This window comes from Catenulispora sp. MAP12-49, from assembly GCF_041262705.1.
Classification (GTDB): Bacteria; Actinomycetota; Actinomycetes; order Streptomycetales; family Catenulisporaceae; genus Catenulispora.
This window is the reverse complement of record NZ_JBGCCP010000006.1, coordinates 1-57,671: the sequence shown is the minus strand read 5'-3', so window position 1 is coordinate 57,671 and position 57,671 is coordinate 1. Positions and strand designations below refer to the sequence as shown.

At 71.5% G+C, this 57,671-nt stretch carries 46 protein-coding genes; 21 read left to right on the top strand and 25 right to left on the bottom strand.

The genetic code is table 11. The annotated features are described in order from the left end of the window. Nucleotides 1-57: 57 nt before the first annotated feature. The 3 genes from ABIA35_RS14350 to ABIA35_RS14340 are packed head-to-tail and all read right to left on the bottom strand — an operon-like array spanning nt 58 to nt 3,715. Complete coding sequence (locus ABIA35_RS14350) at nt 58-1,635, bottom strand: FMN-binding glutamate synthase family protein (RefSeq protein ID WP_370358317.1); 1,578 nt, start codon at nt 1,633-1,635, stop codon at nt 58-60. Between the two features lie 23 nt (nt 1,636-1,658). Then, entirely contained in the window at nt 1,659-3,068 is a 1,410-nt protein-coding gene (locus ABIA35_RS14345) for a GntP family permease (protein WP_370338725.1), read from the bottom strand. Continuing rightward, a complete protein-coding gene (locus tag ABIA35_RS14340) occupies nt 3,068-3,715 on the bottom strand; it encodes a gluconokinase (RefSeq protein ID WP_370358198.1) in 648 nt (215 codons plus the stop codon). The genes ABIA35_RS14345 and ABIA35_RS14340 overlap by 1 nt, the downstream gene beginning before the upstream one ends. A gap of 168 nt (nt 3,716-3,883) precedes the next feature. Here ABIA35_RS14340 and ABIA35_RS14335 point away from each other — a divergent pair, with 168 nt between their 5' ends. After that, complete coding sequence (locus tag ABIA35_RS14335) at nt 3,884-4,600, top strand: FadR/GntR family transcriptional regulator (protein ID WP_370358197.1); 717 nt, start codon at nt 3,884-3,886, stop codon at nt 4,598-4,600. A gap of 43 nt (nt 4,601-4,643) precedes the next feature. On the opposite strand, the gene ABIA35_RS14330 is transcribed toward ABIA35_RS14335, so the two are convergent. Then, nucleotides 4,644-5,036: a hypothetical protein gene (locus ABIA35_RS14330; protein ID WP_370338731.1), complete on the bottom strand. Its 393-nt coding sequence runs from the start codon at nt 5,034-5,036 to the stop codon at nt 4,644-4,646. Nucleotides 5,037-5,168: 132 nt separating this feature from the next. Between ABIA35_RS14330 and ABIA35_RS14325 the strand changes: the two genes are divergently transcribed. Both ABIA35_RS14325 and ABIA35_RS14320 read left to right on the top strand, forming a co-directional pair. Continuing rightward, nucleotides 5,169-8,093, top strand: a complete 2,925-nt coding sequence (locus ABIA35_RS14325) for an SCO7613 C-terminal domain-containing membrane protein (RefSeq protein ID WP_370358196.1) — start codon at nt 5,169-5,171, stop codon at nt 8,091-8,093. A 74-nt stretch (nt 8,094-8,167) separates the two neighbouring features. Further along, nucleotides 8,168-9,040, top strand: coding sequence for an amidohydrolase family protein (locus tag ABIA35_RS14320; RefSeq protein WP_370358316.1), 873 nt, complete (start codon nt 8,168-8,170; stop codon nt 9,038-9,040). 34 nt (nt 9,041-9,074) lie between these two features. On the opposite strand, the gene ABIA35_RS14315 is transcribed toward ABIA35_RS14320, so the two are convergent. After that, a complete protein-coding gene (locus tag ABIA35_RS14315) occupies nt 9,075-9,617 on the bottom strand; it encodes a DinB family protein (protein ID WP_370338735.1) in 543 nt (180 codons plus the stop codon). A 44-nt stretch (nt 9,618-9,661) separates the two neighbouring features. Here ABIA35_RS14315 and ABIA35_RS14310 point away from each other — a divergent pair, with 44 nt between their 5' ends. Continuing rightward, on the top strand, nt 9,662-10,615 hold the full coding sequence (locus ABIA35_RS14310; RefSeq protein ID WP_370358195.1) for a 2-hydroxyacid dehydrogenase: 954 nt from the start codon (nt 9,662-9,664) through the stop codon (nt 10,613-10,615). A 115-nt stretch (nt 10,616-10,730) separates the two neighbouring features. Here ABIA35_RS14310 and ABIA35_RS14305 read toward each other — a convergent pair whose 3' ends face one another. Together ABIA35_RS14305 and ABIA35_RS14300 are read right to left on the bottom strand one after the other, a co-directional pair. Beyond that, the gene (locus ABIA35_RS14305) at nt 10,731-11,813 is read right to left on the bottom strand and encodes an SGNH/GDSL hydrolase family protein (RefSeq protein ID WP_370358194.1); all 1,083 of its coding nucleotides are present in this window, start codon (nt 11,811-11,813) and stop codon (nt 10,731-10,733) included. Nucleotides 11,814-12,085: 272 nt separating this feature from the next. Then, complete coding sequence (locus tag ABIA35_RS14300) at nt 12,086-14,311, bottom strand: MMPL family transporter (RefSeq protein WP_370338742.1); 2,226 nt, start codon at nt 14,309-14,311, stop codon at nt 12,086-12,088. 105 nt (nt 14,312-14,416) lie between these two features. Here ABIA35_RS14300 and ABIA35_RS14295 point away from each other — a divergent pair, with 105 nt between their 5' ends. After that, the gene (locus ABIA35_RS14295; protein WP_370358193.1) at nt 14,417-15,073 is read left to right on the top strand and encodes a TetR/AcrR family transcriptional regulator; all 657 of its coding nucleotides are present in this window, start codon (nt 14,417-14,419) and stop codon (nt 15,071-15,073) included. A 390-nt stretch (nt 15,074-15,463) separates the two neighbouring features. Continuing rightward, nucleotides 15,464-15,958, top strand: coding sequence for a DUF3145 domain-containing protein (locus ABIA35_RS14290; protein ID WP_370339259.1), 495 nt, complete (start codon nt 15,464-15,466; stop codon nt 15,956-15,958). Between the two features lie 184 nt (nt 15,959-16,142). On the opposite strand, the gene ABIA35_RS14285 is transcribed toward ABIA35_RS14290, so the two are convergent. Continuing rightward, on the bottom strand, nt 16,143-17,084 hold the full coding sequence (locus ABIA35_RS14285; protein ID WP_370358315.1) for a nitrilase family protein: 942 nt from the start codon (nt 17,082-17,084) through the stop codon (nt 16,143-16,145). Between the two features lie 73 nt (nt 17,085-17,157). On the opposite strand from ABIA35_RS14285, the gene ABIA35_RS14280 reads away from it, so the two are divergent. Together ABIA35_RS14280 and ABIA35_RS14275 are read left to right on the top strand one after the other, a co-directional pair. After that, nucleotides 17,158-18,036, top strand: coding sequence for a LysR family transcriptional regulator (locus ABIA35_RS14280; protein WP_370338748.1), 879 nt, complete (start codon nt 17,158-17,160; stop codon nt 18,034-18,036). Between the two features lie 65 nt (nt 18,037-18,101). Then, a complete protein-coding gene (locus ABIA35_RS14275) occupies nt 18,102-18,929 on the top strand; it encodes an alpha/beta hydrolase fold domain-containing protein (RefSeq protein WP_370358192.1) in 828 nt (275 codons plus the stop codon). Between the two features lie 12 nt (nt 18,930-18,941). Here ABIA35_RS14275 and ABIA35_RS14270 read toward each other — a convergent pair whose 3' ends face one another. Beyond that, complete coding sequence (locus ABIA35_RS14270; protein ID WP_370358191.1) at nt 18,942-19,922, bottom strand: DUF5937 family protein; 981 nt, start codon at nt 19,920-19,922, stop codon at nt 18,942-18,944. Nucleotides 19,923-20,041: 119 nt separating this feature from the next. Between ABIA35_RS14270 and ABIA35_RS14265 the strand changes: the two genes are divergently transcribed. Both ABIA35_RS14265 and ABIA35_RS14260 read left to right on the top strand, forming a co-directional pair. Then, a complete protein-coding gene (locus ABIA35_RS14265) occupies nt 20,042-20,545 on the top strand; it encodes a tetratricopeptide repeat protein (protein ID WP_370358190.1) in 504 nt (167 codons plus the stop codon). Between the two features lie 27 nt (nt 20,546-20,572). Further along, nucleotides 20,573-21,598, top strand: coding sequence for a hypothetical protein (locus ABIA35_RS14260; RefSeq protein WP_370358189.1), 1,026 nt, complete (start codon nt 20,573-20,575; stop codon nt 21,596-21,598). Between the two features lie 4 nt (nt 21,599-21,602). On the opposite strand, the gene ABIA35_RS14255 is transcribed toward ABIA35_RS14260, so the two are convergent. The 7 genes from ABIA35_RS14255 to ABIA35_RS14225 form a co-directional block, all read right to left on the bottom strand. Further along, on the bottom strand, nt 21,603-22,760 hold the full coding sequence (locus ABIA35_RS14255; protein ID WP_370358188.1) for a hypothetical protein: 1,158 nt from the start codon (nt 22,758-22,760) through the stop codon (nt 21,603-21,605). 121 nt (nt 22,761-22,881) lie between these two features. After that, nucleotides 22,882-24,348, bottom strand: coding sequence for an acyl-CoA carboxylase subunit beta (locus tag ABIA35_RS14250; RefSeq protein WP_370358187.1), 1,467 nt, complete (start codon nt 24,346-24,348; stop codon nt 22,882-22,884). 17 nt (nt 24,349-24,365) lie between these two features. After that, nucleotides 24,366-25,610, bottom strand: a complete 1,245-nt coding sequence (fabF, locus tag ABIA35_RS14245) for a beta-ketoacyl-ACP synthase II (protein WP_370338762.1) — start codon at nt 25,608-25,610, stop codon at nt 24,366-24,368. A gap of 92 nt (nt 25,611-25,702) precedes the next feature. Continuing rightward, entirely contained in the window at nt 25,703-25,954 is a 252-nt protein-coding gene (locus ABIA35_RS14240) for an acyl carrier protein (protein WP_370338764.1), read from the bottom strand. 63 nt (nt 25,955-26,017) lie between these two features. After that, nucleotides 26,018-27,028, bottom strand: a complete 1,011-nt coding sequence (locus tag ABIA35_RS14235; protein ID WP_370338766.1) for a ketoacyl-ACP synthase III — start codon at nt 27,026-27,028, stop codon at nt 26,018-26,020. 56 nt (nt 27,029-27,084) lie between these two features. After that, nucleotides 27,085-28,278, bottom strand: coding sequence for an acyltransferase domain-containing protein (locus ABIA35_RS14230; RefSeq protein ID WP_370358186.1), 1,194 nt, complete (start codon nt 28,276-28,278; stop codon nt 27,085-27,087). A gap of 80 nt (nt 28,279-28,358) precedes the next feature. After that, the gene (locus tag ABIA35_RS14225) at nt 28,359-29,582 is read right to left on the bottom strand and encodes a PucR family transcriptional regulator (protein ID WP_370338770.1); all 1,224 of its coding nucleotides are present in this window, start codon (nt 29,580-29,582) and stop codon (nt 28,359-28,361) included. 192 nt (nt 29,583-29,774) lie between these two features. Here ABIA35_RS14225 and ABIA35_RS14220 point away from each other — a divergent pair, with 192 nt between their 5' ends. Then, complete coding sequence (locus tag ABIA35_RS14220) at nt 29,775-31,466, top strand: hypothetical protein (protein ID WP_370358185.1); 1,692 nt, start codon at nt 29,775-29,777, stop codon at nt 31,464-31,466. Nucleotides 31,467-31,609: 143 nt separating this feature from the next. Here the strand turns inward: ABIA35_RS14220 and ABIA35_RS14215 are convergent, their stop codons facing one another. After that, nucleotides 31,610-33,544: a peptidoglycan-binding protein gene (locus ABIA35_RS14215; protein ID WP_370358184.1), complete on the bottom strand. Its 1,935-nt coding sequence runs from the start codon at nt 33,542-33,544 to the stop codon at nt 31,610-31,612. Between the two features lie 264 nt (nt 33,545-33,808). Then, nucleotides 33,809-35,155: a peptidoglycan-binding protein gene (locus ABIA35_RS14210; RefSeq protein ID WP_370358183.1), complete on the bottom strand. Its 1,347-nt coding sequence runs from the start codon at nt 35,153-35,155 to the stop codon at nt 33,809-33,811. Nucleotides 35,156-35,366: 211 nt separating this feature from the next. Between ABIA35_RS14210 and ABIA35_RS14205 the strand changes: the two genes are divergently transcribed. From ABIA35_RS14205 to leuS, 3 genes are all read left to right on the top strand, one after another. After that, nucleotides 35,367-37,217: a phosphatidylglycerol lysyltransferase domain-containing protein gene (locus ABIA35_RS14205; RefSeq protein WP_370358182.1), complete on the top strand. Its 1,851-nt coding sequence runs from the start codon at nt 35,367-35,369 to the stop codon at nt 37,215-37,217. Nucleotides 37,218-37,312: 95 nt separating this feature from the next. Beyond that, nucleotides 37,313-38,005, top strand: a complete 693-nt coding sequence (locus ABIA35_RS14200) for a lysoplasmalogenase (protein WP_370358181.1) — start codon at nt 37,313-37,315, stop codon at nt 38,003-38,005. Between the two features lie 215 nt (nt 38,006-38,220). Beyond that, nucleotides 38,221-41,097 carry a leucine--tRNA ligase gene (gene leuS, locus ABIA35_RS14195; RefSeq protein WP_370358180.1) on the top strand — a complete coding sequence of 959 codons (2,877 nt, stop codon included), beginning with the start codon at nt 38,221-38,223 and terminating at the stop codon, nt 41,095-41,097. A gap of 10 nt (nt 41,098-41,107) precedes the next feature. On the opposite strand, the gene ABIA35_RS14190 is transcribed toward leuS, so the two are convergent. Together ABIA35_RS14190 and ABIA35_RS14185 are read right to left on the bottom strand one after the other, a co-directional pair. After that, nucleotides 41,108-41,623 (bottom strand): hypothetical protein, encoded by a 516-nt coding sequence (locus ABIA35_RS14190; RefSeq protein WP_370358179.1) that lies wholly within the window; start codon nt 41,621-41,623, stop codon nt 41,108-41,110. A 37-nt stretch (nt 41,624-41,660) separates the two neighbouring features. After that, nucleotides 41,661-42,935, bottom strand: coding sequence for an MFS transporter (locus tag ABIA35_RS14185; protein WP_370358178.1), 1,275 nt, complete (start codon nt 42,933-42,935; stop codon nt 41,661-41,663). Between the two features lie 130 nt (nt 42,936-43,065). Between ABIA35_RS14185 and ABIA35_RS14180 the strand changes: the two genes are divergently transcribed. Continuing rightward, entirely contained in the window at nt 43,066-43,989 is a 924-nt protein-coding gene (locus ABIA35_RS14180; RefSeq protein ID WP_370358177.1) for a LysR family transcriptional regulator, read from the top strand. Nucleotides 43,990-44,071: 82 nt separating this feature from the next. Here the strand turns inward: ABIA35_RS14180 and ABIA35_RS14175 are convergent, their stop codons facing one another. Beyond that, entirely contained in the window at nt 44,072-44,923 is an 852-nt protein-coding gene (locus ABIA35_RS14175; protein WP_370338790.1) for a DegV family protein, read from the bottom strand. 120 nt (nt 44,924-45,043) lie between these two features. On the opposite strand from ABIA35_RS14175, the gene ABIA35_RS14170 reads away from it, so the two are divergent. After that, a complete protein-coding gene (locus ABIA35_RS14170; protein ID WP_370338792.1) occupies nt 45,044-45,454 on the top strand; it encodes a Rid family hydrolase in 411 nt (136 codons plus the stop codon). A gap of 130 nt (nt 45,455-45,584) precedes the next feature. Here the strand turns inward: ABIA35_RS14170 and ABIA35_RS14165 are convergent, their stop codons facing one another. The 3 genes from ABIA35_RS14165 to ABIA35_RS14155 all read right to left on the bottom strand — a co-directional run bounded on the left by ABIA35_RS14165 (nt 45,585) and on the right by ABIA35_RS14155 (nt 50,314). Next, nucleotides 45,585-46,859, bottom strand: coding sequence for a hypothetical protein (locus ABIA35_RS14165; protein ID WP_370358176.1), 1,275 nt, complete (start codon nt 46,857-46,859; stop codon nt 45,585-45,587). A 102-nt stretch (nt 46,860-46,961) separates the two neighbouring features. After that, entirely contained in the window at nt 46,962-47,660 is a 699-nt protein-coding gene (locus ABIA35_RS14160; protein ID WP_370339261.1) for a response regulator, read from the bottom strand. Then, nucleotides 47,660-50,314: a DUF4118 domain-containing protein gene (locus ABIA35_RS14155; RefSeq protein WP_370338796.1), complete on the bottom strand. Its 2,655-nt coding sequence runs from the start codon at nt 50,312-50,314 to the stop codon at nt 47,660-47,662. Before ABIA35_RS14155 ends, ABIA35_RS14160 begins: the two co-directional genes overlap by 1 nt. 248 nt (nt 50,315-50,562) lie before the next feature. On the opposite strand from ABIA35_RS14155, the gene ABIA35_RS14150 reads away from it, so the two are divergent. Both ABIA35_RS14150 and lysA read left to right on the top strand, forming a co-directional pair. Beyond that, complete coding sequence (locus ABIA35_RS14150) at nt 50,563-50,919, top strand: SAV_915 family protein (RefSeq protein WP_370358175.1); 357 nt, start codon at nt 50,563-50,565, stop codon at nt 50,917-50,919. 68 nt (nt 50,920-50,987) lie between these two features. Beyond that, nucleotides 50,988-52,346, top strand: coding sequence for a diaminopimelate decarboxylase (lysA, locus tag ABIA35_RS14145; RefSeq protein ID WP_370358174.1), 1,359 nt, complete (start codon nt 50,988-50,990; stop codon nt 52,344-52,346). Between the two features lie 88 nt (nt 52,347-52,434). On the opposite strand, the gene ABIA35_RS14140 is transcribed toward lysA, so the two are convergent. Continuing rightward, nucleotides 52,435-54,075: an amidohydrolase gene (locus ABIA35_RS14140; protein ID WP_370358173.1), complete on the bottom strand. Its 1,641-nt coding sequence runs from the start codon at nt 54,073-54,075 to the stop codon at nt 52,435-52,437. A gap of 236 nt (nt 54,076-54,311) precedes the next feature. Here ABIA35_RS14140 and kdpF point away from each other — a divergent pair, with 236 nt between their 5' ends. The 3 genes from kdpF to kdpB form a co-directional block, all read left to right on the top strand. Beyond that, nucleotides 54,312-54,401 (top strand): K(+)-transporting ATPase subunit F, encoded by a 90-nt coding sequence (kdpF, locus tag ABIA35_RS14135; protein ID WP_194899130.1) that lies wholly within the window; start codon nt 54,312-54,314, stop codon nt 54,399-54,401. Next, the gene (kdpA, locus tag ABIA35_RS14130; protein WP_370338805.1) at nt 54,401-56,086 is read left to right on the top strand and encodes a potassium-transporting ATPase subunit KdpA; all 1,686 of its coding nucleotides are present in this window, start codon (nt 54,401-54,403) and stop codon (nt 56,084-56,086) included. Before kdpF ends, kdpA begins: the two co-directional genes overlap by 1 nt. Beyond that, nucleotides 56,086-57,671: potassium-transporting ATPase subunit KdpB (gene kdpB, locus ABIA35_RS14125; protein WP_370358172.1), on the top strand; the 1,586-nt coding region annotated here is incomplete at its 3' end. The genes kdpA and kdpB, both read left to right, overlap by 1 nt.

Genomic DNA, 57,671 nt, shown 5'->3' with positions numbered 1-57,671 from the left:
TGTAGGACGGGTTCTCATCCGCTGCGGCGCGGGAGCGTCCCGGATTGCCGCGGCCCCTCAGGCCTTCTCCACCGCCCGGAACGTGTCCGGGTCGGCGGCCCGCCAGTCCGCGTCCCACCCCTCGACCGGCTCCGCGAGCAGCTCGCCGGGCCGCAGATAGCGGTAGAGCTCTGCGTAGGTGCTGGTCTTGCGCTGGCTGACGCGCCGGTGCACCATCTCCGGGCGCAGCTCGTGCGGGCCGGTCAGGCCCATCGCGGCGATGAGCTGCTGGGCCTCGGCGACCGTCGCGGCCTGGAAGCGCTGCACCCGCGTGGCCTTGTCCGGCACGTCCAGGGCCCGGTAGCGCTTGGGGTCCTGGGTCGCGACGCCGACCGGGCAGTGGTTGGTGTGGCACTTCTGCGCCTGGATGCAGCCGACGGCCATCATCATGGCGCGGGCGGCGTTGGTGTAGTCCGCGCCCTGCGCGACGCGCTTCACGATGTCGGTGCCGCGGGCTATCTTCCCGCTGGCGCCGATCCGGATCCGGTCCCGCAGGCCCACGCCGACCAGCGCGTTGTGCACCGTCAGCAGACCGTGGGTGAGCGGGGTGCCGACGTTGTCCTCGAACTCCAGCGGCGCGGCGCCGGTGCCGCCCTCGGAGCCGTCGACCACGATGAAGTCCGGCGTCACGCCCTCGGCCACCATCGCCTTGCACACGGCCAGGAACTCCCGCCGCGAGCCCGCGCACAGCTTGAAGCCGGTGGGCTTGCCGCCGGAGAGCTCCCGCATCCTGGCGATGAACAGCACCAGCTCGCGCGGCGTGCTGAAGACTTTGTGGGACGGCGGGCTGATGCACGTGACGCCCTCAGGGACGCCGCGTATGTCGGCGATCTGCCGCGTCACCTTCGGCCCCGGCAGCACGCCGCCCAGCCCCGGCTTCGCACCCTGGCTCAGCTTCAGCTCGACGCACTTGACCTGAGGATCGGCGGCCTTGTCGCGGAACTTGTCGGGGTCGAAGTCCCCGTCGGCGGTGCGGGCGCCGAAATACCCGGACCCGAGCTCCCAGACCAGGTCGCCGCCGCCCTCGCGGTGGTACGGCGAGATGCCGCCCTCGCCGGTGTCGTGCGCGAAGCCGCCGGCCTTGGCGCCCTTGTTCAGGGCCAGGACGGCGTTCGCGGACAGGGCCCCGAAGCTCATCGCGGAGACGTTCAGCAGCGCCATCTCGTACGGCTGCTTGCAATCCGGGCCGCCGACGAGCACCCGCGGCTGCTCCGGCGTCGGCCGCAGCGGCGACATCGAGTGCTCCAGGAACTCATAGCCCGAGGCCTCGACCTCCAGCTCGGTCCCGAAGGCCTGGTCGCCGTGGATGCCCTTGGCCCGCTCGTAGATGACCGTGCGCGTGTCGCGGTCGTACGGGTGCCCGCCGGTGTTGGTCTCGATGAAGTACTGCTGGATCTCCGGCCGGATGTACTCCATCAGGAACCGCACGTGGCCCAGGACCGGGAAGTTGCGCAGGATGGAGCGTCGGCGCTGCGACACGTCGTAGATCCCGAGCGCCAGCAGGAGCGCGGACGGGATCAGGGCGAAAAGCCAGAAAAGCGAAAGAGGCACTGCCCACGCCGAAGCCAGCGTGAGCAGCGCCGATGCAGGCAGCATGAGCAGTCCCATGCCGCCGCACACTAGTGCACGAAGGTTCCCAGGATCAGAATCATCACGATCGAGACGCTTGACAGGATCGTCTCCATCGCCGACCACGACTTGAACGTCTGCTTGACGTCCATCCCGAAGAACTCCTTCACCAGCCAGAAGCCGGCGTCGTTGACGTGCGACAGGAACAGCGAGCCCGAGCCCACCGCCAGCGCCAGCAGCGCCGTGGAGGTGTCGTGGTGGCCCGCGGCGATCGGCGCGATGATGCCGGAGGCTGTGACGGTCGCCACCGTCGCCGATCCCGTGGCCAGCCGGATACCGACCGCGATCAGCCAGGCCAACAGCAGCAGCGACAGGTGCGAGTTGTTCGCCGCCTTGCCGATCGAGTCGGCGATGCCGGTGCCGACCAGCATCTGCTTGAACGCGCCGCCGGCGCCGATGATCAGCAGGATGCCGGCGATCGGGCCGAGCGCGGAGCCCATCACGTCCGAGGCCTTGCGGCGGAAGCCGAGCGCGAACGTCGCGTAGACGACGCCGATGATCATCGCCATGATCGGGTCGCCGATGAAGTCCATCACCTTGTGCAGCTCGGAGGTGGGGCTGCTGTCGGCGATGTCGACGACCGTCTTCACCAGCATGATGAGCACCGGCAGCAGGATCACCGACAGCGTGGTGAGCACCGAGGGGACCGTGCCGTCCTCGCGCTCGGTCACCGTGTACTGCTTCGCCAGGTTCTCCGGCGGGTGCGGGTGCACGCGCTTGGCGATGAAGGTGCCGTAGAGCGGGCCGCCGATGATCGCGGTCGGGATGGCGACGATGACGCCGAACAGCAGCGTGGTGCCCAGATCCGCGTGCAGGGCGTTGATCGCCACCAGCGGCCCCGGGTGCGGCGGGATCAGGCCGTGCAGGATCGACAGGCCCGCCAGCGCCGGGATGCCGATCCGCAGGATCGAGCCGCCGGTGCGCTTCCAGACCAGGTAGATGATCGGCACCATGAGGACCAGGCCGACCTCGAAGAACATCGGGATGCCGACGACCATCGCGGCCAGCACCATGGCCCACGGCGCGCGCTTCTCGCCGACCCGGTCCACGATCGCCCCGACCAGCCGGTCGGCGCCTCCGGAGTCGACCAGCATCTTGCCGAGCATCGCGCCCAGGGCCACGATCACGCCGACGTTCCCGAGCACGCCGCCGACCCCGGTCTCGGTGGTCGACAGCAGCTTGTCCACCGGGATGCCGCCGGCGATGCCGACGAACAGGCCGCCGATCAGCAGCGCCAGGAACGGGTGGATCTTCGTCACCGCGGTCATCAGCACCACGAGGGCGATGCCGGCGAGCGCGACCACGATCAGGCGGGTGTCGTGGCCGGTCCAGGCAGTGGATTTGGCGGCCTTGGCAGCGGCCGCCACGAGTATCGGGTGTGTCGCTATCGCAGAGCCCATCACGCGCCGGCCTCCCCGTTGTCGGCGGCTGCATGGCTGTCCGTGGCTGCATGGCTGTCCGCGGCCGCCTGGTCGTGCGCGGCTTCCACGGCTTCCAGGTGCTCGGCGCGGATCAGGTTCTCCGCCACGGTCAGCGGCGCGTCGTGGTCGTCGACCTTGATGCGCACCGGGTTCTCGTCGTCGGCCGGCGGCTCCAGGTCCCCGAACTGCGAGTCGAGGAGCTCCGGCGGGAAGAAGTGGCCGTTGCGCGCGGTGAGCCGGCGGGCCACGGTCTCGCGGTCGGCGTCCAGGTAGATGAGGCGGACCTGCGGGCGTCCCTGAAGAAGGCGGTCGCGGTAGACGCGCTTGAGCGCCGAGGACGTGACGACGCCGGGGCGGCCCTTGGCGGTGGTCTCGTCGATCCAGTGCCCGATGTTGTCCAGCCAGGGCCGGCGGTCCTCGTCGGTCAGCGGATGGCCGGCGGACATCTTGGCGATGTTGGCCTGCGGATGGAACGCGTCCGCCTCGGCGTACTCCCAGCCCAGCCGGCCGGCGAGCAGCGAGCCGATGGTGGTCTTCCCGCTGCCGGAGACGCCGGTGATCAGCAGGATCGGGGGCTCGGCGCCGGTGCCGGACGCGCCGGCTCCGGACGGTGATGCGGCATTCACGGTTGCAGTCTCCTTTGACCCCGTACGCGACACCTCGTGGCGCGCCACGCGTCACCGTAAGCCAAAAAGTATGACTATTAAAGAGGTGGTGACTATTCCGTAATATGAAGCCGCGATGGTGGGACGATGATGGCCTGGCACCCGCCACGCCACGGGAGGATGAACCGCATGCCGGAGTTGGGCAAAGGACTGGCCGGCAAGGTCGCCGACGACCTGGGCCACGCCATCGCCGGCGGCTACCGCGCCCCCGGCGAGGTGCTGCGCACCGACGACCTCGCGGAGGCCTTCGCCGTCAGCCGCACCGTGATCCGCGAGGCGGTGCAAGCACTCCAGGCCAAGCGCCTGCTGCGAAGTTCACCGCGCGTAGGCCTGACAGTACGGCCGGTAAGGGAATGGCACCTCTACGACCCGGACGTGATCCGCTGGCGCCTCGCGGGCACGCAGCGCACGACAGTCCTCGACGAACTGACGGAACTGCGCGGCGCGGTCGAGCCGGCCGCGGCTGCCGCGGCGGCCCGTCAGGCGGACCGGCAGAAGCGCACAAGCCTGCTGGAGAGCTCGGCCCGGATGCGCGCCGCCGCCGCGGCGGGGGACCGGACGTCGTTCCTGGAGGCGGACGTCGACTTCCACCGGCTGGTGCTGGCGATGTGCGGGAATCCCTTGTTCGCACAGCTGGCACCGGTGACGGAAGAACTACTGCGAGGGCGTGCCGCGCTGAAGCTGCTGCCCACAGCCCCCGACCCCGCCGACGCCGACCGCCACGACGCGGTGGCCGTCGCGGTCGCGTCGGGCGATCCGGCGCGCGCGGAGGTGGCGATGCGGGCGGTGGTCGCGGAGTCGCTGGCGGACATTCACATGCGGCTGGAGGCGCGCGAGGGGGATTGAGGGGGATTGAGAGGATTGAGAGCGAACTGAGAGCGAGCTCCGATCAGGGCAGTTCGCGCTTGCCCTGACTGCCCCGCTCCCGGGCTTCCTTCTTCTGCTGCTTGGCCATCTCGGCGAGCTCGTCCAGCTTGGCGCGCTCGTCCTTGGTGGGCCGGCTGTACCGGGGCGCGTCGAACGCGGGCTTCTCCGGGCCGGGCACGCCGGGATGGCGGTGCGCCGCCTTGGCCTTCTCCGGCTCGTCGGCGCGGGGGTCGCGGCCGAGCAGGTCGGTGTGGCAGGCCAGCACCGCCTCGACCAGGCCGGCGCCGTACTCGGATTCGGCGAGGCGTCGCAGGCCGTCCCACTTGAAGCCGGCCTTCTTCAAGGCCCGCTTCTGGAAGAACGACATGCCCTCCAGTACGCCGACGACTTCCTCGGGCGGCATTGGCGTGTCCATGCCTCGATCCTAGGCCTGAGTAGCTCGGGCGCCAGATCTGAGTACCGCAACGGGTATTGGCGTGTCCCGGTCCGAGCCAGGGTTGGTGGCATGGGAGATGGGCTGGTCGGATGTCCGGACTGTGGTGCGCCGATGGCGGAGCGGCCGGAGCGCTGTTCGGCGTGCGGCTTGGTGTTGGCCGGTGAGACGGCCGCGCGGCTGTGGGCGGTGGATCAACGTATTGCGGAGCTCACCACCGAGCGGGTCGCGTTGCTTCGTACGCTGCGCGCCGCCGGGAGCATCGGGATCGCCGCCGCCGTGCCAGATGGCGGCGGAGGGCCGGCGCCGGCTCTTCCGTCCTACCCCGTTCCTCCGCACCTTCTGGCCGGCCGTCCCCGCGTGGAGTGGAGCCGTCGGCGTGTCCAGAACCTGTTGCTGAGCCTCGGCGTCCTGCTGCTCGCGGTCGCCGCGCTCATCTTCATCGCCGTGAACTGGGGCACGCTCGGCGCCGGGGGACGCGCTGGCGTCATGGCGGGCGTCACCGTCTCGGCGGCCGGCGCGGCGACGGTGGCCGCACGGCGTGAGCTGCCCGCGACCGCCGAGTCCGTTGCGGCGCTGACCGTCGCGCTGCTGATCGTCGACGGCGTGGGGCTGCGGCTCATGGGGGTCGGCGGCGGGATCGCGCTGACGACTTATGCGGGTGCTGTGTCGGCGGTGATCGCTGTGGTGACGGCCGTGTGGTCGGTGCGAGTCAGGATCCGTGCACTCCGTGTCGTCGCGCTTATCGCCGCCGAACTCGTGCTGCCGCTGGCGACCGGTACGAGCGTCCGCCCCGGTGAAGTCGCGGCCGTCTACGGGCTGCAGGCCGTCGTGCTTCTCGTTTTCCGCTTCCGTCTCGCGACGGACCTGCTTCGCATCACGGCGTATATCTGGTGGGGAATCTCCCTTTTCGCCGCTGTCGTCGCCACCTACGGCCAGGCCGGTCTGCGTTCGGACTGGGGCCCGGTCGAGCTGGCGGCGTTCGCCGCGATCGCCGTGTGGGCCGCACTCCACGATGCCGCCGAGCTCCACCTGGCGCTGGCCACGGCCACCGGCATCGCCGCGCTGTGCGGGCTCGTCCCGCATCTGGACGCGAGCTGGCGTGCCCCGGCCGTCGAAGTGGCGGCCCTGCTGGCCGCGCTGACCGTCCTGCTGATCCCGACCCGCGTCGCGCAGGCCGCGACGGCGGTCGTCGCGGCTGCCGGCCTCGGCGCCCTGCTGACCGTCAAGAAGCCCATCGCCGAAGCGCTCGCGGCGCCGGCCGGGGTCACCCGCCATGAGATCTGGCACGGCGCCTGGCCCCGCATCCGCAGCCTGCGCGCCACCGACGCGATCCACACCGGCCAGCCCTGGCCCGGCACCGCGCAGCTGGCCGTGCTGGTGCTCGCGGCGCTGGCCACCGCCGTCGTGCTCGGGCCGAAGATGCTGGTGACGCCGGTGACGCCGGTGACGCCGGTGACGCCGGAGACGCCGGAGACGCCGGAGACGCCGAAGACGCCGGAGACGCCGAAGACGCCGAAGACGCCGAAGCGGGCCGCCGCGCGGCGGGCGGTCGTGCCGACGATCGCGGTCCTGGTCGTCGTCAACCTCATCCTGGTGCCGCTCGAAGCCTCCTGGACTCTCCCGGCCGCCGTCGGCTGGGAGCTGGTCCTCGGCGCGGTCTTGCTGATCGCCGCGATGAGGAAGGACTCTGCGAACGCCCGAGTGCCCGCGATCGTCGGAGCGTGCTTCCTTGTCCACGCGGCCCTGTGGTCGCTGCGCTCGCCGGTCCTCACCGTCGTCGCCGTCGCGGTGACCCTTCTCGCCACGACGGCCGCCGCGCTGGCGGCTCGTAAGCGAGTCCGCGATCGCCTCGTCCTGGTCACCACGGCAGCCGCACTCCTGGCCGTCGAGGCCGCTCTGATCGCCGGGTATCAGGGTGCGTCGTTCGCGCAGATCGGTGTGGTCCTCGGCATGGTGGCGGCCGCGGTGATGATGACCGCTTACATACTCGGCGGGCGTCTCGACACGGTCCTCGCCACGGCGCTCCAGGTCGTCGTCCTCGTCGTGGCCGCCACGGCGATCGGCTTCTCCGCATACGAGCCGGTCGCGCTCGCCATCACGACGGCCGTCCTCATCGCTGCGACGGCCCCGGCGATCGTCCTGGGCAGGGAGCCGCTTGCGCCCGTGTGGCCCGCGCTCTTCCAGGTGCTCCTCTGCCTGGAGACCGATACCGTCCACCGCTGGATCGCCCCTGAAGCCGACCTCGGCTCGCGGGCGCTGATCCTGGCGCTGGTCGCGGCGGCGGTTTCCGTTGCGGCCACGGCCTTCCGGCGTTTGCCGGAGAAGGCGGCCGCGGTGGCGCTAATAACAGGCCCTTCGATCTACACGCTGGCCACCATCGGCACCATCGCCGGTCGCCGCTTCGATCCGATCTGGCTCGGTCTCCTGGCGGGCGGTGTCGCGGCCGCGCTGATCGCGGCGCTCGGAGCGGTCCGAGCAGCCCGAGCAGCCGAGGACACGACCGCCCGCGACCCCCGCCTCGCGATCCACCTTCCGGCGGCCATCAGCTCTCTGCTTCTGGTGGCCGGCAGCTGGGTCCGGCTGGCGGAGTCGCACATCCACTCTGTCGAGCCGTACACCCTCCCGGCCGCCGTGATCCTCCTCGGTGCCGGCTACCTGCGCCGCCGCCACGACCCGGAAGCCGCGTCGTGGCCCTGCTACGGCCCCGGCCTCGTCCTCGGCCTCACGCCGACCCTTCTCCAGGCGCTCGCCGATCCCGGCCTGCCGCGGCCCGCGCTGGTCGGCGTCGCGGGGCTGGGCGTGCTGGCCGCCGGGGTCAGGGGACGGCTTCAGGCTCCGTTGGCCCTCGGCTCGGCCGTCCTCGCGATCGACGCTGTGGCGCAGCTGTCCCCGGCGCTCGCGGCCGCGTACGACGCCGTCCCGCGCTGGACGCTGATCGCGCTGGCCGGGGCCCTGCTCCTGGCCCTCGGCGTCGGCTATGAGCGGCGCATCCGCGACCTGCGCACGCTCGGCCGGAAGTTCAGCGGGCTACGGTAGCCCTTGTGTCAGATACCGATCTTGAATCAGGCGCCGATCTTGAGTCGGGTGCCGATCGTGTTTCAGATGCCGACCTGGCGGCGGAGTCCGCTGACGTCCGGCGCTTCTGGCAGGGCCTGGGCCTGCCCGGCCTGATCGACGTCCACACCCACTTCATGCCGCACCGCCTCCTGGAGCGGATCCAGGCCTACTTCGACGCCGCCGGTCCGCTGATCGGCCGCGAATGGCCGATCCGCTACCGGCAGGACGAGCGGCGCCGGCTGGAGATCCTGCGCGGATTCGGGGTGCTGGCCTTCACGTCCCTGGCCTACCCGCACAAGCCGGGCATGGCCGAGAGCCTGAACGCCTGGACCGCGGACTTCGCGGCGCGCACCCCGGACTGTCTGCACAGCGCGACCTTCTTCCCCGAGCCCGAGGCGGCTGGCTACGTCCCGGCGGCGATCGAGGCCGGGGCCCGGGTGTTCAAGGCGCACGTCCAGGTCGGCGGCTACGACCCCGCCGACCCGCTGCTGGTCCCGGTGTGGGGAGCGCTGGCCGAGGCGGGGATCCCGGTGATCGTCCACTGCGGCTCGGGGCCGGTCGCGACCCGGTACACCGGTCCGGAGCCGATGGCGCGGGTGCTGGCCCGCCACCCGGCGCTGCGGCTGGTCGTCGCGCACTTCGGGCTGCCCGAGTATGTCGGCTTCCTCGACCTGGCGGAGCGGTACGACGGCGTCCTGTTCGACACCACGATGGCCTTCACCGACTTCTTCGGGCACGTCGAGCTGCCGGACCGGGAGCACAAGCGCATCGCGGAGTTCGAACAGCGGATCCTGTTCGGCAGCGACTTCCCGAACATCCCCTACAGCTACACAGGCGCGCTGGAAGCCTTGTCCCGCCTCGATTTCGGCGAGGGCTGGCTCCGCGCCGTGTGCCACGGGAACGCGGCGCGGATCTTCGGGGTGTGAGGGGTCTCAGCCGGTGTGCGGGTTGTGAGGGGTCTCAGCCCTCGTGGCGGCGGCCGGTCACGTCCCAGAAGTGGTGGATCGGGTCGTGGACGAAGTAGCGGGCCAGCGACTCGATCGTGAAGTCGGAGCCGTCGCCGCGGTGGCCGGTGCGCTCCCACTGGTCGGCGGACACCGCCTCGAAGCGGGCGGCGACCGTCTCGGCGGTGTCGGCGAGCTCGGCGAAGACCTTGTCGGGGTCCTGCGCGTGGTACTCGTCCTCCACCGCCGTCGTGTCCTGGTCCCAGTTCGGGTACTCGGGGTCGTCCTCGTTCAGCATGAGCTCGACGCGGAGCAGGTAGATCTTGTTGCAGTCGCGGACGTGGCAGGCGTACTCCAGCGGCGACCACTTGGCCGGCTCCGGACGCGTGCGCACGGCCTCGGCGCCGGTCTCGGCGAAGTAGCCGCGCCAGGCCTCGGCGTTGGCGCGCAGCAGGGCCGGGACTTCCTCGCGGGCGATGGTGCCGGCCGCGAAGCCGCACTCCGGGCAGGGGCGCTGGAGCACCCACGTCCAGTTCTTGGTGTCCGGTGTGATGGTCATGGCGTCACCCTAGCGGCGCCGGGGCGGTCGGTAGAGTGCGTTCCATGCCGCAGACAAACTCGCGCCAGGTGTGGGTCCCCTTCGGACAGTCGGCGAAGGAGGTCCCCGACGGGTTGGCGGCCGACGTGTTCACCGGCACGGGCGTCGACGAGCCCGGCGGTGTCCCGGACTCGATCGACGAGGTTGAGTTCTTCGTGCTGCCGTACATGTTCGTCAACGCGCACCCCGAGTTCATGGCGCGGATGCCGAAGCTGAAGGTGGCGCAGACGCTGACGGCCGGGTACGAGAACGTGCTGCCGTACGTCCCCGACGGCGTGACGCTGTGCAACGCCCGCGGCCTGCACGACGCCTCGACGGCGGAGCTGGCGCTGACGCTGACCCTGTCGGCGCTGCGTGGCATCCCGCGTTATGTGCGCCAGGCCGAGCAGGGCGACTGGGCGCCGACCTACAAGACCGACCCGAACGCGGTCGACGAGGCCCTGGCCGACAAGACGGTCCTGATCCTCGGCTACGGCTCGATCGGCTCCGCCATCGAACGCCGCCTGGCCGGCTTCGAGGTCGAGGTCCTGCGCGTGGCCCGCACCGCCCGCGAGGGCGTGCACGCGTTCTCGGAGATCGACACGCTGCTCCCGCAGGCCGACGTGGTGATCGCGATGGTCCCGGCCACCGACGAGACCCGCGGCATGATCGACGCGCGCTTCCTGGCGCGGATGAAGGACTGCGCGCTGCTGGTCAACGTGGCGCGCGGCGTCGTGGTGCGCACCGAGGCGGTGATCGCGGAGTGCGCCTCGGGACGGCTGCGCGCGGCGCTGGACGTGACCGACCCCGAGCCGCTGCCGGCGGACCACCCGCTGTGGCAGACGCCGAACGTGCTGATCACGCCGCACGTCGGCGGGGCTTCGACCGCGTTCCTGCCCCGGGCGCTGCGGCTGATCGACACGCAGCTGCGGCGGTTCGCGGCCGGGGAGGAGCTGGAGAACGTGGTGCGGGCCGGGTGAGGGCGGGGTGAAGGCGGGGTGAGGCTGGTTTGCGGGCCGGGGCAAGGCCCCCTGGTTGCTCGGTCGCGTAACAGCCGACGAGCTGTACCGGAGGCCTTGCGCCTACTCGCGAATCTCAGCTGCCGGCGGTGAGTCCAGTCGGCGTCAGCCCTGCGCTTTCAAAGGCCCTATACGCCTGCTCAGCCTGGTTCTGCGCGCCGTAATAGTTCGGGTGGACGAACGTGCACGCCTCACCGGCGATGAACGGCACCCCGACAGGAAGCGAGTTCTCGACCTCGTCGCGCCCCGCACAGTGGTACTCCGGCTTCGCCGGCTTGCTGACGCCGGGGGGCAGGACCAGCTTGTCGAAGATCCCGTACATCCACTTGTCCGGGTTCGGCGGCTGGTTGGCGCTGTTTGAGGGAAGGCAGGCGCCGTGAGCGATGCTGGAGGTGTAGGTGTCCACATAGGTGGCCCCGGCCGTCTCCGCGGCGTTCTCGACCTTGAAGTTGAGAGCCTGCTCGATCTCATCGAACCAAGGGGCGTCGTCCTTCATCATGGGGCCGAGCTTGTAGAAGTTGGGGATGCCGAGGATTTCCCGTGTGCACTGGCTCTGAATCGGCGCTCCGGCGACCGCGGGGTAGCCCAGGACGAATACCTTGGCGTTCGGGGCGTGCTGTTTGATGGCCGCCATGGTGGCGGCCAAGCCTGTCCGCAGGGTCCGCCACCCTGCGTCGAGTTGGGGCCTGCCTTCACCCGTTTCGAAGTAGGGCTGGCACCGATGGTTCTCGCTTCCCAGCTCCATGCACTTGGTCAGAATCGGGCCGAATCCCAGGTCGTTGCCTCCGATGCCGACCGTGACGATGTCCGTGTCGGCGGTTACCACGTCGATCTGCGGCGGGCGTGCCGGATACCCTCCCTCCGGGGCGCCGTTGTAAGGCGGGCCGACCAGCGCGGTCTGCTTGCCCAGAATGCCGGCGTCGACCGTCGCGGAGCCGCAGGTGACATCGGTCAGGTTCACCCAGTTCGGGCTCTGCGTGTTCAAGCGGGTCGCCAGTTGCTGTTCCCAGTTGCGCCCGGATCGGCCGCAGCCGTCCGCCTCGGCCGGGCTCTGCCACGGCGGGACCGCGACGTCCGCCATGTAGGAGTCGCCCAGGGCGGCCCACTTCAGCGGCTTGTTCTGCTGTGCCGCGGCGCCATGCACCGTCAGGACGGCCACGCACGCGGCTGCCACGGCGGTGGCGGCTGTGCGGAGTGTCATTTTCCGAAGCATCGACATCATCCCTTCACCTGAGGAGTGATCACGTGATCACGGGCGAAAGGGTAATGTCGTGAACTGCGGATATTCCGTTCACGTGCAAGTATGCCAAGGTGTTTCACTCGTGGGTGTTATTCGTATGCATAGACCCGTGACTATGCGCCCTCTGACGAAAGTGCGTGCCACGGATTCCGAGTCGCATCCGTGGCACGCACTTTCGCTGGCGTGAAGTCTTAAGCCTCCGCGTGTGATGACCCGACCAACTCCGGGGATCGCTCCTCGGCGCCGTCCCCAGCGCCCTCGCTGACGCCGAACCGGTTGTGGAACCGCCGCAAAGGTCCCGGCGCCCACCAGGCGCTGCGCCCCAGCACCCGCATCGCGGCCGGCACCAGGATGCCGCGGATCAGCAGCGCGTCGATCAGGATCGCCACGCCGCAGCCCAGACCGAAGAACTGCAGGAAGCTCACCGAGGCGGTGCCGAAGGCGAAGAAGCTCACCGCCAGCAGGCCGGCCGCCGTGGAGACGATGCGGCCGGTGCGGGCCAGGCCCTCGCTCACCGAGTGGCGCAGGTCCGCGCCCTGGGCGTGGAGTTCCTTGATGCGGCTGGTGAGGAAGACCTCGTAGTCCATCGACAGGCCGAAGGCGATGCAGAACAGCAGGACCGTCATCGCCGTGTCCATCGGGCGCGGGGTGAAGCCGAGCAGGCCGGACAGGTGGCCCTGCTGGAAGATCCAGACCATCGTGCCGATCGAGGCCGACAGGCCCAGGGTGTTCAGAAGCAGGGCCCGCAGCGGCTGGGTGACGCTGCCGGTGAACAGGAACAGCACGATGAAGGTCGTCAGCACCACCCAGGCGATCGCGTAGGGCAGGCGGGCTGTGATCCCGTGCTCGGAGTCGATGAGCCGGGCCGTGTCGCCGCCGATCAGCGTCGAGGTGCCGGCCGGGCCGGGGACCGCGCGGGCGTCGCGGACCAGCTGCTCGGCCGCCGCGGAGTGGCCGCCCGCCGCGGTGAAGACCGTCAGGCGCTGGGCCGAGGCGGTGGCCATGCCGGTATCGGAGGGGCCGATGCCCAGGGCCGTGCCGTGCTCGAACGAGCCGGCGCTGCTGTCGACGCGCACGGCGCCCGGCAGCGTCGAGAGCTTGGCGGCGTACGTGGCGACCGATGAGGTGTCGGCCGGCCCGGTCGTGACGACCTGGACCGCCGTCGCCTGGTTGCCCTGGAAGTCGTTGTGCAGGGTGTCGGCGGCGACGCGGGCCGGTGCGCTGGTCGGCAGGACCGTCTCGTCGGGGGTGCCGAAGGAGGCGCCGAACAGGGGCGCCGCGAGGAACGCCAGGACGGCCACCACCGGCAGCGCCATCAGGGCCGGCCGCTTCATCACGGCCGAGGCCAGGCGGCCCCAGGCCGGCGCGGCCGAGCCCTGCTGGGCGTTGCGGCGCCAGGGCACGCGGCCGGCGTTGACGCGGGTGCCCAGGGCCGCCAGCAGCGCCGGCATGATGATCAGGGCGCTGAGGGCGGCGATCGCGACCACGCCGATGCCGGCGTAGGCGAACGAGCGCAGGAAGTAGAACGGGAAGACCAGGAGGGCGGCCAGGGCGGCGGCGACCGTCAGCGCCGAGAAGGCGATGGTGCGGCCGGCCGTGCGCATCGTGCCCAGGACCGCGTCGGGGACGCTCGTGCCCTGCGCCAGGAACTCCCGGTAGCGGGCGACCATCAGGAGCGCGTAGTCGATGCCCAGGCCCAGGCCCAGGGCGGTGGTCAGGTTGATGGCGAAGACCGAGACGTCGGTGATGCGGCCCAGGATCGCCAGTTCGGCGAACGTGCCCAGGATCGCGACCAGGCCGATCGCCAGCGGCAGCAGGGCCGCGACCAGGCTGCCGAAGGCCAGGATCAGCAGGACCAGGGTCAGCGGGATGGCGATGGACTCGGCCGCGGCCAGGTCCTTGGTGACCTGGGAGGTGACGTTGTGGTTCACCGCCGCCTCGCCGCCGGCCTGGATCGTCACGGCGGTGTTGTCCTTGACGTAGCCGGACAGCAGGCGGTCGGTGGTCTTGCCGATCGTGGTGTCGTCGCCGAGGACGCGGACCAGGACCATCGCGGAGTGGCCGTCGGTGGAGCGCAGGGCCGGGCTGTGGTCGGCGAAGTACGACACGACGTTGCTGACACCGTGGTCGGCCGACAGCTCCTGCGTCAGGGTCTGGCCGGCCTGGGCGGCGGTGCCCTGGTCGATGCCGCCGGCGCGGGCGCCGACCACCAGGATCAGGTTGGCCTGGCCGCCGAACTGGCTGTCGATGGCCTGCTGCGACTTCCAGGACTGGGAGCCGGTGTCGTCGAAGCCGCCGGACTTCAGCACGCCGAACGCGCCGACGCCGACCGCGACCATGGCCACCAGCAGCAATGAGGCGGCGATCAGGACGGCCTTGGGCCGCCCCACCGCGAGTCTTCCGATTCTTTCGAGCATGGCTGTGGAGCCCCCTCCGGGTCTGGCGTCACCTTCAAGTTGACGCCGTTAACATCAACTGTGCCGGTCATTGTTAACGGTGTCAACATGAGGCACGATGAACAGGTGAGCACGCCCAAGACCGCCTCCCGGACCCGCTACCACCACGGCGACCTGCGCAACGCGATGATGGACTCGGCGGTGGAACTGGCCCGCACCGGCGGCCCGGAGGCGGTGGTGCTGCGCGAGGTGGCGCGCCGGGTCGGCGTCTCGGCGACCGCGGCCTACCGGCATTTCTCCGATGCCGAGGCGCTGCTCGACGAGGTGAAGAAGAGCGCGCTTGCGGACCTGGCCGCCGCGCTGGAGGCCGCGACGTGTGCGGTGCCGGACGACGGCGACCCCGGCGACGTCGCGGTGGCCCGGCTGCGTGCCTCGGCGAACGCCTACATCGACTTCGCGATCGACCAGGCCGGGCTGTTCATGACCGCTTTCTGTCGCACCACGGTGCCCGGCGGGGAGCACCCGGAGTACGAGGGCGAGCCGTTCGACCAGACCGAGGCCTTCCTGGCCCTGGGCCGGATGCTGGACCAGGTGGTCGCGACCGGGCGGATGCCCGCTGACCGGCGCCCCGGCGCGGACATCGCGGCCTGGTCGGTGGTGCACGGCCTCGCGCTGCTGCTGGTCGGCGGCCCGCTGGAGCGGCACCTGTCGGAGGCGGACCAGGAGTTCGTGCGGGAGCGGACGCTGGACGTCGTCATACGAGGGCTGACGGCGGGGGAGTAGCGGTCGGGCTCGCGCGGCGATTCAGCGGCCGTTGATTCAGTGGCCGTCGATTCAGCCGCTGTTGATCCAGTGGCCGGCGCCACAGGGGAAACCCCGAACCGCCGCCTGACAATCGGACCATCGGCCCATATCAGAGACCGTATCTGCGGGTTCGCAGAGTATGTCCGGATCTTCGGTTCACCCGGTTGGCGGCCTGTGCGAAGGTTGTCCGTGCGCCTAGAGTGCAAGAGCACTAAGACAACTGGTGCCGCGCCCGGAGCGTGCGGCACAATAAAGGCCGCTGACATGGGGCTCCACGGGTCGTGGTGCGGGCAAGGCCGCTGGGGAAGGCGAACCTCGCCGCAGCACAGCCAGGAGGTCCCGATGACGGCACAGTCGGCAGACAAGACAGTGACAACAAGCGGAGTCCTCTACATCCACTCCGCTCCACGCGCGCTCTGTCCCCACATCGAGTGGGCGGTGGCGAGCGTACTAGGCGTGCGCGTCAGCCTGGACTGGACGCACCAGCCGGCCGAACCGCACACGTGGCGGGCCGAGCTGTCCTGGCGCGGTCAGGCCGGGACGGCGGCGCACATCACCTCGCAGCTGCGGGGCTGGCAGCAGCTGCGTTTCGAGGCCACCGAGGACCGCTCCGACGGGGTCGAGGGCGAGCGCTACTGCTCCACGCCCACGCTCGGCGTCTACCGGGCCGCCACCGGGCAGCACGGCGACATCGTCATCGCCGAGGACCGGCTGCGGGCCGCGCTGGCCCGGGCGCACCGGGGCGAGTCCACGCTGGAGCGTGAGGTCGAGGCGTTGCTCGGCAAGCCCTGGGACGACGAGTTGGAGCCGTTCCGGTACGCGGGCGAGGGGGCGCCGGTGCGGTGGTTGCATCAGGTCGGGTGATGCCCGGCGGATCCGTGCCGGCGGCTTGATCGCGCCGGCGTTCACCCACACGAGTGGTCTTCGCTGACGGATTTCGCGGACGACTGATCATCGGATCGTGTGATCGGATCACGTGATCGTCCGCATGGCGACAGGCGCGGCGGCGGCGGAGACACGGCAGAAGCGCGGCAGAGGTGCGGTGCGGTCAGCTGAACCGCGCCGTCCGCGCGTCGACCTCGTTCCCGTACTCCGCCGTCAGCGGCCGGTACAGCTCCGGCCGCCGGGCCCGCAGCCAGCGCCGGCCGGTCGCGTCCGGGACCAGATCCAGGTCCAGGTCGGCGGTGACCATGGCGTCGGCGGCGGCCCGGGACTCGGCCAGGATCCGGCCGTAGGGGTCGATGATCATCGCGTTGCCGGTGCGGACCTCGTCGTCGTCCCGGCCCACGCCGTTGCTGAAGAGCACGAACAGCCCGTTGTCGTGGGCCCGCGACGGCAGCCAGCGCAGCAGCCACTCCCGGCCGTTCGGGCCGCGGAAGGCCTCCTCGACGGCCGCCGGATCGGTGTGCCGGTTGTCCCAGACGCTCAGCGGGATGGGCTTCATCCCGTGTGGGCTCACCGAGTTCGTGCCGCCGGTCTGGTGCGGGGCCAGCAGGATCTGCGCGCCGAGGAGCGCGGTGGCGCGGACGTTCTCGACCAGGTTGTTGTCGTAGCAGATCAGGACCCCGACCCGGACGTCCCACGGCGTGTCGAACACCGTGTAGCGCCCGCCGGAGGAGATCGCCTCGTGCTCGAAGGCGTGCAGCTTGCGATGGATGTGCACGGTGCCGTCCGGCAGGCAGACGGCGTAGGCGTTGAACAGCCAGCCGTCGCGCTCGGTGAGCAGCCCGAAGCCGATCCCCAGGCCCAACTCGGCGGCCAGGGCGCTGATCCGGGCGACCGCCGGCCCGTCGTCGGGCTCGGCGGCCTCGTGCAGGTAGGCGGCGTCGCGCTTGGTCAGGTGCCAGTAGCCCAGCAGGCACATCTCCGGGAACACGACGAGCTGCACGCCGTCGGCCGCGGCGGCTCGGGCGAAGTGCTCGACCCGGGCCAGGTTGTACTCCTTGGCGCCGGGACGCGGCTCGAACTGGACGGTGGCGGCGCGAAGCATCATGCGCTCCATGCAAGCGTCGTCGGTTCGATGAGTCCAATGAATGTCGCGGGGCTTTCGATAATCTGAGGGAATGGAAGACCGGTTGGTGCGGGCATTCGTCGCGGTCGCCGAGCACGGCACGTTCGGTGCGGCGGCCCGGGCCCTGGCCGTGACGCAGCCGGCGCTGACCAAGCAGATCCAGGCCCTGGAGGCGCGGATCGGCGGCACGCTGTTCCGGCGCGGACGCCTCGGCGCCCAGCTCACGCCGCTGGGCCGGACCCTGCTGCCCGACGCGCGCGACGCGGTGGAGCGCCTGGACGCCTTCGCGCTGCGGGCCAGGCGCCTGACCTCGGGCGGCGCCGGACGCCTGGCGCTGGGCTTCGGCCTGTCGACGATCGACATCGCGCCCCGGGCCGTGGCCGAGTTCCGGCGCCGGCACCCGGATGTCGGCGTGACCCTGGACGACATGGCCACGGCGATCCAGCTGGAGCGGCTGCGGCGCGGGCAGCTCGACGCCGGGTTCGTGCGCCTGCCGGTCGACCCGGCCTTCTCCGTGCTCGAACTCGGTGCCGACCGGCTGATGCTGGCCGTCCCGGGCAACGCCGACACCGGGCCGGGAGTGCGGGAGCTGATCAAGCGGCACGGCATGGTCGCGCTGGCGCAGACCAAGGGGCCGGGCTTCGTCGACCAGGTCCAGCGCTACCTGGCCGCCGAGGGGATCAAGCCCCGGGTGTTGCAGCGGGCGAACGACCTGCAGACGGTGATGGCGCTGGTCGCGGCGGGCGTCGGAGTCGCCCTGGTGTCGGCCCGGGCGCCGGTGGTGGTGGCCGCGGAGCGGATCCGCTGGGTGCCGATCGAGCACGAGGCGGCGCGCTGGGGCATCGGGCTGGTGTGGGGCGGCGGCGAGGCGGCTCCGGCGCTGGCGGCGTTCCTGGGGGTGACACGGGAGCTGGCGGCCGGGGGCTGGTGAAATTTGTCGTGATGTCTTCGCAAGAAAACTGTAGTCTCACGCAAAGATCCAGCGAGGGGGCCCTGATGGAAAGAATCCGTGCACCGTTCGTCGACGCGGACGGCGTCGCCCACTACCGCAACCTCACCGTCTCGCGGATCCAGGGCTTCCGGCCGCTGCACGCGGACCTGCGCGTGCCGCCGGGCGAGGGTCGCAAGCCCCTCATAGCGTTCCTGCACGGCGGCGCCTTCGGGGCCGGCTCGCGGGTGGATCTGCCGGGGCCCTTGGAAGAGCTGGAGTCGCCCGGGTTCTACCAGCGGCTGCTCTCGCGGGGGTACGCCGTGGCAGACCTCGACTACCGGCTCTCGTCGGAGGCGGTGTTCCCGGCGCAGCTGGAGGATGTTGAGAGCGCGGTGTGCGTATTGTCCGAGGCTGCCGAAGAACTAGGCCTGGATGCCCGGCGCTTCGCGCTGTGGGGCGAGTCGGCCGGCGCGACGCTGGCCGCGCTCGCGGCGCTCGACAAAGAGTCCGGAGCGCCGATCCACGGGGTCGTCGACTGGTACGGCCCGGCTGACTTCGTCACGGGAGCCCAGGGCGCGGACATTCCCGGCAACCCGATCTACGCGCTGCTCGACGGCGGAGTGCCGGGAGTCTGGGACCGCGCCCGCGCGGCCAGCCCGACGCGCCAGGTCCACGCGGACGCCCCGCCCTTCCTCATCATGCACGGCGCGGCGGACGCGCTCGTCCCGTATACCGAGAGCGAGAATCTCGCGGCCGCGCTGCGCTCGGCCGGTGTCCGCGCGGACCTCGTGCCCGTGGAGGGCGCGGGGCATGTCATGGAGGGCGCGAGCGACGTCGGCGCCCTGGTGGACCAGGTCTTGGACTTCCGCGACGAGGTCCTGGACGCCTCGTAGGTCGGCACGCCCTTAGTGCCCCCGCACCACCCGGTCGCCCAAGTCGGTCCGCCGGTATCGGATCTCGTGCCGCTGCCGCTCGCCGACGACCATGCCGGCCTCGCGCAGCACCGACAGGTGCTCCGAGACGGTGCCGAGCGCGAGCGCGTGCCGGTGCGCCAGGCGGCTGGTGGAGGCCGGCTCCTCCAAGCCGGTGAGCAGGTGCGCGCGGGTGCGGCCGACGAGCTTGGTCAGGGCCGCCGCCGGGGTGCCGCGCCGGGCCTCGAAGGCGTTGCCCAGGCCGCGTGCCGGGTAGACGAGGGTCGGCTGCCAGGGGGCGTCGGTGATGACGATGACCTCGTCCCACTTGAACGCGCTCGGCATCAGGATCAGCCCGCGGCCGTCGAGGTCGTGGTGCTCGTCGCCGCCCGGGTCGCGGATCAGGGTGTCGCCGGTCCAGTGGACGGTCGGGTGCAGGTCGGAGAACAGGGCGTCCAGGCCGCCGGCGGCCAGCCGCCGGGACTGGTGGGCGACGTCGGCCTCCAGCAGGGTCCTGATCCGCGGCCAGTGCGGCGCGACCAGCGTCTCCCAGGCGCCGCGGATCAGCTGCGTCAGCAGGCTGAGGACCTCGGCGGGGTCGCCGAGCAGCAGCCGGCCGGTCGGGGTGTCGCGGCCGCCGGGGGTGTAGCGCAGCGCGAGCTCGATCTCGCGGCGCACGACCGGCGCGGGGGTGGCGGCGATCCGGGTCAGCTCGGCGTCGAAGTCGCCGACCGGGGCGGTCGGCGGGGGCGCGAGGAAGTCGGGGGTGTAGCCGCGGCGGGGCTGGAGCAGGACGATCGGCTCCAGGCCCAGCCCGGGCAGCGCCGGGCGGACACTGTCCAGCCAGCGGGCGTGCGCGCCGGGGCCCTGGGAGCCGGTCGCGTCGCGGATCGCGGACAGCGTCTCGAAGGCCGGCGAGATCGCGAACCGGCAGCGGGCCAGGTCGGCCGGGCCGAAGCCGAGGCTGATGACCATCGGGGCCTTCCTGGGAGGGGCAGGTGTTTCGGCGGTGGCCGAAAGACTTCCGATGATCGTAGCGCCTCGGCAAGATCTTCCTCGCCAGGCAGATCGTTTTCACCAGGAGGGGAATTCCTATGACCGCCGACCTGAAGGCCGACGTCAACCGCCGTGTGGCCGCTCTGTTCGCCGCGATCGACGACTACGACGAGGAGAAGTTCATCGCGGAGGTCGACGCGCTGGCCGCCGAGCTCCCTGAGGGCGATGCCGACGCGATCTTCCATCGCGGTTGCGCGCGCGACAGCTGGGGGCACTCGGACCTCGCCGTGCCGATGTATGCCGAGGCGCTGGAAATCGGCGGCCTGACCGGGGAGAACCGGCGGCGGGCCATCATCCAGATGTCGAGCTCGCTGCGGAACATCGGGCGGGTCGAGGACGCGCTGGCGACGCTGCTCAAGGAGAAGGAGACCGGCGGCGAGGACCACCTGTCCGATGCGCTGGACTGCACGATCGCGCTGTGCCTGTCCACGCTCGGCCGCGACCGTGAGGGGCTTTCCCTGGTGCTCGTGGCACTGGCCAAGCACCTGCCGCGCTACAACCGGTCGATGGCGAACTATGGCAGGGTCCTGCTTGAGGGCTAGGTTCTGCGGCAGGATGACTGCATGTTGATGAAGCGTCATCCTGCCAACCCGATCCTGCGCCGCAACCCGGACCAGCCCTGGGAGGCCGGCTCGGTGCTCAACGGCACGGTCGTCCGAGGCGCGGACGGTGTCATCCACATGCTGTACCGCGCCACCAACGGCGTGAGCTTCAGTACGGCGGGGGAGTACGTCTCCTCGATCGGCATCGCCGACAGCACCGACGGTGTGACCTTCGTACGCCGCCCCGAGCCGCTGATCGCCCCGGACCAGCCGTATGAGCAGGGCCTGGGCTGCGAGGACCCGCGCGTGGTGTTCCTCGACGGCGAGTACTACATCTACTACACGGCCGTCGAGGGCACGCCGCCGGACATCAAGGTCCGTATCGCTCTGGCGACCACGCCCGACCTGCGGGCCGAGACCGTCACCAAGCACGGCGTCGTCGGCCCGCAGGGCGCGCCGTCGAAGGCCGCGACCTTGCTCCCCGAACCGATCGGGGGCACGTACATCTGGTTCTTCACCTGGTGCTCCGACACTCCCGGCGCGGCGATCCTGCACGCCGCCTTCGACGACCTGGCCGCGGTCAAGAACCCGCCGCCGGGCCACATCGCCGCCGCGGTCGCCGCCTACGACACCTCCGCGGTCCTGATCCCCGGCGACCGCGCCGAGCTGGTGAAGAAGCGCGTCCGCCGGGGCCCGGAACTCGGCGCCCCGCCGATCCGCACCGAGGACGGCTGGCTGTTCTTCTACTGCAACTCCGACAGCGAGGAGGAGCCGGAGTGGCAGATCAGCGCCGCGCTGCTCGATCTGGAGGAGCCGTGGAAGGTGATCGCGCGGACCCCCGCACCGCTGCTGACGCCGCAGACCGAGACCGAGCTGACCGGGATCGTGAACCGGGTGACGTTCCCCGCCGGCGCGATCGTCATCGACGGGGTGGTCCACTTGTACTACGGGAGCGGGGATCAGGGGATCTGCCTGGCGACGTGCGAGCTCGACGCGTTGCTGGAGCACGTGAAGACGTTCCCGGTGAAGTGCGACGGGCCCTGCGTGGGCTGAGGCCTCACCGTTTGACGAGGTCCAGGGCCGTCCCGAAGTCGGCGGCGGCCCCTGCGAAGTCCTGACAGGTCGCCCGGTACTGTGCCCGGTCCAGCAAGGCGCGGGCCAGCAGTTCCGGCGCCGCCTCCGACCCGCCGCGCACCGCCTGTTCGGCGAGGTGCACACCTTCGTCGAAGGGTTCTGCGAGGCGGTGGTGGGTGCGGTGCTCCATGAGTGCGGACGCGAGCCTGACCGTCGCGCGGCGGTGGCGGATCACCCGATCCGGACCGTGCGGCAGCACGGAGGACTCGGCGAGGAGGACCTCGGCCTCTCCGTGGAAGCGGGCCCGCAGCCCGGGCGACCACCAGTAGCTGCCGTAGGAGTAGTCAGGCTCACCGGCACTGCGGGGTGGTTCGTCGGCTCGGGTCGAGCAGACCAGGTAGTACTTGAAAGAGGAGCCGTAGAACTTCTCGGGCCAGCCGTTCTTGTCGTGCCGGGGCAGTGCGGCCAGGGCTGACGCGGCTTCCTCCAGCGTGGCGACGCGGGCGTCCCGGTTCCCCGCAGCCTGGTGGATGCGGGCCAGATGGACCAGGTCGCACAGGCCCCGTTCGGGTTTCGACCGGTCGGAGCCCACGGAGAAGACTGCCACCGCCTCGTCGAAGCGTTCCAGCGCTTCGAGCGTGTCTGTCAGAGCCACGACGGTCCAGGGCAAGCCTGCCGAATAGCTCAGCGTCCGTTCGTGGTCGAACTCGTCATACCAGAGCTCGACGGCTTCCGCGCGCAGCCCTGATTCCTCCAGAGCCGTGGCCCAGTTGTCCAGGCTGGTGTTGATCCGGGAGCCCGGATGCCGCTCAAGCCTGGACTGCAGGCCGCGATAGCGCTCCAGCTCTGCGAAGACGTCCATGGCCTCGGACCATCGGCCCTGCTCCTGAAACCACGCGGCGTGGCGGCTTATCGCGTTGATCACTAATCCCGGCCACATGGGCTCGGTCTCCTTGATCCGGCGGGCGGCGTCCACAGCCTCTTCCAGGAGCGACAGCTGAAGATCGGGGTGGTCGCGGAAGAAATAGGAATGGCGGAGGAGCTTTTCGACCAGCTGCGTCGTGTAGGAGTCCGGAAACGCTTGGGCCAGGATCCGGGTGGCGTTCACGGTCTTCTCGTTGATCTCGCCACGGGCGCTCATCAGGATCCCGCGTGCATAGTCGATCGTGATGGCGTCCGGCTGTTCCCCCACAAGCACCCCCGAAACGAATCAGCCCCCGACCAGCGCGAAAGCGCAAAGCCGAGGGCTGACCCTACAGCAGCTACAGCGGGATGTTCCCATGCTGCCCGCGCACCAGCGCACCTCCGCCGATGCCGCCGGGCGCTGCGGCGATGGCCGCCGCGATGGCGCCGCGGGAAGCGGCGGGCTCCACGACCTCGTCGACGACGCCGATCTCGATGGCGCGCTGGACGCCGCCGGAGACCAGTTCGTGCTCGGCGGCGAGTTCCTGCTCCATCTGGGGGCGGATGTCGTCGCTGACCTCGGCGAGCTTGCGGCGGTGGATGATGCGGACGGCGGCGACCGCGCCCATGACAGCGACCTCGGCGGTGGGCCAGGCGTAGACCTTCGTGGCGCCCAGGGACCGGGAGTTCATCGCGATGTAGGCGCCGCCGTAGGTCTTGCGGGTCACCAGGGTGACGCGCGGGACCACGCACTCGGCGAAGGCGTGCAGGAGCTTCGCGCCGCGGCGGACCACGCCGTCCCACTCCTGGCCGACGCCGGGCAGGTAGCCGGGGACGTCCACCAGGACGATCAGCGGGACGCCGAAGGCGTCGCACATCCGCACGAAGCGGGCCGCCTTCTCCGCCGAGGCCGAGTCCAGGCAGCCGCCCAGGCGCAGCGGGTTGTTGGCGATGACGCCGACCGTGCGGCCGCCGAAGCGGCCCAGCGCCGTCACCACGTTCGGGGCCCACTTGGGGTGCAGCTCCACGCCGGCCTTGTCGAAGACCGCGTTCACCAGCGGGTGGACGTCGTAGGCGCGCTTCGGCGAGGCCGGCAGCAGGTGCGCCAGGTCGCGGTCCTCGACCGCCGAGACGTCCAGGGTGCCCTGGTCGCCCAGCAGCGCGGCCAGCTTGCGGGCGCTGGAGTACGCCGCGTCGTCGGTGTCGGCCACGACGTGCACCACGCCGGAGCGCCGGCCGTGCGGCTCGGGGCCGCCCAGGCGCAGCGCGTCGACGTCCTCGCCGGTGACCGAGCGGACCACGTCCGGGCCGGTGACGAAGATGCGGCCGGCCGGGCCCAGGATCACGATGTCGGTCAGCGCCGGGCCGTAGGCCGCGCCGCCGGCCGCCGGGCCCAGGACCACGGAGATCTGCGGGATCTTGCCGCTGGCCCGGGTCATGGCCGCGAAGACCTGGCCCACCGCGTGCAGCGAGGCCACGCCTTCCTGCAGGCGGGCGCCGGAGGAGTGGAAGAGCGCGACGATCGGGCTGCCGGCGGCCATGGCGTGCTCGTAGGCGGTCAGGATGACCTGGCAGCCGGTGGCGCCCATGGCGCCGGCCTGGATGGTGGCGTCCGAGGCGTAGGCCACGGTGCGGACGCCGTCGATCAGGCCCGCCGCGGCCAGGAAGCCGGAGTCGTCGACCGGGGTCAGCAGCTCCGTGGTCCCGGCGTCGAACAGCCGCTCCAGGCGGCCGACCGGGTTGCGCGGGTCATCCTCGCGGGAGGGGCGGGAGGGCTTGGCCGGCGCCGGGATCGCCGGCGCCGCCACGGTTTCGGTCACTGACATCGCTGTGTCTTCCGATCTCAGACGGACCGGAAGGCCACGACCACGTTGTGCCCTCCGAATCCGAAGGAGTCGTTGAGCGCCGCGATCTGGCCCTCGGGCAGCGCCCGCGGCTTGTCGCGGACGATGTCCAGGGTGACCTCGGGGTCCAGGGTCTCGATGTTGATCGTCGGCGGGGCCTGGCGGTGGTGCAGGGCCAGGACGGTGGCCACCGACTCGATGGCGCCGGTGCCGCCGAGCAGGTGCCCGTGCATGGACTTGGTGGCCGAGATCGCGACGTCCTCGGCGGCCGAGCCCAGGATCTTGCGGAAGGCCATGATCTCGGCGAGGTCGCCGCGCGGGGTGCTGGTGGCGTGCGCGTTCAGGTGCTTGACGTCGCCGGCCGACAGGTCGGCGTCCTCCAGCGCGAAGGCCAGCGCCTCGGCGACGCCGCGGCCGTCGGGCTCGGGCTGGGCGATGTCGTGGGAGTCGGCGGAGAAGCCGACGCCGGCGGCCTCGGCATAGACCCGGGCGCCGCGCGCGGCGGCGTGCTCGGCCGACTCCAGGACCAGGATGCCGGCGCCCTCGCCGAGCACGAAGCCGTCCCGGCTGACGTCGAAGGGCCGGGAGGCGTGCCGCGGGTCGTCGTTGCGCTTGGACATCGCCATCATGTTGGCGAAGGCCGCGATCGGCAGCGGGTGGATGGCCGCCTCGGTGCCGCCGGCCAGCACCACGTCGGCGCGGCCGGAGCGGATCATCTCGATGGCGTGGCCGACGGCCTCGGCGCCGGTGGCGCAGGCCGACACCGGCGCGTGCACGCCGGCGCGGGCGTCGAACTCCAGGCCGACGTAGGCCGCCGGGGAGTTCGGCATGAGCATGGGGACGGTGCGCGGGCCGACCGCGCGCGGGCCCTTGTTGAGCAGGTCGTCGTAGGCGCTCAGCAGCGTGGTGACGCCGCCGATGCCCGAGCCGACCATGACGCCCAGCCGGTTCGGCTCGGCGGACTTGCCGTCGAAGCCGGCGTCCTTCCAGGCCTCCCGGGCGGCGATCAGCGCGAACTGCGCCGAGCGGTCCAGGCGCCGCATCTCGACCGGCTTGAGGTGCGCGGAGGGCTCGACGGCGACCCGCGCGGCGAAGCGCACCGGCAGCTGCTCGGCCCAGTCCTCAGTGAGATCGCGGACCCCGGAGCGTCCGGCCAGCAACCCGTCCCAGAACGAGGCGGCGTCCCCGCCGAGCGGCGTGGTCGCACCGACCCCGGTGACGACAACAGACTTGCGAGCAGTCACGAGCCTTACCTTCTATCTCTGGTTCAAAACGGGTTCTGCCGGCCGGACGGCCGTAGTGCGGGTTCTGCGTTACAGCGGGCCTAGCTCGTGGCTCAGGCCGCCTGGTTCTTCTGGATGTAGCCGACCGCGTCGCCGACCGTGGACAGGTCCTTGACGGCGTCGTCCGGGATCTTCACGTTGAACTTCTCCTCGGCGGCCACGACGACCTCGACCATGGTCAGCGAGTCGACGTCCAGGTCGCCGGTGAAGGACTTGTCCAGCTGCACGTCGGCGGCGTCGACGCCGGCGACCTCTTCGACGATCTCGGCGAGGTCCGCGAGGATCTCTTCCTGGGTCAGAGCCATTGTGTGGCGCTCCTTCGTTGTTTTCTTTATTGGGATGAACGGGATCCGCGTAGCCGCGAAGCCCTAGGGGAGACTAACGACCTGCGCCGCGTAGACCAGACCCGCCCCGAAACCGATGAGCAGGGCCAGGCCGCCGTGCGGCGCCGAGCCGTCGTTGAGCATGCGCTCCATGGCCAGCGGGATGGTGGCCGCGGAGTTGTTGCCGAACTCGGCGATGGTGCGGGCGACCGGTACGTGCTCGGGCAGGTCCAGGACCTTCACCAGCCGGTCGGTGATGCGCATGTTGGCCTGGTGCGGGATGAAGGCGTCCAGGTCGGAGGCGGTGATGCCGGCCTCGGCCAGCGCCTTCAGCGAGACCTCGGCCATCTGGTAGGAGGCCCAGCGGAAGACCGCCTGGCCCTCCATCTGCAGGAACGGGCCGCGCACCTCGCCGCCGTCCTCCTCCGGCTCCGGGGCCTGGCCCCAGGGGAAGGTCTGCGTGATGGTGCCGTACTTGTCGCCCTCGGAGCCCCACACCACCGGGCCGATGCCGGGGGTGTCGGACGGGCCTATCACCACCGCGCCGGCTCCGTCGCCGAAGATGAAGGCGGTGCCGCGGTCGTGGATGTCGGTCAGGTCGGACAGCCGCTCCACGCCGATCACCAGCACGTACTCGGCGGTGCCGGCCTTGACCATGTCCGAGGCCTGCGCCACGCCGTAGCAGAAGCCCGCGCAGCCGGCCGAGATGTCGTAGGCGGCGCCGTTGGTGCCCAGACGGTCGGCGACGAGGCAGGCCAGGGCGGGGGTCTGGGCGAAGTGCGACACCGTGGCCACGATGATCGCGCCGACCTGGTCCCCGGAGATCCCGGCGGCGGCCAGCGCCTTGCCGGAGGCCTCGACGGCCATCTCCAGGACGGTCTCCTCCGGCGTGGCCCAACGGCGCTCGGCGATGCCCGAGCGCGTCCGGATCCACTCGTCGGAGGAGTCTATCCAGGTGCAGACCTCTTCGTTGTCGATGACTCGGCTGGGCACGTAGCCGCCGACACCCATGATGCGGGTGTGGGCCGCGCCCTGCTTCTCCCTGATGACTGCCATGATCGGATCCCCTCTTTCGACTGTCGGGCCGGCCGGGACTTCGCTGGGGACGGGCCCTAAGCGAGCGAGCCCGTCGGATGGACGCGCAAGAGCGGCTGCCCCGGCGCGACCGGATCCCCGTCCTCCACGAGCCACTCGAGGACCTGGCCCTCGTGCCGCACCGTGATCTCGTGCTCGCCGCCGCGCGCGACCACGGTCGCCACGGCGGTGTCCGGCACGATCTTGTCCCCGGCCTCGAGCGCGCCGCGGCGCACCGTGCCCCCGTGGGGGGCGATCACCAGGCGCCAGGTCGGGGCGGCGTCCAGTTCGTTGGCCTCGGCGGGTTCGGCGTGCTTGGCGGCGAACTCGCGCGCGGCGTCCAGGTCGTCCGGCGTCTTCAAGGCGAAGGTCTCCACGCCCTTGAGGGCGCGCTTGGCCAGACCCGTCAGGGTGCCGGCCGGCGGCACCTCAAGGATGCCGGTTACCCCGAGTTCGCCGAATGTATCCATGCACAGGTCCCAGCGCACGGGGTTCGACACCTGCGCGACCAGGCGGCGCAGCACCTCGCGGCCGTCGTGCACGACCGCGCCGTCGGCGTTGGACACCAGGCGGGTGCGCGGGTCGCGGGTGGTGATGCCCTTGGCCAGCGTGGAGAGCTGCTCCACGGCCGAGCCCATGTGCTGGGTGTGGAAGGCGCCGGCCACGCTCAGCGGCCGCAGGCGCCCCCCCGCCGGGGCGTCGTCCTGGAAGCGGGCCAGGTCCTCCAGCGTGCCGGCGGCGACGATCTGGCCGGCGCCGTTGTTGTTGGCCGGGATGAGGTTGTGCTCGGCGATCTTGGCCAGCACCACGTCGCGCTCGCCGCCGAGCACGGCGGTCATGCCGGTCGGGGTGACGGCGGCGGCCTGGGCCATCAGCCGGCCGCGCTCGCGGACGAAGACCATGGCGGCCTCGGCGCTGATGACGCCGGTGCCCGCGGCGGCGGTGATCTCGCCGACGGAGTGGCCGCCGGCCGCGCCGACCATCTTGAAGGCGTCGGCCGGGTGCGGGAACAGCGCCAGCGCCGAGGCGATGCCGGCGGCGACCAGCAGCGGCTGCGCGACCGCGGTGTCCTTGATGGTGTCGGCGTCGGCCTCGGTGCCGTAGTGCACCAGGTCCAGGCCGGACACGGCGGACCACCAGGTCAGCCGGTCGGCGAAACCCGGGACTTCGAGCCACGGGGTGAGAAATCCTGGGGTCTGGGCACCCTGGCCCGGCGCGACGAGAACTAGCACGTCATTCACTCTCGTTCGTCAACCGCGAGATTGCCTTTAGCGGGGCGGACGAAGATCTTGGTCTGGATCTTGGAGGTTTCCTACAAACCGTTAGCGGGCCCCGCCAGCCTTCCCAAGGCCAGCGCCATATGGAGGGTGAACGCCGCGCGCGGCTGCGCGGGATTGAGCCCTGTGAGGTCGCTCACCCTTTTCAGCCGGTACCGCACGGTGTTGGGATGAACGAACAGCATCCGGGCGGCGCTCTCCAGGGAAGCGGCCTGTTCCAGATACGCCGAGACGGTTTCCAGCAGAGCCGCGCCCGCGGACTCCAGCGGCCGGTAGACCTCGGTGACCAGTTGGGCCTTCGCCGCCTCGTCGCCGGCCAGGGCCCGCTCGGGCAGCAGTTCGGCGGCCAGGACCGGGCGCGGGGCGTCCGGCCAGGCGCCGGCGGCCCGCAGAGCCGACAGGGCGGCTTGGGCGGAAATGCCCGCCGACAGGAGGTCTTCGACAACGGGGCCGATCACCAGCGGTCCCGGCCCGAACTCGTTGGCCAGCGCCCGGGTCGCCGTCAGCGGGTCCTCGGCGCCGCCGATGATCACCACCAGCCGGTCCGACTGCACCCCGGTGAGCACGGTCAGCCGGGCCCGGCGCGCGGCGCGGTGCACGGCGTCGGCGACCAGCGCGGTGTGCTGCCGGACGTTCTCCCGGTTGTCCAGCGGCTTGGGGGTGGTGCCGACCACGACCACCAGGCCCGAGGCGCTGTCCCAGCCCAGGGCCGCGGCGCGGGAGCGCACGGTGTCGTCCAGCACGTCGCCGCGCATCAGCTCGTCGACGACCAGCGCCTCCAGCCGCGCGTCCCACGCCCCGCGCAGCTCCGCGGCCTGCGCGTAGACCTGCGCGGCGGCGAAGGCGATCTCGCGGGAGTAGCGCAGCATGCCCTCGCGCAGCGCCGCCTGCTCCGTGGGACCCTGCGCGATCTGGCCGATGCCCTCCTCGACCACCTCTATCGTCGTGCGGACCAGCTCGACGGTCTGGCGCAGCGTCACCGAGCGGGTCAGCTCGCGCGGGGCGGTGCCGAAGACGTCGGCGCTGATCGCGGTGCGGTCCTGCGGGTTGCGGAACCACTCCACGAAGGCCGCGATCCCGGCCTGCACGACCAGGCCGATCCAGGAGCGGTTGTCCGGCGGCATGGCCCGGTACCAGGCCAGGCGCTCTTCCATCCGCTGGATGGCCACCCCGGCCAGCGAGCCGATCGCCTTCTCCAGGCGGCGGACCGCGGCCGCCCGTTGCGCGGGGGTGAGGTCGTCAGTCGGGCCGGTGGTCATCTCCTCATTCTCGCTCACGGAATGGGACGGCCGTGTCCACGTTCCCGGCACCGGTCCGCTCTGTGACGCGACGCACAGGCGTCTGCCAGGGGTTCGCCGGACTTCCCCGGCCTTCGTCATATGCATGACTAGTCGCGGCCGGGCGCGTGGTGAAACGGTCGATTCGCAGCAATCTGGTATACGTGGGCTGTGATGGACATGCACCACCGCGGCCCCTCCACCGCGATCACCGAGCTCCAGGGTACCGCCGAACAGGGCCGCCTGGTGCTGGCCGAGGTGCTGGATCGGATCGAGGCGGCGTTCCCGGCCGCCGCGCGGCGGCACCGCCTCGGCCCGGGCGCGTGGCTGGTCCCGCTCGGCGCCGGCGGTAATGGCAGCATGCTGATCGCCATCGCCCCGGCGTGCCGGCCCCGCGACCGGGGCAACGCGCAACTGGTGCTGTCCGCGACGCTGCTGAACTGCACGGAGGTCGGCGAAGCGGACGCGGCGCGGGCCCTGGGGTGTCTGGAAGGCGTGCCGTTCACCGTGTTCGAGACCGACTCCTTCGCCACGCAACTGCCGCTGCTGGCCGGGCTGCCGGAGCAGGTCCCGGACAAGCCGCTCGGAAAATGCGGGGTGGTGCTGGTCGGGCACCTGCTGTCGGACCTGGTGGTGCAGGCCCAGACGCTGATCGCGCTCGGCGCGCGGCCCGAGGCGATGACGGTGCTGAAGAAGGATTATCCGTACAAACTGCGGCAGCGGGTGGAAGCCCATCTGGCCGGCCTCGGCATCGCGGTCCTGCCGCTGTCCGACGCGGAGACCGCGCTGCGGCGGCACGCGGCGCGGGTCGCCGAACCGAGCGTGGTGATCGACGACGGCGGGCAGGTGCTGGCGGCGCTGACCAGGCTCGCGCCGGAGCTGCTGCCGTGGTTTCGGGGGCTGGTCGAGCAGTCGGTGTCGGGTGTTGAAGGGCTCGACGACGCCGACGGCGACGCCGACGCGGACAGCGACGCCGACACCAACACCGGCACCAACACCGGCACCAACACCGGCACCAACACCGGCACCAACACCGGCACCGGTACCGATGGCCATGCCGATGTCGATACCGCTGCCGACACTGCTGCCGATGGCGCTGCCGACACTGCCGATGGCGCGGCGCTGGTGCGCTTGCCCCCGTCCCTACCCCTGTCCCTGCCGGTGTTCAGCGCGGCGCGCAGTGCGGTGAAGCGTGGCATCGAGGCGCACTGGATCGCCGAGTCCGTGGTGCGCTCGATCCGCGACCTGCTGCCGGGGGAGTCCTTCGACGAGGCGTCCGCGCTGGTCGTCGGCTATGGCACGGTCGGTGCCCAGGTGGCGGCGGTGCTGCGGGGCCAGCGGATGCGGGTCGCGGTGCACGACACCGGGTGGCGGAAGCTGGTCGCGGCGCACGAGGCCGGGTTCCTGACCGCGCCGGACCTGGCCGCGTTGCTGGACGGCCATCGGCCGACTCTGATCGTGTCCGCGACCGGACGCACCAGCCTTGGTGGCGAGGACCTGGACTTCCTGCCCGGGGACTGCTTCATCGCGAGCGTGTCCGGGTGCGGCTCGGAGATCGACGTGCGCGGGTTGGCCGAGCGTGCCGAGCGGGTCGAGGAGGTGGCGCGCGTGGGGGTCCGGTACACGCTGGCGAACGGACCGGTCACGGTCCTGGCCGACGTGCTGCAAGTGCCCTCATCGCGCGGAGACCGTGGGCCGGTGCGGCAGTCGGACCTGACGATGGCGGTGCTGGCCTGGGGCGCGTGCACGCTGGCGCGGCCCGGGCACGGGTTCTCGGCCGGGCACGATGTGGCGCGGACGGATGCGGCGATCGTTGAGAGCGGGTTGGTGGAGCGGTATTACCGGCTTTACGGGCCGGATTGCTGAGCGCTGATCCGCGCCCGCGACCCAGCCCGCGACCCAGCCCGCGACCAGCCCGCATCTCTACCCGTCTCTACCCACGATTTATGGTCGCGCCGGGAGTTTCCCGGTCCCGGCGCGACCTTTCAGTGTCGGCGTCGGCGCCGGCCTCAGTGAGCGGCCAGCGTGTTGATCGCCGCGGCGGTGGTCGGTCCGCAGATGCCGCGCGGGTCGGCGGTGATGTTGAGCATGTTCTGCACGTAGGCGACGGCGTCGGTGGTGCGGGTGTCGTAGACCCCGGTCACCGGGACCCAGGTGGGGGTGCCGAGGCGGTCCAGCAGGGTCTGCAGGATGGAGACGTTCGGGCCGGTGTCGCCGGCCTGCAGGGTGCCCGCACTGGGGGAGATCTGCGGGGTGCTCGGGTCCGGGGTGCTGGGAGCCGAGGAGGTGGGTGTCGGCGCCGGGGTGGTCGGGGTCGGCGTCGTCGGGGTGGTCGGCGTCGGGGTCGTGGGCGTGCCCGGGGTGCCGGGCGTGCTGGAGACCGGGGTGTTCGGCAGCGACGAGGTCGGCGGGGCCGGCGTGCCGGGGTCCGACGAGGTGCCGGTCGGGGCGCCCGGGGTGCTGGGCGTGGTGGAGACCGGGCTGGTGGCCGGGGCGCCCGGCTGGGTGCTCGAGATCGGGCCGTTGGACGGGATTCCGGGCGCCGAGGTGAGCGGCGTGCCCGGCGCGGAGGACGTGCCGCCGGCGGTGGTCGACGTGCTGGGCGCCGTGCTGCGCGAGCCGGGGGCGCTGGTCTGCTGGCCGGGGTTCGGCGCGGAGAGCGAATCGCCGCCGGAGGTGGTCGCGTCCAGCGGCGAGGTCGCCGGATCGGAGCTGGCCGGGTTGGCCCCGGTGGAGCCGTCGGAGGGCGCGTTGCTCAGGTCGGTGGTGATGGTCGAGTTGTTGTTCCCCGACGCCATGTCCACGGCCGAGCCGGGAGCCCCGGAGGACACCGCGTGCACCAGCCCGAGCGCGCCGCCGCCGGCCGCGAGCACCGCCGCGATCGGCACGGCGGCCCGGAACGCGGGACGCCGCGGGCCCCGGTGCCGGCCGCCGGAGGGGCCGTCGGAGCCGCCGCGGCCGAACGGGGGCAGGTCGTCGTCATCGCCGCCGCCGAAGTACCCGGACCCCGACGAGGGCATCACCGTGGTCTCGTCGACCGGGCGCCGGAACAGTTCCTGTCCGATCGCCCGCTCGGACAACCGCGTGATCTCGGTGCGGCGCTCAGGCAGCCGCGAGTCGCCGCCGGAGGCGGAGCCGGCTATGCGGCGCTCCTCGGCGGCCCGCAACCACTCGGGCTCCGGACGCCGCGACGGCGCCGGGGTCCGCAGGTCGCGGGTGAGGCCCTCGGCACCCTGGGCGGCCGGGGCCGTCGACTGGCGCTGGGGGAGGGCGCTTCGGCCCTCGGGAGCAGCCGGTCGGGGCTGGAACGAGGGGTGCTGCGGTGCGGCGGACTGCTGGGCCGCGGCGCTCGGCATCCCGGGCTGCGGCGCGTTCGGCCGGGGCTGGAACGAGGGGTGCTGGCCGGAGGGAGCCGCGGACTGCGGCTGGGCCGGGCGCGGCTGGAACGACGGATGCTGCGGTGCGGCCGGCATCCCAGCCTGCGGCGCGTTCGGGCGCGGCTGGAAGGAAGGATGCTGCTGCGCCGGAGCAGGCTGAGCGCCCGGAGCGCCCGGCCGGGGCTGGAACGACGGATGCTGTCCGGCGGCGGGCTGCTGCGGCGCGTACGGACGCGGCTGGAACGACGGATGCTGTCCCGCGGCGCCCTGCTGCGGAGCGCTCGGCCGAGGCTGGAACGAAGGATGCTGCGCACCCTGTGCCGCACTGGCACCCGCGCCCGGATGAGCACCCGCCTGCGGTCCGCGACCGCCCGGCTGCTGTCCGTACCCGGTCACCTGGCTCTGCCCCTGTCCGGAACCAGGCAGCCACGACGGGTCCGGGACCCGGGGCTGCGTCATCGGCAGGTTGCTCTCGGTGTGCGGCGCGCTCGCGCCCCGGTTCTGGCCGGGCACGGCGCGCGTCTGTCTCGGGGCCGGGCGACGGCCGCCGTCGTTCGTCTCAGCCACGCTGAACTCCTCCGTTCGCGGGCCGGGGCCGGGTGGCGCCGGCTTCGGTCTGCTCTCGCGGGGATTCGGTGCCGGTCGCGGGCTCGTGGCGGAGGCTGTCCGCCGCGTAGTGCGACCGCACTGGTACCCCGGGTAAGTCGGGCTCCAAAGGCTGCTGCGGCGCGGACATGTCTGCCTCCGTGACGTCCTTCGTGGCGTGGCGCGACTTCGGGCGATCACCGACGCTATCACTCTGATGTTCGTCCCGGGGCCCGAATCCGGCTATCAGCCCACGGCCTGCTGTAACGCCTTGTCCGTGGCCGGGCCGTATGTCCCGTACGGGTCGGGCGGGCTGGTGCCTGGGGTGTTGTCCTGGAACGCCTGCACCGCGTTGGTGGTGGCCTGGTCCCACTTGCCTGTCACCTTCAGGTTCGGCCACCCGTAGTAGCCGCCCCATGCCTTGAGGTTCTGTTGAAGTTGCGAGACCGCCGGGCCGCTGGAGCCCGGTCCCAGGCTCGTGAACGTCGGCGACGGCGTGCTCGGCGACGGCGGCGGGACCGCCGAGGTGCCGGCCGTGCTCGGCGGCGCGCTGCTCGGCCGCGACGCCATCGAGGAGCTGCTCGACGTCGAGGGGTGCGAGGACGACGAGGTCTTCGACGCCGACGTCTTCGTGGTGTGCGACGGCGACGGGGTGCTCGACGACGACGCGCTGGTGCCCGAGGTCGTGCCGGTCGGCACCGGCGCGGCGGGCGCGCTGCTGTCCGAGGGCGTGCCGGGGGCGCCGGCCGCCCCGGTCGTGGTGGCGGCCCCGGCGGCCGCCGGTCCCGCCGCCGGCGAACCCGAACCGCCGCCGAGCACGCTGTACGCGGCCACGCTGACCACCGCCACGCCGGCCAGGAGCGCGCCGACCTTCAGCGCGCGCGGCGGGCGGCCGCTGCCGCGGTGCCGGCCGTTGTCGGCGTCGTCGTGGTAGTGCCCGTGCTCGCCGGGCGGGGCGTTGTCGTAGTCCGGGCGGCCGTCGCGGTCGTCGTAACCGTCATAGCCGTCGTGACCGGCATGGCCGTCATAGCCGTCGTATCCCTCGTCGGCGGGCACGGCCAGGAGCGGCATCGTCGTGGTCAGGTCGCTCAGGTCCGGGGCCGGTTCCGGCTGCCGCGGCGGGGTGTGCCGGGCCACCGCGCGCGGCGGCGGCATCGGGGTGGAGACCAGCCCGGGGACCTGGCGCGGGTCGGTGTCCCGCGGCGGCCGGGGATTGGGGACGCCGGCACCCGGGCCCGCGCCGTTCGGCCGGCCGCGTCCGTTCTGCGGATTGCGGCCGCCGTCGCCGGCGCGTCCGTTCGGCTGCTGGCGCCCGTTCTGGCGGGACCGCCCGCCGGGCGCCCCGCCGTCAGCACCCTGACGTGCGCGGCGTCCGCCGCCGGAGTCGGGGCCGCCAGAGTTTGGGCTGCCAGAGTCGGGGCCGCCCGGGTTGGGACCGCCAGAGGCGGGGCCGCCGGACCTGGCCTGGACGAACGGCCGCACCATCGTCGGGTCGTCCTCGACGTAGTCCTCGGGCGGCCGCTGCGACCGGTTCCCGCCGGGGCGTCCCTGGCCTTGCCGTCCAGGCTGCCGCCGTCCGGGCTGTTGCTCCATCGGGTCTGCCCCCAACATCGTCCGCCAGTGATCGCATTGGTAACCGCCCCACCCGCGGTGACCCGGAGAGTACCAGTAATCCCCGGCACGCCTGCCCGAAAGGCCCGACCCGCCACGCTCCGCTTCCGGCACTCCAGGATGAACCCGGGCGTTGAGTAGATTGGACGGCTATCAGCTTCGAAACCATACACAGCCGGAGGTAAGGGTTCGGATGACGGAGACCGCGACTGCGAGCCGCGCTCAGCGCTTCCGCGCCCGGATCCCGATGCTGCTGGTCTGGTACTGCCGGATCGTGGCGCTGGCCTCGATCCTGTCGGCGCTCTCGCCGCGCACCAACGAGCGCATCGACCGGCTGCCGGACTACATCCTGTTCAGCCTGGGCTTCCTGCTCGGCGTGCCCTCGATCGGCTTCGGCGTGCTGATGCTGATGCTGGCCGCGGCAGTGCGCCGGCGCAAGCGGATCGCCTGGTGGCTGCTGATGGTGCTGGGGCTGTTCGTCGGGCCGCTGGGCTGGCTGGCGATCAGTGCGCTGCTCTACAACGTCACCTCCTCCGACCTGCAGCCGCTGGCGCCGCTGATCGTGTCGTTCGTGATCCAGGCGCTGTTCATCGGCCTGGTGATCTGGGCCCGCAAGGAGTTCTACGCCGTCTTCGACGCCGCCAACTTCCGGCTGGCCCTGGTGGTGCTCGCGGTGTCGCTGGCGCTCTCGACGGTGCTCGGCGTCACCCTGGTGGCCTGGAACGACGCCAACCCCGCCACCGACCTGGGCGATCAGGCGCTATACACGCTCAAGGCCGGCATGGCCGGGACCGGGATCTGGTGGTACGACACCGCCGTGCAGGTGCCGCACTGGGTGGACGTCACGGTCAACCTGATCGGCAGTGTGATGATCCTGGCGGTGGCCTGGGCGCTGTTCCAGCCGCGCCGCGGGACCGTCCGGCACCAGCCCGAGGACGACGACCGGCTGCGCACCCTGCTGGACAAGTTCGGCGACCAGGACTCGCTGGGCTATTTCAACCTGCGCCGGGACAAGGCGGTCAAGTGGTCCCCGTCGGGCAAGGCGGCGATCGCCTACCGGCCGGTGGGCGGGGTGTCGCTGGCCTCCGGCGATCCGATCGGCGACATCGAGGCCTGGCCCGGGGCGATCGAGGCGTGGCTGGCCGAGGCCCGCGAGCACGCGTGGGTCCCGGCGGTGATGGGGTCCTCCGAGGAGGGCGGCAAGGTCCTGGCCCGGTTCGGCCTGGACGCTGTCGAACTCGGCGACGAGGCGGTGGTCGAGGTCGAGGAGTTCACGCTGGAGGGCCGCGCGATGCGCGTGGTCCGGCAGGCCTACAACCGGGTCGAGCGCGCCGGCTACACCACCCGGATCCGGCGCCACGCCGAGATCCCGTCCGAGGAGATGGCGGCCCTGGTGCGCCGGGCCGACGACTGGCGCGACGGCAGCGTCGAGCGCGGCTTCTCGATGGCGCTGGGCCGGCTCGGCGATCCGGCGGACGGCCAGTGTGTGATGGTCGAATGCCTGGACGGCGACGGGGCGCTACGCGCGCTGTTGTCCTTCGTGCCGTGGGGGACCAAGGGGCTCTCGCTGGACCTGATGCGGCGCGAGCGCGGCACCGAGAACGGCCTGGTGGAGTTCATGGTCATCGACCTGATCAAGGCCGGCCCGCGGCACGGCGTGGAGCGCGTCTCGCTGAACTTCGCGATGTTCCGCAGCATCTTCGAGCGGGCCGGCCGCATCGGGGCCGGGCCGTTCCTGCGCCTGGCCCGGGTGGTGCTGTCGGTGTTCTCGCGCTGGTGGCAGCTGGAGTCGCTGTACCGGGCCAACATGAAGTACCGGCCGGTGTGGGAGCCGCGCTACCTGTGCTTCCCGAAGGCCCGGGACCTGGCGCGCATCGCCATCGCCGCGGGGCGGGCCGAGGGGTTCCTGGCGTTCCCGACGCCGCGGTTCCTGCGGCTGCGCCGCGAGCCGGAGCTGGCGGCGGCCCCGGTGGCCGTGCCGGTGCAGGTCGATCTCCCCGAGCCCCCTGATGAACCGGGCCCGGAGCAAGAGCGCGAAGCCTGAACATTTATACGACGCACATATATACAGAGAGAGCAGAGAGAGCTGTCGCGCACAGCACTGCTGACAGCGAAGCTACCGAGTAGTAGCTTTCCGCTGTGCCCCTCACCCTGACCCTGCTCACCCTCGTGGCCGCGATCGCCGACTGGACCGCCGTCTCGCGCCGGACCATGGACCCGGCCTCGCCGGGAACGCGGCGCGCGGAGTACGCCGCCAAGCCGCTGACCATGGTCCTGCTGATCGGCGCGGCCCTGGCCATCGCGGACGCCCACGACACCCCGGCCCACCTGCTGGTCACCATGGTCGCGGCGCTGGTCCTGAGCCTGGTCGGCGACGTCTTCCTGATGCTGCCGGAGGACTCCCCGTCCGCCGACCGGAACTTCGTGCTCGGCCTGGGCGCCTTCCTGCTCGCGCACGTCGCCTACATCGCGGCCTTCGTCCGGCTGCACGCGCACGGCGGCTACGCGATCTCCTTCGTCATCACCGGTCTGGTCCTGGCCGGCGCGATGTTCGCGACCGTGGGTCTGCGCGTCCAGCGAGCGGCCGCCGAGGAGGACCCGGCTCTGGGCGTCCCGGTGCTGGCCTACGTCAGCGTCATCTCGCTGATGGTGGTCGCGGCCTGGTGGACCGGCGATCTGCGCATCATCCCCGGCGCGCTGCTGTTCGCGGTGTCGGACGCGATGATCGGGTGGACCCGGTTCGTCCGCAAGGACTGGGAGCTCGACGTGCCGATCATCGTCACGTACCACCTTGCGCAGATCCTGCTGGTCCTGGGACTGGTCCGCAGGTAGGGCGGATATCGCCAGGCCGTCGCTGGTACCCTTGAGGCATGCGGGCTGTGACGCTGCTTCTTAGTTCGCCGCGCTGAAACAGGACGGGGCCGCCCAAGGCTCCGGTCAGCGCGGCTCCCCTCCATGCGCGAGGGGCTTTTTCATTTCCAGCGCGGACCTTCATGACAGACCCAGACGTGATTCTGACCAGACGTATCTTGAGGACTGAGACGACGATGAGCGAGCAGACCACACAGCCCAAGCCCGCGAGCGACGACCCCAAGTTCCGGTACACCGCCTCCGTAGCGGCCGAGATCGAGCCGAGGTGGCAGGAGTACTGGGCCGCGCACCACACCTTCGAGGTTCCCGACTGTCCGGCGGACACCCAGGAGCCCAAGGCCTACATCCTGGACATGTTCCCGTACCCCTCCGGCGCCGGCCTGCACGTCGGCCACCCGCTGGGCTACATCGCGACCGACGTGCTGGGCCGGTACAAGATGATGACCGGCCACAAGGTGCTGCACACGATCGGCTTCGACGCCTTCGGCCTGGCCGCCGAGCAGTACGCGGTCGAGCACGGCATCCACCCGCGGGTCAGCACCGAGCGCAACATCGCGCGCTACAAGGAGCAGATCCACCGCATCGGCTTCGGCCACGACACCCGGCGCGGGGTGTCGACCATCGACGTGTCCTTCTACAAGTGGACGCAGTGGATCTTCCTGCAGATCTTCAACTCCTGGTACGACGACCAGGCCGACCGGGCCCGGCCGATCAGCATGCTGATCGGGCAGTTCGCCTCCGGCGCGCGCCGGACCCCGGACGGCCGGGCCTGGCAGGACCTGGCCGCGCAGGAGCAGGCGACGATCATCGACTCGTACCGCCTGGCCTACATCGCCGAGGCCCCGGTGAACTGGTGCCCCGGCCTGGGCACCGTGCTGTCCAACGAGGAGGTCACCGCGGACGGCCGCTCCGAGCGCGGCAACTACCCGGTGTTCAAGCGCAACCTGCGCCAGTGGATGATGCGCATCACCAAGTACGGCGACCGGCTGCTGGCCGACCTGGACCGGCTGGACTGGCCCGAGCCGATCAAGCTGCAGCAGCGCAACTGGATCGGGCGCTCCGAGGGCGCGCGCGTGCACTTCCCCGTCACCGCCGTCGACGGCTCCGAGAAGACCATCGAGATCTTCACGACGCGCCCCGACACGCTGTTCGGCGCCACGTACATGGTGCTGGCGCCGGAGCACGAGCTGGTCGACTCCTTCGTGGCCGAGGAGTGGCCGGCCGGCACCCGTGAGAAGTGGACTGGCGGACACGCCACCCCGGCCGAGGCCGTCGCCGCCTACCGCGCGCTGGCCGCGGCCAAGACCGAGGTCGAGCGGCAGACCGAGGGCCGGCAGAAGACCGGCGTGTTCACCGGCACGTTCGCGGTGAACCCGGTCGACGGCGAGGGCGTGCCGGTGTTCATCGCCGACTACGTGCTGATGGGCTACGGCACCGGCGCCATCATGGCGGTGCCCGCGCACGACCAGCGCGACTTCGAGTTCGCGCGGGCCTTCGACCTGCCGATGCGGATCGTCGTGGCGCCGCCGGCGGAGTGGTCGGAGAACGTCGAGGACTGGACCGAGGCCTACGACTCGAAGACCGCGCAGATCACGAACTCCGCCAACGACGAGGTGTCGCTGGAGGGGCTGCCGGTCCCGGCCGCGATCCGCGCCATCTCCGAGTGGCTGACCGCCAAGGGCATCGGCGAGGGCACCGTCACCTACCGGCTGCGCGACTGGCTGTTCTCGCGCCAGCGCTACTGGGGCGAGCCGTTCCCGATCGTCTACGCGGTCGACGGCCCCGAGGCCGGCATCGCGAAGGCGCTGCCGGAGTCGATGCTGCCGCTGGAGCTGCCGGAGGTCGAGGACTTCTCGCCGAAGACCTTCGAGGCCGGCGACGTCACCAGCGCCCCGGAGCCGCCGCTGGCCCGCGCCGCCGAATGGGTGAACGTCACCCTGGACCTGGGCGACGGCCCGCGGCAGTACCACCGCGAGACCAACACCATGCCGCAGTGGGCCGGCTCGTGCTGGTACTACCTGCGCTACCTGTCCCCGGGCGACGACGACCGGTTCGTCGACGCCGCGGCCGAGAAGTACTGGATGGGCCCGCAGGACCCCGCGGACACCGGCGGCGTGGACCTGTACGTCGGCGGCGCCGAGCACGCGGTGCTGCACCTGCTGTACGCGCGCTTCTGGCACAAGGTGCTGTTCGACCTGGGCCAGGTCACCAGCGCCGAGCCGTTCCGCAAGCTGTACAACCAGGGCATGATCCAGGGCGCCTCCTACACCGACGCCCGCGGGATCTACGTCGAGGCCTCCCGGGTCGAGGACGTCGACGGCCGGTTCGTCTACGAGGGCGAGGAGGTGACCCAGCACTTCGGCAAGATCGGCAAGTCGCTGAAGAACGTCATCTCGCCGGACGACATGATCGACGAGTACAGCGCCGACACCCTGCGCATCTACGAGATGTCGATGGGCCCGCTGGACATGTCCAAGCCCTGGGACACCCGGGCCTCGATCGGCAGCTTCCGCTTCCTGCAGCGGCTGTGGCGCAACGTGATCGACGAGGAGACCGGCGAGGTCACGGTCGTCGACGCCGAGCCCGACGAGGCCACGCTGCGCGCCCTGCACAAGACCATCGACGGCGCCCGCGCCGACATGGAGGGCATGCGCTTCAACACCGCGATCAGCAAGCTGATCGAGCTGAACAACCACCTGACCCGGCTGTCCGCGGTCCCGCGCCCGGCCGCCGAGGCCCTGGTGGTCCTGACCGCGCCGTTCGCCCCGCACATCGCCGAGGAGCTGTGGTCCCGCCTGGGCCACGACGGCCCCGTGGCGCACGCCGCCTACCCGGTCGCGGACCCCGCGTACCTGGTGGACGAGACGGTGACGTGCGTGGTGCAGGTCGCGGGCAAGGTGAAGGACCGCCTGGAGGTCCCCCCGGGCATCGACCAGGACGCGCTGCGCGAGCTGGCGCTGGCCTCCGAGGGCGTGCAGCGCGCGCTGGAGGGGCGCGGCGTGCGGACGGTCATCGTGCGGGCGCCGAAGCTGGTGAACGTGGTGCCGGCGTAGGTTCTGCTTCTCACGGCCCGGTGCCGACCGCTTCGGCGGTCGGTGCCGGGCTTTCTCGCGCGCGGCGGCGGCGGGGGAGTTCAGCCGTCATGTGCAGGCCGAGGAGCTCGCCGTCGTCGGCAGCGGTCGTCACCGTCACCGTATGACCGCTGACGCGGTGGTCGCGGACCCAGGCGGCGATCTTCCGCGCCCGCGGATCGTCGACGGTGGTGATGCGTTCGGCTTGGGCCCGCCATCCCATACGGATCAGGACAGGCAGGTCTTCCCGCAAGTCGCCGCCGCCTTCGCAGGGCGTCGAGAAGGCGATCCAGGTCTTCCCGGTGTGGGCCTGCTCGCGTTCCGAAGCCGCCCGGTAGCCGACGCCGTCGACGGTGAAGCCGGTCATGACCCGCTTGCCTTCGAGCTCGTGCTGCCAAAGGCTGTAGGCACCGGCCGCGTCGGACTCGCTGACGGAACTCGTGTCGCGGCCGCTGTGGCGCAGGTCTTTCATCCGGCTGCGGCTCTGATACGTCGTGATGCCCTCCATCGCCGTGGCTATACGCTCGCGGAGTTGCTGATCGATGTCAGGACTCCGCCGAGTCGAGAACGGGAACCGAAGCATGGCGTGACAGTATCCCGGACCGGCGCGGCAGGAGCAGCGGCGTCGCCAGCAACAGCGCGCCGGCCAGGGCGAGGCCGAAGCGGGGGCTCGTCACCGTCGCGATCAGGCCCCACAAGGCGGTGGCCGCGGCGATCGTGGTCTTGGAGGTGATCGACCACGCCGACAGGACTCTGGTGACGTTGTCCGTCCCCGCGTGTTCCAGCCGGTGGGTCGCCAGAACGGGGGCGTAGACGCTGATGGTGGTGATCAGGCCCAGCTCCACCACGATCACCAGGGCCAGGCCGGGCAGGCCGCGGCCCACGAAGGCCAGCCCGATCGGCCAGAGCGCGCGCACCGTGCCGGCGGTGCGCAGGATCGCGGCGCGGCCGTAGCGGGCGACCAGATGTGGGGCCAAGCGGGAGCCGAGCAGGCCGCCGAGGCAGGGGACGGCGAAGGCAAGGCCGTACTCCCAGGGCGGGAAGCCGAGGCGGCCGAGCATCAGGATGCTGAGCAGCGGTTCGCCGGCCATGATCAGCGCGTTGACCGCTGCGCTGTTGAAGAACAGGGGGCGCAGGGTCGGGTCGCCGAGGATGTGGCGCCAGCCGGCGACGAGGTCGGCGGCGCGCAGGCCGGAGGTGCGCTCGCGTTTGTCCACCCGCTCGCTGTCCGGCCCGATCGCGCGGATCCCGAGTGCCGACAGCAGGTAGCTCGCCGCGTCCGCCACAACGGTCGTCACCGGCCCCAGCAGGGCGAACGCCGCACCGCCCAGCGGCGGCCCGATCACGACCGCCGACCACTGCGTCGACTCGAACCGGCCGTTGGCGGCCAGCAGGTCCTCGCGCGGGAGCAGCGACCTCAGATACGCGCCGCTGGCCGCCGTGAACGTGATGTCCGCCGCCCCCACGACCACCGACACCACCAGCATCTGGGCGAAGCTCAGCACGCCGAAGCCGTACGCGACCGGGATCGTCAGCAGCGCGCCGAAGCGCAGCAGGTCCATGGCCATCATCACCGGCCGCTTGCGCCGGAACTCCACCCACGGCCCCAGCGGCACCGCCACCAGCGCCCCGACCGCCGCGCCGGACGCCGACAGTGCCGCGACCTGTGCCGGGCCGGCGTGCAGCACCCGGATGAGGATCAGCGAGAAGGCGTTGAAGGCGAAGTAGGTTCCCAGGGTGCTGATCGCGTAGGCGGACCACAGCCAGGCGAACGGCCGCCCCAGCCTGCGTCCGCCGGTCCCCTTCGATCCGTCTGCCATCCCCGCGCCCTTCCACCCGTCCACAACCATCGGCTGACCACGGCATCCAATCCGGGAGCTGAATCCCAGGTCAAACAACCAGAAGGGGCCCCGGACACAACCATCGGTTGTGTGGCTAGGCTGGGCGGCCATGGACCTCGAAGCCGTGCGCACCTTCGTCGCCGCCGCCGACACCGGACGCTTCCAGGACGCCGCGAACGACCTCGCGGTCACCCAGCAGGCGGTGTCCAAGCGCATCGCCGGGCTGGAGAGGGAACTCGCGGTGCGCCTGTTCACCCGCACGGCGCGCGGTGCCCAGCTCACCATCGACGGCCAGGCGTTCCTGCCCCACGCCAGGGCCCTGATCCAGGCCGAGGAGCGGGCGATCGCCTCGGTGCGGCCGGGGCGGCGCGCGCTGCGGGTGGACGTCATCATCATGCGCAGCGCGATGTCGGTGCTGCTGCGCCGGTTCCACGAGGCGCGGCCGGAGGTGGACCTGGACGTGGTCACGCTGTTCGACGCCGACACGGCGCTGGCCGCCGTGCAGACCGGGACGATCGACGCCACGTTCCGGTACGTCGCGCCGACGCGCCGCCTGCCGGCCGGCATCGAGGCCGCCCGGGTCCTCGACGAGCGGCTGGACCTGCTGGTCGGGCCGCGGCACCCGCTGGCCGGGGCGCGGACCGTGACGCTCGCGCAGCTGGTCGGGCACCGCATCTGGATCCCGGGGCTGGTCCCCGGCGTCGAGTGGGCGCTGTACTACGACGACCTGGTGGCGGAGTTCGGGCTGTCCATCGACGGCCTAGGGCCGCACTTCGGCAGCGACCACCTCATGGACGTCATCGCAGAGTCCTCCGACGTCGCCTCGCTGGTCGGGGAGAAGCCGCGGCTGGCCTGGTCCGACGGGCACGACCTGCGCCGGATCCCGGTGGTCGGGCCGACGCCGGTGTATCCGCACTCACTCCTTTGGCGGACCGAGAACGCCCATCCCGCGCTGGCGATGCTGCGCAGGCACCTTGCCGCGACGGGGCAGCCGACGGGGGCCGCCGGGTCGTGGACGCCGGCCGGGGCTTGAGCACCTGATCGTAGCTCCGATCGGCCTTCGACGGCTGCGGCCTTCGAGGGCTCTTGCGGCCCTGACCGGCCATCGCTGGCCCTCAGCGCGGCGCGACGACCACCCCGAGCACACCCGGCCCGACGTGCGCGCCGATGACCGCGCCGACCTCGCACACCGTCACGCCGGTCAGGCCCGGCAGGCGGTCGCGCAGCCGGGCGGCCAGCGCCTCGGCGCGCTCGGCGGCGTCGAGGTGCTGGACGGCGATCTCCACCGAGCCGCCGTCGCCGCCGGCCCGCTCGACCGCGATCTCCTCCAGGCGCGCGATGGCCTTGGCCGAGGTGCGCACCTTCTCCAGCGGCTCGACACGGCCGTCGGCCATGTGCAGCAGCGGCTTCATCGCCAGGGCCGAGCCGAGCAGGGCCCGGGCCGAGCCGATGCGCCCGCCGCGCCGCAGGTACTCCAGGGTGTGGACGTAGAAGAACGCGGAGGCGGTCGCCGAGCGCTTGGCGGCGATGTCGGCCACCGCGTCCAGGTCGTGCTCCCCGTCCCGGCCCGCCTCGGCCGCCGCCAGGACGGCGAAGCCCAGCGCCATGCCGATGGTCCGGCTGTCCAGGACCCGCACCGGGATCGGCGAGTCCTTCGCGGCCAGCTCCGCCGACTCCAGCGTCGCCGACAACTCGGCGGAGATGTGCAGCGACACCACCCCCTCGGCCCCGGCCTCGGCCGCGGCCCGGTACGCGGCGGCGAAGTCCTCCGGCGAGGGACGCGACGTCGTGGCGGTCTCGTGCCCCCGCAGCGCCGCCACCAGCAGCTCGCCGGTCGCGGGATCCGCCTCGCTGTGCGGCGCGCCGCGCACGATCACCTCCAGCGGGACCGCCCTGACCCCGTACGCCGCCGCCACCTCCGCGGACAGACAGGCCGTGGAGTCGGTGACGAGCGCGATGCGGGACATAAGGCCGAGGTTATAGGCAGGTGGCGTCAGGGCAAATGGGCGGGAGTCGGAACGGGGGACAGGCCGGCCGACGCCCATAATCAACTGCCGCACACGCCCGCGCCCACCACAATGCGTTCCATGACGCACGACAAGCTCACCCTCATCAACCCCCCGGGCCTGCACCCCACCGACGGCTACGCCCACGTCACCATCGCCCCCGCAGGCCGCACCGCCCACCTGGCCGGCCTGTGCCCCCTCGACGCCGAGGAGAAGCTGGTCGGCCCCGGCCTGGACGCGCAGATCGACCAGCTGGTCGCGAACGGCCTGGCGGTCCTGGCGGCCGCCGGCGCGCGCCCGGAGGACGTGGTGCGCTCGGTGGTCTACGTGGTCAGCGACCAGAGCACGGTACTGGCGGCGGCATGGAAGCGCCTCACGGCCTCAGCCCTCGGGCCCGCGTTCCGGACGGCGGGCACGCTGCTCGGGGTCGCGGCGCTCGGGTATGGCGGGCAACTGGTGGAGGTGGATCTGACGGCGGCGCTGGAGGGCTGAGAGGGGCGTGCTGAGGCGAGCGTGCTGAGGCGGGCAAGGCAAGAGCCCGGCGCTTTGCACGCCGGGCTCCATGCCGCTTGCTGCTGCCAGCCGGGCCCTGTGTCGCTGTCTCAGCCGCTGTGAGCTGATATCAGCGCCGAGCGAATCGCCTGACCAGCACCAGCCCACCGGCCACCAGCACCAGCCCGCCCGAGGCGGCGCCGGCCAGCATCGGCGTCGACATGCCGGTGAACGCCAGCCCGCCGTGCTTGACGCAGCCGCCTGACTTGTCAGCCGGGCCGCAGCATCGGTCGGGCCTCGTCGTCGAGTGGCCGGAGCAGCATCCTGCCGAGTGCGGTCCGCAGCAGGTGCTCGGTCCGGAGCAGCACCCGGTCGCATGGGGTCCGCAGCAGCTGTTCGCCGAGCCCGCCTTGTCCGAGCAGCACTGGCTGCCGCTCTTGTCCGTGCAGCACTGGCTCGTCTTGTCCGTGCAGCACCAGCTGCCGCTCTTGTCCGAGCAGCACCCGCTCGTCTTGTCCGCGCAGCACTGGCTCGTCTTGTCCGAGCAGCACTGGCTCGCCTTCTCTGAGCAGCACCAGCTGCCGCTCTTGTCCGAGCAGCACCCGCTCGTCTTGTCCGAGCAGCACCAGCTGCCGCCCTTGTCCGCGCAGCACCCGCTCGCCTTGTCGGAGCAGCACTGGCTTGTCTTGTCCGCGCAGCACCGGCTCGCCTTGTCCGAGCAGCAGCCGCTACCGCTACCACTGCCGCCCTTACCGGCTCCGCAGCAGTTCTCTTCCGCCCCCGCGGATCCGCCCACGCACCCGTTCGCGACCGGCGCCTTCCCCGGGTCCGCGGGCGCGTGGTTCGGCGGGTCCGCCGGGTCGGCCGGGTCCAGGGGCGGCGGGGTGAACGTCGGGGGGTGCGGCGGGCGTCCGGAGGCCGGGTCCGGGGCCAGCGGCGGGTGGAAGGCCGGGGCGCGCGGCGGGGGCGGGGGAGGGGGCAGGAAGCCGTTGTAGTGCAGGGAAGTGGTGCGCAGCAAGGGGCCCTCGCTGGGGACGTTCGCGGTCGCGCGGGCCACCAGGGTGTGGAAGCCGACTGCCGCGGTGACCAGGGCCGTGCACTGCAGGGACTGGTCCGGTTCCAGGGACAGGTGCCCGTTCTGGCCGGCCGGGCAGGTCACCGGCAGGGGGCGCGGGTCCAGGTCGCGGAGGCTGATCGTGATATCGCGCAGGTCGGCCTCGCCGGGGGTGTCGGCCAGGGTGATGTGCACCGTGTGCCTGGTGCCGACCAGGAGGCGCTGGTCCTGGCCGTCCATCGTGGCGGTCAGGGTCATGCCCGCGCCGCCGCCGGCGAACGCCGGGGTGGCGGCGGCGAGCGTCGGGGCAAGGCTGAGACCGACCGCCAGCAGTAATCGCAAAGTACGCATGCTTCCAGATATGGGAAGCGCGGTACTGCGTTATGTCCGGCGCGCCGTCAGTTCCCACCGATGGACCACTCTTCGACCGAGCGTCCACTCATCCGATGGTCCTCACGGTTGAAACCGGTACCCCATCCCCGGCTCCGTCAGCAGATGCGCCGGCCGCGACGGCTCGCGCTCGAGTTTGCGCCGCAGCTTCGTGAAGTGGAACCGCAGCAGCGGCGTGTCGTTCTCGTACCCGTGCCCCCACACCTCGGTGAGCAGCTGCCGCGCCGACACCAGCCGCCCGGCGTTCTTCAACAGCACCTCGACGATGCCCCACTCGGTCGGCGTCAGGTGCACCGTCGGCGGCACCGTCTGCGGCGCCTCCGGCACCCGGGTGATGGTGTGCGAGGCCACGTCCACGTCGAAGTCCCCGACCCGCTGCACCGCCGTCTTGGGCGCGTTGCGGTCGGCGTGCCGGCGCGCCACCCGCAGCCGGGCCAGCAGCTCCTCCATCGAGAACGGCTTGGTCAGGTAGTCGTCGGCGCCGGCGTCCAGGGCCTCGACCTTGTCCGAGGCGTCGGCGCGGCCGGAGAGCACCACGATCGGCACCTCCGTCCAGCCCCGCAGCCCCTTGATCACCTCGGCGCCGTCCAGGTCCGGCAGACCCAGGTCGAGCACCACCAGGTCGGGCAGCGTGCGCGCGGCTATGGCCAGCGCCGAGGTGCCGTCGACGGCGGTGACCACGTCGTACTTGCGGGCGGTCAGGTTGATCCGCAGCGCGCGCAGCAGCTGCGGTTCGTCGTCGACCACCAGGACCTTGATCATCATCGGGCGGGCTCCTCAGCAGCGATGCCGGCGGCGGTGTCCGCGGTGGTGTTCTCGGCGCCGCCGGAGTCATCCTCGTCCCCGGCCATACCCGCCGCGGGCAGCGAAACCACCATCGTCATCCCGCCGCCGGGCGTCTCCTCGGGCGTGAGCGTGCCGCCCATGGCCTCCACCAGCCCCCGGGACAGCGCCAGTCCCAGGCCCACGCCGGTGGTGTTGTCCCGGTCCCCGAGGCGCTGGAACGGCGTGAAGACCCGCTCCCAGTCCTCCGGCCGGATCCCCGGCCCGCGGTCGGTCACCCGCAGCTCCACCCTTCCCCCCAGCTCCGAAGCGGTGAGCAGGACCGGCCGGATCAGCGAGCCGTACTTCAGGGCGTTGGCGATCAGGTTCGCCACGGCCCGCTCCAGCAGCACCGGGTCGGCCAGCACGTCCGGCACCCCGGACAGCTGCCCGAACTGCACCTTGGACCGGTCCTCGATGCCCAGGCTGTCCAGCGCCATCATGGCCACGTCCTCCACGGCCACGTCCTCCAGCCGCAGGTTCAGCGCCCCGGCCTGCAGCCGGCTCATGTCCAGCAGGTTCTCCACCAGGCGCGAGAGCCGGTCCAGCGACTCCTCGGCGCCGGCCAGCAGCTCGGCCCGGTCCTGCTCGGACCACTGCACCGTGGTGTCGCGCAGCGAGGCCACCGACAGCTTCGCGGCGGCCAGCGGCGTGCGCAGGTCGTGCGAGACCGCGGCCAGCAGCGCCGTGCGCATCTTGTCCGCGGCCGCCAGCGGCACCGCCTCGGCCGCCTGCCGGGCCAGCCGCGAGCGCTCCAGCGCCACCGCCGCCTGCGCCGCGAACGCGGTGAGCACGTGCTGGTCGGCGGCCGGCAGCGCGCGCCCGCGCAGCACCAGCATCGCGTCCGGGCCGGCCTGCACCACCACGTCGCCCTCGCCGGGCGCGCGGCACGGCATCGTGCCGGTGCCGGAGGTCGCCGCCACGATCCGCCACGCGTCCGGGTCGTCCGTCTCGTCCGGCAGCACCGGGATGCTGGGGTCGACCCGCTCCAGCAGCGCCACCGACTCCATGCCGAACGTCTCCCGGAACCGGCCCAGCAGCGCCCCGATGGCCTCGTCGCCCCGCAGCACCGAGCGCGCCAGCTCCGAGAGCGTCTCGGCCTCCGCCGAGGCCTTCCCGGCCCGCCGCTCCTGCCGCGAGGCGAAGTCCACGACCGAGGCCACGATCAGCGCCACCAGCGCGAACACCACCAGCGCGACGATGTTCTGCGGGTCGTTGATGGTCAGCCGGTATATCGGCCGGATGAAGTAGTAATTCAGCAGCAGCGAGGCGGTCAGGGAGGCGAAGAACGCCGAGAGCAGGCCGCCCAGGCGCGCCACCGCGACCACCCCGGCCAGGAAGATCAGCACCTGGTTGGTCAGGTTCAGCTCCGAGCGCAGGCTCGCCAGGATCATGGTGAGCACGATCGGCACGATCAGCCCGGCCACCGGCCCCCACCAGCGCGGCCCCGTCTCCGGCTGCCTGGCCACCCGCTTGATCCAGGCCAGCCGGCTCTGGTCGGCCGCCGAGCGCTCGTGGGTGACCATGTGCACGTCGATGTCGCCGGACTGCTGCACCACGGTCTCGCCGATCCCGTAGCCGCCCAGGAACCGCTCCAGCCGGCCCCGCCGCGACACCCCGACCACCAGCTGCGTGGCGTTCTCGGCGCGCGCGAACTGCAACAGCGCGTTGGGGATGTCGTCGCCGACCACCGAGTGGAAGGTGCCGCCCAGGGACTCCACCAGGTCCCGCTGCTCGGCCAGCAGCGCCGGCGAGGCGCCGGTCAGTCCGTCGGAGCGGGCCACGTGCACGGCCAGCAGGTCCGAGCCCTTGGCGCCGAGCCGCTGCGCGATGCGCGCGCCGCGGCGGATCAGCGTGGCGCCCTCCGGGCCGCCGGTCAGCGCGACCACGACCCGCTCCCGGGTCTCCCAGACCTTGTCGATGCCGTGCTGGTCGCGGTAGTGCTGCAGCGCCTCGTCCACCCGGCCGGCGACCCACAGCAGGGCCAGCTCGCGCAGCGCGCCGAGGTTGCCGGGCCGGAAGTAGTTCGACAGCGCGGCGTCGATCTTCTCCGGCTTGTAGATGTTGCCGTGCGCCATCCGGCGGCGCAGGGCCTCCGGCGCCATGTCGATCAGCTCGATCTGGTCGGCCGAGCGCACCACCTCGTCCGGCACCGTCTCCCGCTGCGGGACTCCGGTGATCTTCTGGACGACGTCGTTCAGCGACTCCAGGTGCTGGACGTTGACCGAGGCTATGACGTCGATCCCGGCGGCCAGCAGGTCCTCGACGTCCTGCCAGCGCTTGGCGTTGCGCGAGCCCGGGATGTTGGTGTGCGCGAGCTCGTCGATCATCACCACCGACGGCTGCCGCTCCAGGATGGCCTCGACGTCCATCTCCTCGAACTCCGAGCCCCGGTACTCCATTCGGCGGCGCGGCACGATCTCCAGGCCGTCCAGCATGGCCTCGGTGTGCGGCCGGTCGTGCGTCTCCACGAAGCCCACGACCACGTCGCCGCCCCGCTCGGCGCGCCGCTGGGCCTCGTCGAGCATGTGGTACGTCTTGCCGACACCGGGCGCGGCGCCCAGGTAGACGCGCAGCTTTCCGCGAGTGCTCATCGCACCGTCACCTCTGTCACCACAGCCACGCACTGATCGTCCCACGTGCGCGAATGGCTGGATAACCGCCGGCGTTTGCATCTCGTTTGCGATTGGCCGCCGGAGCTGCATCGTGACCGGGTTCACAAGGTCCGCTTGCGGGGTGTGGGCGTTCCGGGCGGGTCCGCTTGGGTCGTGTTGGCGGGTCTGCCGGCGGCGGTTCCAGGCTCCTACTTTCGGAAGGGAAGAGCGGAAAGAAGGAGCACATCATGGACACCACCGTTCTGGTTCCCGTCCGAGTCGGGCGTTGTGGGGCGATCGCGGTGCGGACCGGGCGTCTGCCCGACGGACAGCGGGTCGGACTCGCGTTCAGTAATCCGGCGGCTCTGGCCGAGGTGTTCGGTTCCGACCAGGGCTGGATTTCGTTGAACCCGCGGATGGCGCGGACGATGCTGGCCGAGGCCGGTGCCCAGGAGATGCGGATCGACGCGGTTCTGTTCGCGCCGGAGCGGGAGCCGATCCAGGTCGCCGTCGCCCCGAAGCCACTGGTCGCGCTGCAGACGATCGTCCCCGCGCGCCGGCGTGCCGGCACCCGCATCCGGCTGGCGGCCCGCCATGCCCACTGAACACCGCTCCCCCGAATCCGCGCCGCACGTCTGGTACTGCGGCTGCCCCGACGACGAATGCGACTGCGATGAAGAACCGACTGCGGGTGCCCAGCACGACGACGCCGTGGCCGCTGACCACGACGAAGACCCCTTCTTCACCCACTGCCACCGATGAGGGCGATCTGGCGGTCGGCGGCGTCCGCCTGGCGGAGATCGCGGCGACGTACGGCACTCCTGCTTACGTCCTCGACGAGGCCGACGTCCGGGCCAGGGCCCGCGCCTATCGTGCCGCTCTGCCCGAAGCTGAGATCGCCTATGCCGGCAAGGCATTCCTCTGCCGGGCGATGATCGGCTGGATCCAGGCCGAGGGGCTGTCGCTGGACGTCTGCTCCGGCGGCGAGCTCGCGCTGGCCCGGCACGTCGGGTTCCCCGCGGAGCGGATCGTGTTGCACGGCAACGCCAAGACGCCGCGCGACGTGCAGGACGCGCTCGCCTACGGCGTGGGGCGCGTCGTCGTGGACTCCACCTACGAGATCACGCAACTCGCGGTGGCCGCGCATCCGGGGCGCCCGCAGAAGGTACTGATCCGGGTCACGCCCGGAGTGGATGCCCATACTCACAAGGCAGTCGCCACCGGGGTCGAGGACCAGAAGTTCGGCTTCTCACTGGCCACCGGTGCAGCCGCCGACGCGGTCCGCCAAGTCCTGCACTGGCAGCTCACGGAACGCCCGGCGCTCGAACTGGCCGGTCTGCACTGCCACCTCGGCAGCCAGATCACCTCCGTGGACGTCTTCGCCGAGGCCGCGCGGCGTCTGATCGCGCTGATGGCGTGGATCCGCGACGAGTACGGCGTCACGCTGCCCGAACTCGACCTCGGCGGCGGCCACGCGGTCGGCTACCGCGAGGGCGAGGCGGACTTCGACCTGGAGCAGTACGCGCGCACCATTCGCGCCGTGATCACGAAAGCCTGCCTCCAGCACCGGCTGCCGGTGCCGAAGCTGACCGTCGAACCCGGCCGCGCGATCGTGGCCCGCGCCGGCGTGACGCTCTACAGGGTCCTGACCATGAAGCGCATCCCCGGCGTCCGGACCTTCGTGGCCGTCGACGGCGGCATGAGCGACAACCCGCGTCCCGCACTCTACGGCTCGGCCTACACCGCACGCCTCATCGGCCGCGCCTGCGCCGCCGAAACCGAGCCGATGACCGTGGTCGGACGTCACTGCGAGGCCGGCGACGTCATCGCACGCGACCTGCCGCTGCCGTCCGACCTGCGGCCCGGCGACCTGCTCGCGGTGCCGTGCACCGGGGCGTACCAGCACTCGATGGCCTCGACGTACAACCAGGTCTGCCGGCCTCCGGTGATCGCGGTGCGCGACGGCGTCGCCAGGGTACTGATACGGCGCGAGACGCTGGAGGATCTGCAGGCGCGCGATGTGAGTCTGTGAGCTGCTTCCGGCCAACCGCACCCGCGCCCCCACACTGACCCGCATATAAGATCCGAGGCGCCCAAAAGCCGGCGCCGGCGCCGCTCCGTCACCCCGCCGCGACCGGCGCCGCCTCGTACACGACCTTTCCGCCGACCACGGTCATCACCGACTCCAGATCGGCCATCTCCGCCTCGGGCACGCTGAAGTAGTCCGCCGACAGCACCGCGAAGTCCGCGAGCATCCCCGGTTCCAGCGTCCCGCGCCGCCGCTGCTCGCCGGTGAACCAAGCGCTTCCCTCGGTGAACAGGCGCAGCGCCAGCGTCCGGTCCAGGCGGTCCTCCGGCCGCCACATCTCCAGGCCGCCGAGCGTCGTCCCGGTCGTGAACCACCGCAGCGCGCTCCACGGGTTGGCGTCGGCCATCCACGTCCCGTCCGTCCCGGCCCCGACCGGCACGCCGCGCGTCAGCATCTCCATCACCGGCTGCGCGCGGCGGGCCGCTTCGGGGCCGTAGCGCTTCGAGAACTGCTCGCCGCGGTAGGCCATCCGGTGCTGCACCGTGATCCCGCCGCCGAGCGCCGCGACCCGGTCGATGGTCTCCGGCTCGATGGTCTCGGCGTGCTCCACGGCCCAGCGCAGGCCGTCGAAGGGGACGTCGCGGGCCACCTTCTCCAGCACTCCGAGGAAGCGCTGGATCGACTCGTCGTAGGTCGCGTGGAAGCTGAACGGCCAGCGCCGCTCCACCAGCAGCCGCACCACCGGCTCCAGGTGGCGCCCGAAGGCCGCGGAGAGCTCCGGCCGGGGCTGGGCGAAGTTGGAGAAGTCCACGCCGTCCAGGGTCAGCGCCTCGCCGACGCCGTTGAACCACAGCAGGTCGTCGCCGCCGAGGGTCAGGCCGTCCATCAGCGCGGCGAGCTCGTCGCGCTCCGAGCCGGGCTGGGAGGCGAACACGTTCAGCGCCGTCCGGACCGGCAGCCGGTTCTGCTCGCGCAGCGTCCGCAGTGCGCGGTAGCAGTCCGGGAAGCCGGTCGCCCCGGCGTCGATCGCGCCGGTCACGCCGCGGCGGCTCAGCTCGGTCAGGAACCGGTGCGTGGAGTCCACCTGCTCCTGCGGCCCCAGCCGCGGCGCCCCGAGCACGGCCAGCGCCAGCACCGCCGGGCTCGGCTTGGCGATCAGCAGCCCGGTGGGGTTCCCGGCCCGGTCGCGCTGGATCTCGCCGCCCGGCGGGTCCGGGGTGGTCTTGGTGTAGCCCAGCGCCCGCAGCGCCGCCTGATTCAGGAAAGCCCCGGTGTCCAGGAAGACCACCAGGACCGGGATGTCCGGCGACACCGACTCGATCTCCGCCGGGGTGGGCAGGCGGTGCTCGGCGAACTGCTCCTGCGACCAGCCGCCGATCACCTGGACCCACTGCCCGGGGGCGGCCTCGGCGGCGCGGACGGCGAGCAGGCGCAGGGCGTCGGCCAGGGAGGGCACGCCGTCCCAGCGGACCTGCAGGGCCCAGCTGTTGCCGGCGTCGGCCAGATGCAGGTGCGAGTCGTGCAGGCCGGGGACCACGACCCGGCCGGCCAGGTCGACCACCTCGGTGTCGGGGCCCAGCAGCGCCGAGGTCTCGCGGTCGTCGCCGGCCGCGGCGATCCGGTCGCCGGCCACGGCCAGCGAGGAGACCACGCTGTCGGCGGCGTCCAGGGTGTGGACGCGGCCGCCGCGCAGGATCAGGTCGGCGTGGCGGATCACCGGTATGTCGCTCACCTCACGGATCGTAATCGTGCGATTACCACGCCGCACGTTTGGGGGGTGTGCGCATCCGTGGCCAGTGCGCTTGCATCGCGCTTGCGGGTCCGATCTGCGCGATCTGCGCGGGTTCACTGACTGGGGTAACCCCGTCCCCGATTCCAAGGAGCACCTGATGGCCGACGTGATTTTCGTCGGGATCACGATCGCGTTCTTCGCCCTTCTCGCGCTGATCGTCAAGGGGGTCGAGCGTCTTGAGCGCTGAGAACATCATCGGCCTGATCGTGTCGGTCCTGCTGGTCGGCTATCTCATAGCGGCCCTGATCCTCCCGGAGAAGTTCTGATGTCGGACACCTGGGCCGGCTTGCTTCAAGTCGCCGCGCTGGTCCTCCTGCTGGCCGTGTCCTACCGGCCGCTGGGCGACTACATGGCGCACATTCTCACCACGAAGAAGCACTCTCGTGCGGAGAAGGTGCTTTACAAGGCGATGGGCGTTGATCCCGAGGCGGATCAGACGTGGGGCACGTACCTGCGTTCGGTGTTCGCCATCTCGGCGGTCGGGGTCCTGCTCCTGTATCTGCTGCTGCGGGTCCAGCACCACCTGATGATGGCGCTGGGCATGCCGAAGGTGAACGCGGACCTGGCCTACAACACGGCCGCGTCCTTCGTCACGAACACCAACTGGCAGAACTACTCGGGTGAGAACACCCTGGGCTATGTCGCGCAGGCGACGGGTCTGGCGGTGCAGAACTTCGTGTCGGCCTCGGTCGGCATCGCGGTGGTCGCGACCCTGATCCGCGGCTTCACGCGCAACCGCACCGACCGCCTGGGCAACTTCTGGGTGGACCTGACCCGGGTCCTGATCCGGCTGATGCTGCCGTTCTCCATCGTGTTCGCGGTGATCCTGGTCGCCTGCGGTTCGGTGCAGTCCCTGGGCGACCACATGACCGTGGTGCACACGATCAACGGCAACCAGAGCCTGTACACCGGTGCGACCGCCAGCCAGGAGGTCATCAAGGAACTCGGCACCAACGGCGGCGGCATCTTCAACGCCAACTCCTCGCATCCGTTCGAGAACCCCACGGCGTTCACGAACCTGATCGAGATCTATCTGCTGCTGGTCATCGGTTTCGCGCTGCCGCGCACGTTCGGGAAGATGGTCGGCTCGCACAAGCAGGGCTACACCATCGTGTCGGTGATGGCGATCATCTGGATCGGCTCGTTGGCGTTCTCGACCTTCGCCGAGACCCACCACCACGGTGTGAACCTGGTCAGTGGCCACGCCGGCTTGGAGGGCAAGGAGTCCAGGTTCGGCATCCCGGCCTCGACCCTGTTCATGACGTCCACGACGTTGACCTCGACCGGCGCGATCAACTCCTGGCACGACTCGTACACGCCGTTCGGCGGCGGTGCGGCCATGTTCAACATGATGTTGGGTGAGATCGCGCCCGGCGGTACCGGCTCGGGCCTGTACGGCATGCTGATCCTGGCGATCATCACCGTGTTCATCGCCGGCCTGATGGTCGGCCGCACGCCGGAGTACCTGGGCAAGAAGATCCGCCCGACCGAGATGAAGTACGCGGCGCTGTACATCCTCACCACCCCCGCCGTCGTGCTCATCTTCACCGGTCTGGCGATGGCGCTGAAGGGCGAGACCGCCTCGATCAACTCCGGGAACCTGGGCCCCAACGGCAGTCCGTCGCCACACGGCTTCTCCGAGATCTTGTACGCCTTCACCTCGATGGGCAACAACAACGGCTCGGCCTTCGGGGGGCTGTCCGGCAACACCCATTGGTGGAACACCGCCGGCGCGCTGGCGATGCTGTTCGGCCGGTTCCTGCCGATGATCTGGGTGCTGGCGCTGGCCGGGTCGCTGGCCAAGCAGAAGCCGGTCCCGGAGACCGAGGGCACGCTCAAGACCGCCTCGCCGCTGTTCGCGGGGATGCTGCTGGGCACCGTGCTGCTGGTCGTCGGCCTCACCTACTTCCCGGCCCTGTCGCTCGGGCCGCTCGCTGAAGGACTGCACTGATGTCTGCCAACACCCTGACGGAAGCTGCTCCCGCGCCGCGGGCCCCGCAGCAGAACCCGGGCGGTGAACCGCGCCGCGTCGGCGGCGGGTTCCTGGACCCGAAGATGCTCTGGAAGTCGCTTCCGGACGCCCTGAAGAAGCTCGACCCCCGGGTCATGATGAAGAACCCGGTGATGTTCGTCGTCGAGGTCGGCTCCGCGCTGACCACGTACGAGGCCGTCACCAAGCCCTCGGTGTTCGCCTGGGTCATCACGGTGTGGCTGTGGCTGACCGTGGTGTTCGCCAACCTGGCCGAGGCCGTTGCCGAAGGCCGCGGCAAGGCTCAGGCCGCCACCCTGCGCAAAGCCAAGACCACGACCGTGGCCCGGCGCCTGGCGTCCTGGTCCCCGGGCCAGTCCGGCGCGGAGTCCGAGGTCCCGGGCACCGAGTTGCAGCTCGGCGACTTCGTGGTGGTGGAGGCCGGGCAGGTCATCCCGGGCGACGGTGACGTCGTCGAGGGTGTGGCCTCGGTGGACGAGTCGGCGATCACCGGCGAGTCGGCCCCGGTCATCCGGGAGTCCGGCGGTGACCGGTCGGCGGTGACCGGCGGGACCAAGGTGCTGTCGGACCGGATCGTCGTGAAGATCACCTCCAAGCCGGGGGAGACCTTCATCGACCGGATGATCAGCCTGGTCGAGGGCGCGAACCGGCAGAAGACGCCGAACGAGCTGGCGCTGAACGTGCTGCTGGCCTCGCTGACCATCGTGTTCCTGCTCGCGGTCGTGACCCTGCAGCCGATGGCCACCTGGGCCGGGGCCGCGCAGTCGCTGGTCGTCATGGTCTCGCTGCTGGTGGCGCTGATCCCGACCACGATCGGCGCGCTGCTCTCGGCGATCGGCATCGCCGGCATGGACCGCCTCGTACAGCGCAACGTGCTGGCCATGTCCGGCCGCGCGGTCGAGGCCGCCGGTGACATCAACACCCTGCTGCTGGACAAGACCGGAACGATCACGCTCGGGAACCGCCAGGCCAGCGAGTTCGTGCCGGTGGCCGGCGTGGACAAGGACGCGCTCGCCGACGCCGCGCAGCTTTCGTCGCTCGCCGACGAGACGCCCGAGGGCCGCTCCATCGTGGTGCTGGCCAAGACGGCTTATGGGTTGCGCGAGCGTCATCAGGGTGAGCTGAGCGGCGCGGAGTTCGTGCCCTTCACCGCGCAGACCCGCATGTCCGGGGTCAACCTGGCCGACGGCCGGCAGGTCCGCAAGGGTGCCGGGGCGGCCGTGATGAAGTGGGTCCGCGACAACGGCGGACACCCGACGGACGAGGTCGGCCAGGCGGTCGACGCCATCTCCGGCGCCGGCGGCACCCCGCTGGTGGTGGCCGAGTTCGTGCCCGGCAAGCCGGCCCGCACCCTCGGCGTCATCCACCTGAAGGACGTCGTCAAGGAAGGCATCCGCGAGCGGTTCGCCGAACTGCGGCAGATGGGCATCAAGACGGTCATGATCACGGGCGACAACCCGCTGACCGCCAAGGCCATCGCCGAGGAGGCCGGGGTCGACGACTTCCTGGCCGAGGCCACGCCCGAGGACAAGATGGCGCTGATCAA

Bases quoted from the DNA above. Each gene is read 5' to 3' on its own strand.
- ABIA35_RS14330 (WP_370338731.1), bottom strand. From the start codon at position 5,036: ATGGACACGCCAATGCCGCCCGAGGAAGTCGTCGGCGTACTGGAGGGC.
- ABIA35_RS14315 (WP_370338735.1), bottom strand. From the start codon at position 9,617: ATGACCATCACACCGGACACCAAGAACTGGACGTGGGTGCTCCAGCGC.
- ABIA35_RS14285 (WP_370358315.1), bottom strand. From the start codon at position 17,084: ATGCTTCGCGCCGCCACCGTCCAGTTCGAGCCGCGTCCCGGCGCCAAG.
- ABIA35_RS14235 (WP_370338766.1), bottom strand. From the start codon at position 27,028: ATGGCAGTCATCAGGGAGAAGCAGGGCGCGGCCCACACCCGCATCATG.
- ABIA35_RS14210 (WP_370358183.1), bottom strand. From the start codon at position 35,155: ATGGAGCAACAGCCCGGACGGCGGCAGCCTGGACGGCAAGGCCAGGGA.
- ABIA35_RS14255 (WP_370358188.1), bottom strand. From the start codon at position 22,760: ATGAGCGCCCGTGGCGAGATCAACGAGAAGACCGTGAACGCCACCCGG.
- ABIA35_RS14310 (WP_370358195.1), top strand. From the start codon at position 9,662: ATGCCGCAGACAAACTCGCGCCAGGTGTGGGTCCCCTTCGGACAGTCG.
- ABIA35_RS14225 (WP_370338770.1), bottom strand. From the start codon at position 29,582: ATGACCACCGGCCCGACTGACGACCTCACCCCCGCGCAACGGGCGGCC.
- ABIA35_RS14185 (WP_370358178.1), bottom strand. From the start codon at position 42,935: ATGGCAGACGGATCGAAGGGGACCGGCGGACGCAGGCTGGGGCGGCCG.
- ABIA35_RS14190 (WP_370358179.1), bottom strand. From the start codon at position 41,623: ATGGAGGGCATCACGACGTATCAGAGCCGCAGCCGGATGAAAGACCTG.
- ABIA35_RS14180 (WP_370358177.1), top strand. From the start codon at position 43,066: ATGGACCTCGAAGCCGTGCGCACCTTCGTCGCCGCCGCCGACACCGGA.
- lysA (WP_370358174.1), top strand. From the start codon at position 50,988: ATGAAGAACCGACTGCGGGTGCCCAGCACGACGACGCCGTGGCCGCTG.
- ABIA35_RS14155 (WP_370338796.1), bottom strand. From the start codon at position 50,314: ATGAGCACTCGCGGAAAGCTGCGCGTCTACCTGGGCGCCGCGCCCGGT.
- ABIA35_RS14165 (WP_370358176.1), bottom strand. From the start codon at position 46,859: ATGCGTACTTTGCGATTACTGCTGGCGGTCGGTCTCAGCCTTGCCCCG.
- ABIA35_RS14265 (WP_370358190.1), top strand. From the start codon at position 20,042: ATGACCGCCGACCTGAAGGCCGACGTCAACCGCCGTGTGGCCGCTCTG.
- ABIA35_RS14205 (WP_370358182.1), top strand. From the start codon at position 35,367: ATGACGGAGACCGCGACTGCGAGCCGCGCTCAGCGCTTCCGCGCCCGG.
- ABIA35_RS14250 (WP_370358187.1), bottom strand. From the start codon at position 24,348: ATGTCAGTGACCGAAACCGTGGCGGCGCCGGCGATCCCGGCGCCGGCC.
- ABIA35_RS14345 (WP_370338725.1), bottom strand. From the start codon at position 3,068: ATGGGCTCTGCGATAGCGACACACCCGATACTCGTGGCGGCCGCTGCC.
- ABIA35_RS14170 (WP_370338792.1), top strand. From the start codon at position 45,044: ATGACGCACGACAAGCTCACCCTCATCAACCCCCCGGGCCTGCACCCC.
- ABIA35_RS14160 (WP_370339261.1), bottom strand. From the start codon at position 47,660: ATGATCAAGGTCCTGGTGGTCGACGACGAACCGCAGCTGCTGCGCGCG.
- leuS (WP_370358180.1), top strand. From the start codon at position 38,221: ATGAGCGAGCAGACCACACAGCCCAAGCCCGCGAGCGACGACCCCAAG.
- ABIA35_RS14335 (WP_370358197.1), top strand. From the start codon at position 3,884: ATGCCGGAGTTGGGCAAAGGACTGGCCGGCAAGGTCGCCGACGACCTG.
- kdpA (WP_370338805.1), top strand. From the start codon at position 54,401: ATGTCGGACACCTGGGCCGGCTTGCTTCAAGTCGCCGCGCTGGTCCTC.
- ABIA35_RS14175 (WP_370338790.1), bottom strand. From the start codon at position 44,923: ATGTCCCGCATCGCGCTCGTCACCGACTCCACGGCCTGTCTGTCCGCG.
- ABIA35_RS14325 (WP_370358196.1), top strand. From the start codon at position 5,169: ATGGCGGAGCGGCCGGAGCGCTGTTCGGCGTGCGGCTTGGTGTTGGCC.
- ABIA35_RS14300 (WP_370338742.1), bottom strand. From the start codon at position 14,311: ATGCTCGAAAGAATCGGAAGACTCGCGGTGGGGCGGCCCAAGGCCGTC.
- ABIA35_RS14220 (WP_370358185.1), top strand. From the start codon at position 29,775: ATGGACATGCACCACCGCGGCCCCTCCACCGCGATCACCGAGCTCCAG.
- ABIA35_RS14150 (WP_370358175.1), top strand. From the start codon at position 50,563: ATGGACACCACCGTTCTGGTTCCCGTCCGAGTCGGGCGTTGTGGGGCG.
- ABIA35_RS14260 (WP_370358189.1), top strand. From the start codon at position 20,573: ATGAAGCGTCATCCTGCCAACCCGATCCTGCGCCGCAACCCGGACCAG.
- ABIA35_RS14350 (WP_370358317.1), bottom strand. From the start codon at position 1,635: ATGCTGCCTGCATCGGCGCTGCTCACGCTGGCTTCGGCGTGGGCAGTG.
- ABIA35_RS14240 (WP_370338764.1), bottom strand. From the start codon at position 25,954: ATGGCTCTGACCCAGGAAGAGATCCTCGCGGACCTCGCCGAGATCGTC.
- ABIA35_RS14270 (WP_370358191.1), bottom strand. From the start codon at position 19,922: ATGGTCATCAGCCTCGGCTTCGGCCCGGCCGACCTGGCCCGCTGCCGG.
- ABIA35_RS14280 (WP_370338748.1), top strand. From the start codon at position 17,158: ATGGAAGACCGGTTGGTGCGGGCATTCGTCGCGGTCGCCGAGCACGGC.
- ABIA35_RS14275 (WP_370358192.1), top strand. From the start codon at position 18,102: ATGGAAAGAATCCGTGCACCGTTCGTCGACGCGGACGGCGTCGCCCAC.